The 57671-nt window shown below is 43.1% G+C and carries 44 protein-coding genes (1 of these 44 only partly in view); 32 read left to right on the top strand and 12 right to left on the bottom strand.

Annotated features, from left to right (window positions below; genetic code table 11):
- The 6 genes in view from HMPREF0999_RS18945 to HMPREF0999_RS18970 are tightly spaced (at most 56 nt apart) and all read right to left on the bottom strand, a layout consistent with a single transcriptional unit that may run on beyond the window.
- Positions 1-393, bottom strand: the 5' portion of a protein-coding gene (locus HMPREF0999_RS18945) for a glycosyltransferase (RefSeq protein ID WP_009276646.1). Its footprint begins 672 nt before the window's first position; 393 of the gene's 1065 nt are visible here — the first part of the coding sequence; it begins with the start codon at positions 391-393; the stop codon falls past the left edge of the window.
- A gap of 23 nt (positions 394-416) precedes the next feature.
- Entirely contained in the window at positions 417-1550 is a 1134-nt protein-coding gene (locus HMPREF0999_RS18950) for a glycosyltransferase family 4 protein (RefSeq protein ID WP_009276647.1), read from the bottom strand.
- 56 nt (positions 1551-1606) lie between these two features.
- On the bottom strand, positions 1607-2242 hold the full coding sequence (locus tag HMPREF0999_RS18955; protein ID WP_009018726.1) for a viroplasmin family protein: 636 nt from the start codon (positions 2240-2242) through the stop codon (positions 1607-1609).
- Positions 2229-3026 carry a polysaccharide deacetylase family protein gene (locus tag HMPREF0999_RS18960; RefSeq protein WP_009018725.1) on the bottom strand — a complete coding sequence of 266 codons (798 nt, stop codon included), beginning with the start codon at positions 3024-3026 and terminating at the stop codon, positions 2229-2231. Before HMPREF0999_RS18960 ends, HMPREF0999_RS18955 begins: the two co-directional genes overlap by 14 nt.
- 9 nt (positions 3027-3035) lie before the next feature.
- Positions 3036-3752 (bottom strand): glycosyltransferase family 2 protein, encoded by a 717-nt coding sequence (locus tag HMPREF0999_RS18965; protein ID WP_009276648.1) that lies wholly within the window; start codon positions 3750-3752, stop codon positions 3036-3038.
- A 5-nt stretch (positions 3753-3757) separates the two neighbouring features.
- The gene (locus tag HMPREF0999_RS18970) at positions 3758-4939 is read right to left on the bottom strand and encodes a glycosyltransferase family 87 protein (protein ID WP_009276649.1); all 1182 of its coding nucleotides are present in this window, start codon (positions 4937-4939) and stop codon (positions 3758-3760) included.
- Between the two features lie 105 nt (positions 4940-5044).
- Here HMPREF0999_RS18970 and HMPREF0999_RS18975 point away from each other — a divergent pair, with 105 nt between their 5' ends.
- The 8 genes from HMPREF0999_RS18975 (at position 5045) to HMPREF0999_RS19010 (ending at position 16795) form a co-directional block, all read left to right on the top strand.
- The gene (locus HMPREF0999_RS18975) at positions 5045-7105 is read left to right on the top strand and encodes a hypothetical protein (RefSeq protein ID WP_009276650.1); all 2061 of its coding nucleotides are present in this window, start codon (positions 5045-5047) and stop codon (positions 7103-7105) included.
- Between the two features lie 80 nt (positions 7106-7185).
- Positions 7186-7707: a shikimate kinase gene (locus HMPREF0999_RS18980; RefSeq protein WP_009276651.1), complete on the top strand. Its 522-nt coding sequence runs from the start codon at positions 7186-7188 to the stop codon at positions 7705-7707.
- Between the two features lie 3 nt (positions 7708-7710).
- Positions 7711-8922: an alanine dehydrogenase gene (locus HMPREF0999_RS18985; RefSeq protein WP_009276652.1), complete on the top strand. Its 1212-nt coding sequence runs from the start codon at positions 7711-7713 to the stop codon at positions 8920-8922.
- A gap of 88 nt (positions 8923-9010) precedes the next feature.
- The gene (locus HMPREF0999_RS18990) at positions 9011-10864 is read left to right on the top strand and encodes a 2-oxoacid:acceptor oxidoreductase subunit alpha (RefSeq protein ID WP_009276653.1); all 1854 of its coding nucleotides are present in this window, start codon (positions 9011-9013) and stop codon (positions 10862-10864) included.
- A 3-nt stretch (positions 10865-10867) separates the two neighbouring features.
- The gene (locus HMPREF0999_RS18995) at positions 10868-11884 is read left to right on the top strand and encodes a 2-oxoacid:ferredoxin oxidoreductase subunit beta (RefSeq protein WP_008781050.1); all 1017 of its coding nucleotides are present in this window, start codon (positions 10868-10870) and stop codon (positions 11882-11884) included.
- Positions 11885-12298: 414 nt separating this feature from the next.
- Positions 12299-13906, top strand: a complete 1608-nt coding sequence (pckA, locus tag HMPREF0999_RS19000; protein WP_005860732.1) for a phosphoenolpyruvate carboxykinase (ATP) — start codon at positions 12299-12301, stop codon at positions 13904-13906.
- Positions 13907-14095: 189 nt separating this feature from the next.
- Positions 14096-15196 (top strand): TlpA disulfide reductase family protein, encoded by a 1101-nt coding sequence (locus HMPREF0999_RS19005; protein ID WP_009276654.1) that lies wholly within the window; start codon positions 14096-14098, stop codon positions 15194-15196.
- 60 nt (positions 15197-15256) lie between these two features.
- Positions 15257-16795, top strand: coding sequence for a YifB family Mg chelatase-like AAA ATPase (locus HMPREF0999_RS19010; RefSeq protein WP_009276655.1), 1539 nt, complete (start codon positions 15257-15259; stop codon positions 16793-16795).
- Positions 16796-17088: 293 nt separating this feature from the next.
- Here the strand turns inward: HMPREF0999_RS19010 and HMPREF0999_RS19015 are convergent, their stop codons facing one another.
- On the bottom strand, positions 17089-17937 hold the full coding sequence (locus tag HMPREF0999_RS19015; protein ID WP_005860739.1) for a helix-turn-helix domain-containing protein: 849 nt from the start codon (positions 17935-17937) through the stop codon (positions 17089-17091).
- Positions 17938-18899: 962 nt separating this feature from the next.
- Here HMPREF0999_RS19015 and HMPREF0999_RS19020 point away from each other — a divergent pair.
- The 11 genes from HMPREF0999_RS19020 to HMPREF0999_RS19070 all read left to right on the top strand — a co-directional run bounded on the left by HMPREF0999_RS19020 (position 18900) and on the right by HMPREF0999_RS19070 (position 34951).
- Positions 18900-19682, top strand: a complete 783-nt coding sequence (locus HMPREF0999_RS19020) for a DUF4493 domain-containing protein (protein WP_005860743.1) — start codon at positions 18900-18902, stop codon at positions 19680-19682.
- A gap of 33 nt (positions 19683-19715) precedes the next feature.
- Positions 19716-21002, top strand: a complete 1287-nt coding sequence (locus HMPREF0999_RS19025) for a DUF4493 domain-containing protein (RefSeq protein ID WP_005860745.1) — start codon at positions 19716-19718, stop codon at positions 21000-21002.
- Position 21003: 1 nt separating this feature from the next.
- Entirely contained in the window at positions 21004-22803 is a 1800-nt protein-coding gene (locus tag HMPREF0999_RS19030; protein WP_005860747.1) for a DUF4493 domain-containing protein, read from the top strand.
- 159 nt (positions 22804-22962) lie between these two features.
- Positions 22963-23712 carry a hypothetical protein gene (locus HMPREF0999_RS19035; RefSeq protein WP_009276657.1) on the top strand — a complete coding sequence of 250 codons (750 nt, stop codon included), beginning with the start codon at positions 22963-22965 and terminating at the stop codon, positions 23710-23712.
- Between the two features lie 6 nt (positions 23713-23718).
- A complete protein-coding gene (locus HMPREF0999_RS19040) occupies positions 23719-25425 on the top strand; it encodes a PCMD domain-containing protein (protein WP_009276658.1) in 1707 nt (568 codons plus the stop codon).
- A 5-nt stretch (positions 25426-25430) separates the two neighbouring features.
- Positions 25431-27614, top strand: coding sequence for a DUF4493 domain-containing protein (locus tag HMPREF0999_RS19045; RefSeq protein WP_010185627.1), 2184 nt, complete (start codon positions 25431-25433; stop codon positions 27612-27614).
- A complete protein-coding gene (locus HMPREF0999_RS19050) occupies positions 27604-28347 on the top strand; it encodes a DUF4493 domain-containing protein (protein WP_226769937.1) in 744 nt (247 codons plus the stop codon). The genes HMPREF0999_RS19045 and HMPREF0999_RS19050 overlap by 11 nt, the downstream gene beginning before the upstream one ends.
- A gap of 455 nt (positions 28348-28802) precedes the next feature.
- A complete protein-coding gene (locus HMPREF0999_RS19055; RefSeq protein ID WP_009276661.1) occupies positions 28803-30527 on the top strand; it encodes an ATP-binding protein in 1725 nt (574 codons plus the stop codon).
- Between the two features lie 169 nt (positions 30528-30696).
- Entirely contained in the window at positions 30697-32736 is a 2040-nt protein-coding gene (gene metG, locus HMPREF0999_RS19060) for a methionine--tRNA ligase (protein WP_009276662.1), read from the top strand.
- Between the two features lie 71 nt (positions 32737-32807).
- On the top strand, positions 32808-33938 hold the full coding sequence (locus tag HMPREF0999_RS19065) for a DegT/DnrJ/EryC1/StrS family aminotransferase (RefSeq protein ID WP_009276663.1): 1131 nt from the start codon (positions 32808-32810) through the stop codon (positions 33936-33938).
- Positions 33935-34951 carry a Gfo/Idh/MocA family protein gene (locus HMPREF0999_RS19070; RefSeq protein WP_009276664.1) on the top strand — a complete coding sequence of 339 codons (1017 nt, stop codon included), beginning with the start codon at positions 33935-33937 and terminating at the stop codon, positions 34949-34951. Before HMPREF0999_RS19065 ends, HMPREF0999_RS19070 begins: the two co-directional genes overlap by 4 nt.
- Here the strand turns inward: HMPREF0999_RS19070 and HMPREF0999_RS19075 are convergent.
- The 3 genes from HMPREF0999_RS19075 to HMPREF0999_RS19085 all read right to left on the bottom strand — a co-directional run bounded on the left by HMPREF0999_RS19075 (position 34936) and on the right by HMPREF0999_RS19085 (position 39308).
- Complete coding sequence (locus HMPREF0999_RS19075; protein ID WP_009276665.1) at positions 34936-36165, bottom strand: DUF917 domain-containing protein; 1230 nt, start codon at positions 36163-36165, stop codon at positions 34936-34938. The genes HMPREF0999_RS19070 and HMPREF0999_RS19075 overlap by 16 nt on opposite strands.
- Positions 36166-36176: 11 nt before the next feature.
- Positions 36177-38717: an ATP-binding protein gene (locus tag HMPREF0999_RS19080; RefSeq protein ID WP_010185621.1), complete on the bottom strand. Its 2541-nt coding sequence runs from the start codon at positions 38715-38717 to the stop codon at positions 36177-36179.
- Between the two features lie 147 nt (positions 38718-38864).
- A complete protein-coding gene (locus HMPREF0999_RS19085) occupies positions 38865-39308 on the bottom strand; it encodes an HU family DNA-binding protein (protein WP_009276667.1) in 444 nt (147 codons plus the stop codon).
- A 455-nt stretch (positions 39309-39763) separates the two neighbouring features.
- Here HMPREF0999_RS19085 and HMPREF0999_RS19090 point away from each other — a divergent pair, with 455 nt between their 5' ends.
- From HMPREF0999_RS19090 to HMPREF0999_RS19150, 13 genes are all read left to right on the top strand, one after another.
- On the top strand, positions 39764-41200 hold the full coding sequence (locus HMPREF0999_RS19090; protein WP_009276668.1) for a lipopolysaccharide biosynthesis protein: 1437 nt from the start codon (positions 39764-39766) through the stop codon (positions 41198-41200).
- Between the two features lie 3 nt (positions 41201-41203).
- Entirely contained in the window at positions 41204-41968 is a 765-nt protein-coding gene (locus tag HMPREF0999_RS19095) for a hypothetical protein (protein ID WP_009276669.1), read from the top strand.
- A 22-nt stretch (positions 41969-41990) separates the two neighbouring features.
- On the top strand, positions 41991-42488 hold the full coding sequence (locus HMPREF0999_RS19100) for a hypothetical protein (protein WP_009276670.1): 498 nt from the start codon (positions 41991-41993) through the stop codon (positions 42486-42488).
- Positions 42489-42536: 48 nt separating this feature from the next.
- The gene (locus HMPREF0999_RS19105; RefSeq protein WP_009276671.1) at positions 42537-43142 is read left to right on the top strand and encodes a glycosyltransferase; all 606 of its coding nucleotides are present in this window, start codon (positions 42537-42539) and stop codon (positions 43140-43142) included.
- A gap of 5 nt (positions 43143-43147) precedes the next feature.
- Positions 43148-44071, top strand: coding sequence for a glycosyltransferase family 2 protein (locus HMPREF0999_RS19110; protein ID WP_010185618.1), 924 nt, complete (start codon positions 43148-43150; stop codon positions 44069-44071).
- Entirely contained in the window at positions 44068-45195 is a 1128-nt protein-coding gene (locus tag HMPREF0999_RS19115) for a glycosyltransferase (RefSeq protein WP_009276673.1), read from the top strand. The genes HMPREF0999_RS19110 and HMPREF0999_RS19115 overlap by 4 nt, the downstream gene beginning before the upstream one ends.
- 2 nt (positions 45196-45197) lie before the next feature.
- Positions 45198-46067: a glycosyltransferase gene (locus HMPREF0999_RS19120; RefSeq protein WP_009276674.1), complete on the top strand. Its 870-nt coding sequence runs from the start codon at positions 45198-45200 to the stop codon at positions 46065-46067.
- Between the two features lie 6 nt (positions 46068-46073).
- Positions 46074-47009 carry a hypothetical protein gene (locus tag HMPREF0999_RS19125; RefSeq protein WP_009276675.1) on the top strand — a complete coding sequence of 312 codons (936 nt, stop codon included), beginning with the start codon at positions 46074-46076 and terminating at the stop codon, positions 47007-47009.
- Positions 47010-47023: 14 nt separating this feature from the next.
- On the top strand, positions 47024-48367 hold the full coding sequence (locus tag HMPREF0999_RS19130) for an ATP-binding protein (protein ID WP_009276676.1): 1344 nt from the start codon (positions 47024-47026) through the stop codon (positions 48365-48367).
- The gene (locus tag HMPREF0999_RS19135) at positions 48364-49620 is read left to right on the top strand and encodes a glycosyltransferase family 4 protein (protein WP_009276677.1); all 1257 of its coding nucleotides are present in this window, start codon (positions 48364-48366) and stop codon (positions 49618-49620) included. Before HMPREF0999_RS19130 ends, HMPREF0999_RS19135 begins: the two co-directional genes overlap by 4 nt.
- Before the next feature lie 94 nt (positions 49621-49714).
- Positions 49715-51571: an RNA-binding domain-containing protein gene (locus HMPREF0999_RS19140; protein ID WP_008781070.1), complete on the top strand. Its 1857-nt coding sequence runs from the start codon at positions 49715-49717 to the stop codon at positions 51569-51571.
- Complete coding sequence (locus HMPREF0999_RS19145) at positions 51568-52329, top strand: glycosyltransferase family 2 protein (protein WP_009018694.1); 762 nt, start codon at positions 51568-51570, stop codon at positions 52327-52329. Before HMPREF0999_RS19140 ends, HMPREF0999_RS19145 begins: the two co-directional genes overlap by 4 nt.
- Before the next feature lie 23 nt (positions 52330-52352).
- Positions 52353-54857: a YfhO family protein gene (locus HMPREF0999_RS19150; protein ID WP_009276678.1), complete on the top strand. Its 2505-nt coding sequence runs from the start codon at positions 52353-52355 to the stop codon at positions 54855-54857.
- 43 nt (positions 54858-54900) lie between these two features.
- Here HMPREF0999_RS19150 and HMPREF0999_RS19155 read toward each other — a convergent pair whose 3' ends face one another.
- The gene (locus tag HMPREF0999_RS19155) at positions 54901-56028 is read right to left on the bottom strand and encodes a glycosyltransferase (RefSeq protein ID WP_005864127.1); all 1128 of its coding nucleotides are present in this window, start codon (positions 56026-56028) and stop codon (positions 54901-54903) included.
- Between the two features lie 102 nt (positions 56029-56130).
- The gene (gene ahcY / locus HMPREF0999_RS19160) at positions 56131-57549 is read right to left on the bottom strand and encodes an adenosylhomocysteinase (protein ID WP_005860790.1); all 1419 of its coding nucleotides are present in this window, start codon (positions 57547-57549) and stop codon (positions 56131-56133) included.
- Positions 57550-57671 lie beyond the last annotated feature (122 nt).

Here is a 57671-nt window from a genome sequence, read left to right on the forward strand (position 1 = left end):
GCATACGACATGCTCCACGGCGGGATTTAATATGCCTAGATAATAGGTCGGATCGAACCGCTTCAATTTAGCCTGCGTACCTCGGTATGCGATATTCTTCGCCCGTGTGCCTATGGAAGCGAATAGAGCGTTTGATAAACCGGAACTACTCGGTGAGTAGATAAGGTCGATCCGATAAGTCTTGATGATTTTGCGCAGGGCACGAATAACGTTCCAGTTGAACTTCGAGGTAATGACCGGCAGATCCAAAGGTGTACAATTCCCATAGATATTTTTGTCGGTATACGATTGGGGAGAAGCGATATAGATGTTGAAGTCCTCAAGCTTGGACAATCCTTCCAGCATTTTGTAGGTTGCTATATCGGCTTCTTTATAGACTAAAAGTATATTCATTGTGTATGGATAAAATGGATTTGCTAAGATCGTGAGATATTCTCGTATACTCGCATGAAATGAGCCGCTAATACGTCGGGCATGAATCGCCGTATATTCTCTCGTCCGCCGGAACGCATGGATTCGGCCAGCTTCGGCTCGTTCAATACGGACTCTATCAAGCCGCGCAGTTCTTGTTCGTTTCTTGGATCGGTATATAAAGCGGACGGTCCGCCCGCCTCTTCCAGACAAGAACCGGTAGCCGCTATCACCGGAATACCGGCAAGCTGGGCTTCTAAGATCGGGATACCGAATCCTTCGAAAAACGAGGGATAGACAAATAAGGTCGCCATCTGATAGAAAGCGGCTAATTCGTTAAAAGGTATATGAGTCAAGATATGGACGCGACCGGACAGGTTGTTTTCCCGGATATAAGTCTCTACCGTGTCCGTATAAGGCGTATGCTTACCGATAGCGATCACGGAGATATCTTCTTTCAGCTTTTTCAGGGCTTTTACCAGAAGCAATAAATTTTTCCGTTCCTCGATGCTCCCTACATATAATATATAAGGCCCGTTTATCTGATATTTCTCGCGTACGGACGATTTCACGTCTTCTTGAACCGCTTGGCCGAATATCGGGTCACAACCTTGGTAAACAACCTCGATCTTGCTTTCCGGAATGTGGAAGAAGTCCCGGATGTCTCGCATCGTCTGTCGGCTGATCGCTATGATCTTGTCCGACCGTAAACAAGCTTGCTTGAATTTGTAGGTATAGATGGAACGATCGATCGGTTTATAAAGCTGCGGGTAACGCAAGAAGATCAAGTCATGTATCGTTACGACCGCTGGGATTCCGTTCTGTTTTAGATTCATAGGAATCTCATTACTCAAGCCATGGAACAGATCTACGTGCTCTTTTCGAAGCGTAGCCGTTAGGCCCGAGGTACGCCATAAAGACGGAAATAGTTTATCGAACCTGCCTTCCGGATAATGGAATGAGACACTTGGACGCTCCTCGATCCGTTTCCGTAACACTTCTTTGCCTTTGCCCGGCGTATAGAGTTGATAGGTATGCTCCGGGAAAGAAGCGGACAAACTATTCACTATGAACCGGCTATAATTACCCAGTCCGGTAGCGTTATGCGTAATCCGTTTTGCGTCGAAAGCGATCTTCATAGGCTTGAATTCGATATATTGGGCAAATATACGATATAATTTTAATTACCTTTACCTCATTTCCTTCCGAAATCCGCCGGGATCTCCCCCCATACGGATGTTTCCCATTTGAGGATCTGGGTGGTATAGGTATGGGTGTTCAACCATTTCTCGGCCCGCTCGATGAGGTCGAAGATAGGTTCGTTGATCGGTTTACGTGCTAATAGGGTTTTGCATTTCTTTTTCTTGACCCAGCTGATGGCGTTGCGGCTATCCGAATAGATCGGCAGGTCGCTTCCCTTTTGCTGTAGCAAGGCGAGGCCGTGTACTAAGGCGAGGAATTCCCCGACATTGTTCGTGCCCTCCTTCAGCGGGCCGATATGGAAGATCTCTTGCCCGGTAGCGGTATAAACGCCTCTGTACTCCATATCCCCGGGATTACCGCTACAGGCGGCGTCTACGGCAAGACTCTCATTGATGGGGTTCCCGATCGGGGCTTCTGGCGCGAGACGGGCCACGGCTTTCGGGGAAGAGGCGGTCTTTAGGTAATGGGTATAGCCGGCCTCGAAGGCTTTGGCGGCTTCCTCCCGGTTCTCGAAGGATTTATATTTGGCTCCCTCTTGTCCGTCTACCTGTGCCTTGCATTCCGCCCAGTTATCATAGATTCCCGGGTTCAACCCTTTCCATACGACATAAAACTTATTCTTGGCCATGACTCTTACTCAAGATTTCTTGTGAGAATTGCGTATAGGTACCGAACGGCGCTCTTTTATCCTTGAAGAAACGGATCAAGGCGTCCAGCCTTCTTTCCATGCCGCAACCGGAATGGTTGGTCATGATAAACGGCAACTTTAGCTCTTTCCGGTCGCTCAAGGAGGTAAACTCCCACGGATGGAAATAGGTCAGGAAATAACCGTCCTCTTTCCAAGTCCAAAGCGCTAACTTACGGTACAAGGTGGCCGGAAGGTTATGGTAAGCCAGCCAAAACAAGGGGAAACGGACGATCGGGGTCACCGAGGCGGGCAGTTGCAATACGCCATCTTTCATGAAATAGGTGCGGGGTTGCCCCAGATGGTTATAACGGCCGGGAATACAAGTCGGGTTCAAGGACGAGTTGTATAAGTAACCGGCCTTATGGATCTCTTCTTCTTCGACGGGCATCATGCGGGCCATACGGAAACCGTTCACCGGTTGTCCGGTCAGTTCCTCCAATGCCTCTTTGGACTTGCGTAGATCGGCGGTCTCGAACGACGAGTGATAAAAACCATGCGAAGCGATCTCATGTCCACCCTTTTGGATGTCCAAGATCAAATCCTTCGCATGAAGGGCGAAGTTCGCCGTGCAAAAGAAAGTCGCTTTTACCCGGTGACGGGCCAGACATGCCAATATCTTCCGGGTTCCTTCCACGGAAGTACGCATTTGTTCCTCGAACGGCAATTCCACGCCGTGTTCCAATGGAGCGTCAAACTCCTCGATATCAAAACTAAGTAATATCATGAATGTTAATTAATCTCTATGAAATAAGATGGATAAGAAGTTCAACGCTTCCCGCCGCAGGACCTTGAATCCCATATCGGATACCGCTAGTCCTTCTTTGATGTTCGCATTGATCGTCCGTAAGTTTATCTCTTTCCGGCGACTTGCCTTATAGATAAATTCTGTATCGAACAGGAAGCTATTGATACGGGTGGTCAGGAATATCGCTTGTCCCGCTTGACTGAATCCTTTCATACCTCCTTGCGTATCCTTGATCTTGATCCTCAAAATCCATGTGTTACATATATGGGATAGCTTGGATAGCACTTTTCGGAAAGGAGGCAAATTCTCCTGATAACTTTTGCTACGGGTAGCCACGACCACGTCCGCTCCTCCTAGCAACGTCTCGACCATCCTGCCGAACGAGTCGTTTGTATAAGGGAAATCGTAGTCCGTATAAATAATGTAGGGAGAGGTACATCGCTTTACTGCCTCTCGCAAGGCATATCCTTTTCCCCTGTTGGGCTTATAGTCTACGACGCAGACATTCGGTATCAATTGCCGGAGGCGGTCAATCGTTTCCGGCTCGTATCCCCGTCTCGAACCATCACTGACAATAAAAAGGTGGAAACGTACCGGGCTGAATAATCGCTCCACTTCGCGGAAATGGGTGGCTACTCGTTCCTCCCAGCCCGAAGGCGGGTTGTAACAAGGTAATACCAAATCTATGTCTGCTCGTGCGTTCATTCCATTTATACCTTTACCGGATTATAACTCCTCGTACACATCTCAAATGTCAGCTTTAGCCAGATCAGCATACAAGGCAACGCTTTTAACGCATACGGGTATACATAATGCACTCGTATGTATTTCGGGAAAAGATCGGACGGAGACATGCTGGTCAATATAAAGGCGAAGACCATCAAGACAATATCCAATGTCGAACGTTTCCACGGTACAGCCGTATACCAAATAGCGACTCCGATAAACGCTATGATATAGGTACTGGACTCGCTACCCGTGCTGAACAGTACGACAAACATCAACACCGAGGCCAATAACGTTTTCCGGAAAGCCTCATATTTATATTGACTGATGCGTAGATAAGGCAGGCCGAATACTATTAATCCCCCTATTATCAGATAAATGTCCGAGTAACTGACCGATCCCGATATCTTACGAACCATTCCCAAGAAGGAAATGTTCTGCATGAGCGCAAATAAGTTCTCCGAATTTTTTCCGGATAAGTCCTCGAACCAACCGGTATATTGGGACATTATATAATCCGGCCCGGACAATATCATCGGGGCTACGACCATGATGACCGCCCATCCTACGCAAGATAGGCTAAACTTCATCTTATGGCGAGAGAAAAAGAAGAATGCCAATCCCGTGATCCCATACAATTTAGTAAAGGTACCCAACATGATCACGAAAGCGGCCCATACGTCTTTCTCTTTCTCTATCAATGCGTAGGCGAGGACAATGATAGCGGCGATACTGATATTAAATTGCGACATGAAAAGCGAGGTAAGCAACTCGTGGGCACAGAACCAATAGATAAAGATACGTTCCCGCTTGATCCCCGGCAGCATCTTGACCGCCCAGAATAAGAAAAGGCTTTGCGCCACCGACCAAGTGAGCAGTCCTAACCATAACGGTGTAATGGCGAACGGAGCCACTACCAAGCTAAATACCGGCCCGTAGTGAAAAATGTCGTTGTATTCTTCCGGATAGGCGGCATAGAGCGGCAATTCATTCAACGTATGCCAAAAGGATTGTCTGAAGATCGAGAAGTTGTTATATTTCCCGGGGAAATACTTGGTAATCCATGCGATAACCCCCAGCAATGTCCATAGCCCCATCAAGGTACTATATTTGCTGAAGAATGGTTTATGGATGATCGTATTGAATTTATCTATAAATTTCATCATCGAATCTCTATCTGTCTACGGGGCAAAATTACATAAAAACGGTGACTTTTATGCGAGTTAAATAAAAATACTATTTTTGCGTCCAAAACTGGTAAGAGATTATTTATGAATGAAATGTTGAGATACACGATCATTCGTGTCATTCTGTTTGTAATGGGAGGCTTTCTTGTTCTCGGATGTTCGGATGAAGATGATGTGGATAATAGTGGAGGAACGAGTAAATATGGTTTAATACGGATGGCGGAGGAGGATTATGATTCGTCGAATACTTCTTATATCCTTCGGGATGAGGAACCGGACGAGGTTCTTTTCGATTCGTCAAAGCGAAAATTCAAGGTGAATGAGCCTTTGCAGGTGTCAGTTACCGGGCAGAAGGAGTTGATGCTTCGTTTCTATTCTCCTAGAGCTATCCATAATGTGATTGTCTGGGCTACGGTTGAGGGTTGTGAGGATGAGGTACGGTTTGCGGAGTTTACTACGGTTTTACCTTTTCAGGAGTTTAAAATGAAGCTGCCTTTTCTAGAACGGGCGAAGGTTTATTATACACGTTCCGGCGAGGAGGTTACCATAGATGCCCATCCGGATATCGTGGCCGAGAATATAAGTTTGCGGGTTGAATGTGGAGATCCGGTCTATCAAGGAATGATAAACGTGAAACCTAAGTGGGATATTTGGTTTGGTAAATATTCTGGTTCGAACTGGGGCAACTTCAGGCCACATCTGGCTCGTGAGGCGGTTGCCCTTTCCTTGAATATGGCCGCGATGTTTTCTTCCTCGCTTTTTGATGAGGAACTGGAGAAGTGGCGCGGCAAGCTGATAAATAACGAGCAAATCGTGGATATAGATGTGTTGAAGAAACAGATCACGAATCATGGCGGGTTGTGTTATGGACGCGTGGTGAATGTTGTCGGTCTGGGTGGAGGAAATACCTTTGGGCTAGGTGAATATGTCTATCTGACCCATTATGCCGACGATGCCAATGGTTCTGACACGCCGTATCATGAGCTGGCGCACTGCTTGGGGTATGGGCATAGTGGGAATATGACGTACTATCCGGCGGAAGGCGGTTTCCCTACAATTTGTATGAAGGTTTACTCACAGCTTTCCGTGAGCAAGAAATTACCGGTTTATTCCCGCCGTTTCTTGCATACCCGGAGGAATAAGAATCTGGTAGAGAATAAAAACGTGTATACTTCCTCGAAATACATTATCGATGATCCGGAATTGGATGCCATAGATGGCGGGCTTGGGCTTGCTCCGATGGAGACGGATAGGGCTGGTGATGAGGGTTCTCCTCTCTCATTTACACTTTCTGTCTTGGATATTCCCGGTGCCACTGTGGAAACTTTTCATCCGAAAGCGGTCCATCTTTATGGGAATACGCTATATGTAGCAAATGACGCTCCGGGACATTATAGTTTGGAGGTCTTTGATGTATCTTCCGGTAATGTGCGTCATGTGAAAAGTATGGTTGAGTGGATGAACGGAGATAAGAAAGAGACCTTTGCGGGGGAGCCAAACGGCGTGACTCGCTCGTATGGGAAAATATATGTCACGAATACGGGAAGCCGTACGGATGTGTTTGATGCGGAAACGTATGAGTTCATTACTTGTATCGGTACGGGTACTTGGGGTGAGGGTGGTTATCAGACCGTTCATGCGTTTGATGTGACGGCTAGTCAAGGGGCTGTCTTTATCCGGGATAAACGGAAACTGGTAGTTGTCTTGGAGCAAGATGTACAGCCCGGTTCCGCTGCTCGGGTACCTATATATAGCCGTAGCGTAAATTTACAAGAGGCAATGGGTACTTATGCAGTAGCGGCACGAAATGATGGCTTTTTATATGTGACGGCCCAGAATAAAAATATAATCTATTTATTCGATCCTGCGGACATTCGGGCAGGGGACACGGGCTTTGCGCCGTATCTGGTGACATTGGGATTTGAAAAGTCTCCCCAGTCGATAGCGTTTGTAGGGGATCGTTTGTTTGTTACGCTTCGTGTCGATGATAAACGGTCGGAGCTATGGGAGATCAGCCCTAAGAACGGAAAATTATTGCAGGACTTTACTGATTCGATGGTCTATCCCGAGAAAATAGCCGGTGCTCGTCATACTTTATTGGTAGTGGATCGTGCGACCCAGACAGTAAAAGCCATTGGCCTATGATTTTTTTATTGATTCTTAGGAATAAAGAAGATGGAGTTCCCGGAAAAAGTTTACATTTGCGAAAACTATTATAATAACGTATGAAACGTGTTTTTTTGGTCGGATATATGGGAGCGGGCAAGACAACGGTGGGAAAAGAGCTTGCCAAGCTCGCCGGTCTTTCGTTCATAGATCTTGATTACTATATCGAAGGGCGTTATCATAAGGCCGTTTCGCAGATATTCGCCGAGAGAGGGGAGGAGGCTTTCCGAGAGATAGAACGGAATATGCTTCACGAGGTCGCTGAGTTTGAGGACGTGCTGATCTCCACGGGAGGAGGCGCTCCTTGCTTTTTCGATAACATGGAGTTTATGAACGCTTCTGGCACGACGGTTTACTTGAAGGTGTCAGTCGAGGAGCTGGCGAAGCGTCTGGAGTTGTGCAAACATACCCGTCCGGTGTTGAAAGGACGTTCCGGGGAGGAACTGAAGGCGTTTATCGCCGAGAGTCTGGAGAAAAGGAATCCGTTTTATACGAAGGCGTCCATAACGTTTGATGCCGAGAAGATGTTAACAGAATCTGATGTACATGACATATCGAACGCGTTAATGAAAATCCTATAGCATATGGAAGCGAACGACGGCCGGCAGGCACAGGGGGCCTATATCCCGCAGGAATTATTGAAAGAGATCAGCAAGGTGAATAACCGTTTGCTCATCGGTATTCCTCGTGAACAATGCGAGGCGGAAAAACGTTTGCCGTTAACTCCGGAGGCGGTGGATATGCTGACCGATTGCGGTCACCGGGTGCTGGTGGAAAGTGGCGCCGGATTAGGTATCAACTATTCCGATAATCATTTCTCGGAGGCGGGGGCGGAGATCGTCGATACGCCCGCAGAAGTTTTCCAAGCGGATCTGATCTTGAAGATATTGCCTCCGTTGCCGGTGGAAATCGCACTTATGAGACCTCGCACGACCGTTTTCTCATTGGTGCAGTTTAATTTATTCGCTCAAGAGGCTTTCGAGTTGATGATGGCGAAACGGATTACCGCTATCTCTTATGAGTTGATGGCGGATGAATATAATCGTTTCCCGGTGCTGAATGTCACTTCCGAGATCGAGGGGGCGGCTTCCATAACGATCGCTTCCGAGCTGTTGAGCAATACCCAAGGAGGTAAAGGGATCTTATTAGGCGGTATCCCGGGCGTATCCCCTACAGAAGTGGTGATTATCGGGGCCGGAAACGCCGGGACCGTGGCCGCGCGTGCCGCGTTGGCCTTGGGAGCATCCGTGAAAGTATTCGATGATGATATCAATAAATTGCGTATAATACAACAGGTCTTGGGGCAAGGGCTTTTTACTTCCACGTTCCATCCGAATGTGCTGCATAATGCGTTTCGTAGCGCTGACGTGGTGATCGGGGCGATGCGTTATATTAATACGAGACATCGCTATATTATCGCTACGGACTTGGTGCGTACGATGAAAAAGGGAGCTTTGGTGATCGATCTGAGGGTAAGCCAAGGCGGTTGCTTTGAGACGACTTGCTGCTTGTCGAGGGAAGATCCTGCGGTGTTCGAGCAATATGGGGTATTACATTATTGTAAACTGAATATCAGCAACCGGGTGGCTCGTACTACCTCGATGGCTTATAGTAATATATTCGTACCTTTATTATTGTCGTTGGGCGACGCCGGTTCCGTGCAAGGAATGATCAAATCGGATAAGGGCTTTAGGGCGGGAGTATATATGTATTATGGGAAGACAGTGAATAGTTATGTGTCTAACCATTTTAATCTATCATCTAATAATCTTGATCTATACCTCTCTGCTTTTTGATGCGGAAAAGTTTTGAACTCGCAAAGTTTATGCTTTACTTTGCGGACGATCTAAATACCAATAAGCGATAAAGCTAATAAAGTATATTATGGCAGAACAGACAAAAGTTAAGACGCTGGAGAAGGTTGTAATTCGTTTCTCGGGAGACTCGGGAGATGGTATGCAGTTAACCGGTACAATCTTTTCAAACCTGTCCGCGGTTTTCGGGAACGAGATTTCTACATTCCCAGACTATCCGGCAGAAGTACGTGCTCCACAAGGAACACTAAGTGGTGTATCTGGATTCCAAGTGCACTTGGGATCGCGCAAGATCTTCACACCCGGTGATAAGGCCGACGTATTGGTGGCCATGAATCCCGCCGCGCTGAAGGTGAACGTAAAACACCTAAAACCCAATGCGATTGTTTTAATCGACACGGACTCTTTCAAGAAAAGTGATTTGGATAAGGCCTTGTTTACGACCGATGATCCGTTTACTGAGCTGGGATTGACTGGCGTGCAGGTTGTTGCCGCTCCGATCTCTACGATGGTAAAAGACGGATTGGTTGAGTTTGGTTTGGACAATAAATCGGCTCTTCGCTGTAAGAATATGTTCGCCTTAGGACTTGTTTGCTGGTTGTTCGAGCGTCCACTGGAGGAGGCTATGCACATGTTGCAGAATAAGTTCGCTAAGAAACCGGTTATCGCCCAAGCTAATATCAAGGCTTTGACGGACGGTTATAATTATGGTAATAACATCCATGCCTCAGTTTCTACGTATCGTATCGAGAGTAAGAAAGCCGAGCCTGGATTCTATACGGACGTGAATGGTAATAAGGCTACTTCCTATGGTTTGATAGCCGCTGCCGAGAAGGCTGGTTTGCAGTTGTTCTTGGGTAGTTACCCGATCACTCCGGCTACTGATATTTTACATGAATTATCTAAACGTAAGGATTTAGGCGTTATCACGGTTCAGGCCGAGGATGAGATCGCCGGTATCTGTACTTCTATCGGAGCTAGTTTCGCCGGTTGCTTGGCGGCTACATCTACTTCCGGACCGGGGCTTGCCTTGAAGAGCGAGGCGATCGGTTTGGCTGTAATCGCCGAGTTGCCTTTGGTGATTATCGATGTTCAGCGTGGCGGTCCTTCTACGGGCTTGCCGACGAAGAGCGAGCAAACGGACTTGATGCAGGCTCTGTATGGCCGTAATGGTGAGAGCCCTGCCGTGGTAATAGCGGCCTCTACGCCGACTGATTGTTTTGATGCCGCATTTTGGGCGGGTAAGTTGGCCGTGGAGCATATGACTCCGGTTATCTTGTTGACCGATGCCTTTATCGCTAACGGTTCTTCCGCTTGGAGAATTCCGGAAATGGATAAATATCCGGAGATTAAGCCGAATTACGTAGCTAATTATCAAGACGAGAAAGTCTGGAAGGCGTATCGTCGTAACAAGGAAAGCTTGGTTCGTTACTGGGCGATTCCGGGAACGGAAGGTTTCGCTCATCGTCTGGGCGGTCTGGAGAAAGACTACGAGACGAGTGCGATCTCTACCGATCCGGCTAACCACCAGAAGATGGTGACGACCCGTCAGGCTAAGATCGATAAGATCGCCGACTATATCCCCGAACTGGAAGTGATCGGAGATGAGGACGCTGATTTATTGATTGTTGGTTGGGGTGGAACCTACGGACACCTTTACGAGACGATGGAGACGATGCAAGAGAATGGCAAGAAGGTGGCTTTCGCTCACTTCAAGTTTATCAACCCGCTGCCTAAGAATACGGCTGAGGTTCTTTCTAAGTATAAGAAAGTGGTGGTGGCTGAGCAAAATAACGGCCAGTTCGCTAACTATTTACGTGGAAAGGTACCCGGATTTAACCCGTATCGCTTCAATCGTGTAAAGGGACAACCTTTTGTCGTTGCGAGATTAGTTGAGGAATTCACTAAAATATTGGAGGTTTAAAAGATGACAACAGAAGAAACTAAATTTCAACCGAAAGATTATAAAAGCGACCAGTACGTACGTTGGTGCCCGGGTTGTGGCGACCATGCGGTACTGAATTGCCTGCATAAGGCTATGGCCGAGGTAGGAGTGGCTCCTCACAATATGGCAGTTATCTCAGGTATCGGCTGTTCTTCCCGCTTACCTTATTATATGAATACGTATGGCTTCCATACGATCCATGGTCGTGGAGCGGCTATCGCTACCGGCGTAAAGACGGCTCGCCCGGACTTGAGCGTATGGTTGATTACGGGTGATGGCGACTGCTTGGCTATCGGCGGTAATCATTTTATCCACGCTGTCCGTCGTAATATCGATTTGAATATCGTTCTTTTCAACAATAAGATCTATGGTTTGACGAAGGGACAGTACTCCCCGACATCCGACCGTGGTTTCGTATCCAAGAGTTCTCCTTATGGGACGGTGGAAGATCCGTTTATCCCGGCCGAGTTGGCGTTGGGTGCCCGTGGTAATTTCTTCGCCCGTACGATTGACGTGGATTTGAAGAATACGACCGAGGTATTGACGGCTTCCGCCCGTCATAAAGGCGCTTCCGTTACGGAGGTATTAGTGAATTGTGTGATCTTTAATGACGGTATCCATAAAGGTATCGTAGACAAGGAATACCGTGCGGATCGTACGATTTTCCTTCGCCATGGCGAGAAAATGGTTTATGGCGCTAACATGGATAAAGGTCTTGTGCTAGATGGCCTAAAACTGAAATCCGTAACGATCGGACAAGATGGTTATACGATGGATGACGTATTGGTACACGACGCCCATGAGAAGGATAACACCTTGCATATGATGCTTGCCATGATGAGCGGTGATATGCCAATTGCGTTAGGCGTAATACGAGATGTGGAGGGACCGACCTATGATGAGGCTGTCCACCAGCAAATCGAGGAGGTACAAGCGAAGAATCCTACACGTAAATTACACGACCTTTTGATGAAAGGTGAGATTTGGGAGGTAAAGTAATATATTTCTGATTGGATATAAGAGAAGGCGCAAGATATTTATCCTGCGCCTTTCTTATATTTATACGCTGGATTTGTTTGTGCGGAAAAAAGTATATATCTTTGTTTCAGTCACAATAAAAGCGAATACCTATGATGACAACTTCGGAAATAGTTGAGATGCTAGCTAAAAGTATATGATTTGTAAACTCCATATTACAAATAGACTAAGGGTTTTGTTAATTGCATGGAAAAGAGTAATTATTACTGAAAAATTTCCTTAATAAGCTGTGTACGATAAAAAAAAATATTACTTTTGTACCGCGGTTAACAAGGTGGAGTCGCAGCAAGCTCCAAAAGGTCGGAAAGCCTCACCGTATCGAACTAGAGTAGAGAGAAAAGTTATATAAAGTCAATCATTTAAATTAAATTCAAGATGGCTAATTTAGATTTAAGCAAGTACGGAATTGTTGATGTGAAAGAAATCGTTCACAATCCGTCTTATGATGTTCTGTTCGCAGAAGAAACTAAACCGAGTTTGGAAGGCTTCGAGAAAGGCCAAGTAACTGAGCTAGGTGCTGTAAACGTGATGACTGGTATTTATACAGGTCGTTCTCCTAAAGATAAATTTTTCGTAAAGAATGAAGCCAGCGAAGATTCTGTATGGTGGACTTCTGATGAATATAAGAATGATAACAAGCCTTGTTCTGAGGCCGCTTGGGCAGACTTGAAGGCTAAAGCCGTAAAAGAATTGTCTGGCAAACGTTTGTTCGTTGTCGATACATTCTGTGGCGCTAACGAGGCTACTCGTTTGAAAGTACGTTTCATCATGGAGGTTGCTTGGCAAGCTCACTTCGTAACTAATATGTTCATCCGTCCGACAGCTGAGGAATTGGCTAACTACGGCGAACCTGATTTCGTTTCTTTCAACGCTGCTAAGGCTAAAGTTGACAACTACAAAGAATTAGGCTTGAACTCTGAGACTGCTACTGTTTTCAACTTGAAGACTAAAGAGCAAGTTATCTTGAATACTTGGTACGGTGGTGAGATGAAGAAGGGTATCTTCTCTATCATGAACTACTTGAACCCGTTGCGTGGTATCGCTTCTATGCACTGCTCCGCTAACACGGATAAAGAGGGCAAGAGCTCAGCTATCTTCTTCGGTTTGTCTGGTACTGGTAAGACTACTTTGTCTACGGACCCGAAACGTTTGTTGATCGGTGACGATGAGCACGGATGGGATAACGAAGGTGTATTCAACTACGAGGGTGGTTGCTACGCTAAGGTTATCAACTTGGATAAAGAGAGCGAGCCGGATATCTACAACGCTATCAAACGTGACGCTCTTCTTGAGAACGTAACAGTTGCCGCTGATGGTAAGATCGATTTCGCTGATAAGTCAGTTACAGAGAACACTCGTGTTTCTTATCCGATCTATCACATCGAGAACATCGTTAAGCCGGTTTCTAAAGGCCCGCACGCAAAACAAGTTATCTTCTTGTCTGCTGACGCATTTGGTGTATTGCCTCCAGTATCTATCTTGACTCCGGAGCAAACTCAATACTACTTCTTGTCTGGATTTACCGCTAAATTAGCAGGTACAGAGCGTGGTATCACGGAACCGACTCCTACATTCTCCGCTTGTTTCGGTGCTGCTTTCTTGTCATTGCACCCGACAAAATACGGCGAAGAGTTGGTTAAGAAGATGGAAATGACTGGCGCTAAGGCTTACTTGGTGAACACAGGTTGGAACGGTAGCGGCAAACGTATCTCTATCAAAGATACAAGAGGTATCATCGACGCTATCCTTGATGGTTCTATCAATGAGGCTCCGACAAAGAAGATCCCGTATTTCGACTTCGAGGTTCCGACTGCATTACCGGGCGTAGATCCGAAGATCTTAGATCCTCGCGATACCTATGCTGATCCTGCTCAATGGGATGAGAAAGCGAAGGATTTGGCTGCTCGCTTCCAGAAGAACTTTGCTAAGTTCACGGGCAACGAAGCTGGTAAGGCATTGGTTGCTGCTGGTCCTCAGTTATAATTGCTTAAAAAACCTTGATCAAAAAAGGTCAAGGTTTAAAAATATCTTTATAAAAAAGCGTGGAATTACTAATTCTGCGCTTTTTTTATGATAACTACGTTAATTTTATTATAAATGTAAAGTAGTTAAAAAAAATATTCCTACCTTTAGACCGGATTATCTGTTATAAGAAGAGCTTAAAAAGGAGTAATGATAAAAAAACTGGCACTTATTATTGGCTTTATAATTTGTTTGTCATCTTGTGGCAAGGATTATGTCTATCGGATTGAAGGGGAACTTTCTAATCTGGAAGGTCAAACCGTATATGCTGTATTTGAGAAGGATAATTATAAAGTGGTTGATACCGTGGCTTGTACGAAACCCGGGCAGTTCCAGATCGATCAAAATGAAGCGGGTTTCCATTGTGTGACTATTTTCTTTGCAGATAAAGAGCATTGGGTTACGGCTTATCTGGAACCGGGAGAAACCGTAAAAATCACGGGCGACGCTAACTCTCCATTGCTATTGCAGGTAAAGGGGGGACGGACAAATGATAAGTTGACCGCTTTTAAGAAAAAAATCGCTCCTTTATTGACGGAATTGACAAATTTATCAAATTCTTTAAATAGCAAGGATTTGAACGATACGATCGAGGAGACGGATATCGCCGCTCGTTTGGCGAATGTTAATATGCAATTGAGCGAGGAAGCGATCCGGTACGTGAAAGAGAACCCGGATGAAGAGGCATCCGTTGTCTTGATTCAATCTTTTTTCTCAGATCCCGATGATACTCGTAAAATTGATGAGTTGTTGGCGTTATTGAATCCAAGGTTGAAAGACTTTTATCTGGTGAAGGAGCTGGAGCAATATAGCGCCCGTGCGAAACGTACGGCTTTGGGTGCGGAAGCCCCAGATTTCTCCGTAAGGAATATTTATGGGAATACGGTAAGTTTGGATTCTTTCCCGCAGAAATATTTATTGCTGACGTTTACCGCTCCTTGGTGTGATATGTGCCAGACAGAGGATCTATATCTGGATAAGGTAGCGATGAAATATCCGAAAGATCAGTTGGACATTCTTTTGGTTAGCTTGGACGATAATCCGGATAATGTCCGGGATGTACTGAAGAAGGATAGTATAGCGTGGAACTTGGTAACAGATTCGGCCGGACAAGCGGCTATGTTGATAGATCTGTATAACGTAAGCGTATTGCCACGCTGTTTCTTGATAGATGAGGATCATAAGATCTTGATGAAAACAGAGAATGGAATCGAGATCAAGCAAACACTGGAAAACTTGTTCGAAGACTGAGCGATTGAAAACAGGAGGTTCCGGTTTTAATTTGTAATTAGTAACTCAAAATTCTTAACTATGTTAGTAAAATCTTATGCCGCTGCCGTGCAGGGGATTTCCGCTACGGTCGTTACCGTAGAAGTGAACTGTTCCAAAGGTATCCAATTCTTTTTAGTCGGTCTTCCGGACGTGGCCGTTCGTGAGAGCCATGAACGCATTATCTCGGCTCTTCAAGTATGTGGTTATAAATTCCCCCGCAATCGTATCGTTATTAATATGGCCCCCGCAGATATCCGTAAGGAAGGGTCTTCTTATGATCTGCCTTTGGCGATCGGTATTCTGGCGGCGGCAGAGCAGATAGATTCATCCAACTTATCCAAATTCGTATTGATGGGCGAGCTTTCTATGGATGGGAGCCTCCAACCGATAAAAGGGGCATTGCCTATCGCTATTAAGGCTAGGGAAGAAGGCTTTAAGGGCTTTATCTTACCCAAGCAAAACGCTTGTGAGGCTGCGGTGGTGAACGATCTGGAAGTGTATGGAGCTTCGAATATCAAAGAGGTGCTGGAGTTTATGGAGGGGAAACCTACATTGCGGCCTACGGTCATTGATACCCGTAAGGAGTTTTACGACCGCCAGCAATTGTTTGATTGCGATTTCTCCGATGTCCGGGGACAAGAGAACGTGAAGCGTGCGATGGAGGTGGCCGCAGCCGGCGGACATAATCTGATCATGGTAGGTCCTCCCGGAAGTGGCAAGTCCATGTTGGCGAAACGTCTCCCTACGATCTTGCCTCCCTTTACCTTGCATGAGTCCTTGGAAACAACTAAAATCCATTCCGTAGCCGGTAAGATAGGAGGTGGCACCTCCTTGATGGTACAACGTCCTTTTCGCTCTCCCCATCATACGATCTCTAATGTCGCTATGGTAGGAGGTGGCACTTTCCCGCAGCCGGGAGAGATCAGCTTGGCTCACAATGGTGTCCTTTTTTTGGATGAGTTGCCGGAATTTAACAGGAGTGTCTTGGAAGTCATGCGGCAGCCATTGGAAGATCGAGTGATCAATATCTCCCGTGCCCGTTTCACGGTGGAATATCCAGCTGGCTTTATGCTTGTGGCCTCCATGAATCCTTGTCCCTGCGGCTACTACAACCATCCGGACCGTCCTTGTCTCTGTTCTCCCGGAGCCGTCCAGAAATATATGAACCGCATTTCCGGCCCATTACTCGATCGTATCGATATCCAGATAGAGATTGTCCCTGTCCCTTTCGAGAAGATTTCCGAGCAACAGCCCTCAGAGCCTAGTATCGCTATCCGTGAGCGGGTCATAAAAGCCCGTGCGATCCAGGAAAGGCGTTTTGCCGCTTATGAGGGTATTTATTGTAATGCCCAGATGAACTCCAAGCTACTCCATCAGTACGCCGTTCCCGACGCTTCCGGCCTCTCCATCCTCAAAACCGCCATGCAACGTCTCTGCCTCTCCGCCCGTGCCTATGACCGTATCCTGAAAGTCTCCCGCACGATAGCCGACTTGGATAATTCGGAACATATCGAAGTCCGGCATTTGGCGGAGGCGATACAGTATAGGAGTTTGGATAGGGAGAATTGGGGGATGTGAGATTGCACTTAGAATACATCTATTAACCATAATAGTGCAGTTACTAAGCTGAAAAAACTATCTTTATATTAGTTGGAAATTGCGCTATTTATGGCTGTTGAAGTGAATAACTGACGGCTTGTCGAGTGAACAACTGATGGCTATACCTGGTGGTCAGCTTACGGCTTGGGAAGTGAATAACTAATCACTTGGGAAGCCTTTTGTGAATGATTTAACGTGCTGTATGCCAGTCAAGAAAAGATATCCGAGCAGAAGGTCTTTAAAAGTAAGCTAGCTTACTTTTTTAGGGTTGTTTAGGAATTGCGGTATTCTTGCGGACTCATACCTACATGGCGTTTAAAATACTTTCCGAAGAAGGACATATTAGTGAAATTCAGTGTATAGGCGATATCGTGGATGGTAAGGTTCGTCGATTTTAGTTGTGCCTTTGCGTCCATGATAACCATCGAGGTGATAATCTCTATACAAGTTTTTCCCGTACTTTGTTTGACGATCGTACTTAGGTGTGCTTGCGTGATGCCAAGCCGCTTGGCATACCATGCAACGGATCGTTGCATGGTATAGTTTTGCATTACTAGTTGAGTGAAATTCTTACTGATTAGCTCTGCTTTGGAGAGCATTGACAGGTCTTCCGTCTGGTCTTTATACATGCTGCTGATCCCCATCAGCATACCGGTAAACAAATGGTTGGTAATCCCGCGATTTATTTTCGTGGCGTAAAACTCGTATGTTTTGAGTAATAACTCAAAATAATCTTTCATAAGAGGCTGGGCTTTCTCTTTTAGCTTATACACCGGATTGTCTTTCACGATATAATGCATGTCTATGACAGCTTTGCTGGAGTTCGCTTGGCTGAGGAAATCAGATGAGAATCCCATGAAATAGATCTGTAGGTCCCCGTCTGCCCTATGGATCTGCAGGATTGATCCGGGCATGATGGTGATGAAGCTTCCGGGTTCTACCTTGAGTTGCGTTAAGTTGATGGATGCCTCGATCTCTCCTCCTAGGCATAGCACGAAAATCCCCGCTTTCAATCGGCATGGGTAATTCGCATACAGATTCAGCAGGCCTATATCTTCGATCGAAAGCTTCCCGATCACCCAATCTTGAGGCAGGTCTATTTTGGGAATGTCATTTTCCATGTTTGTTTAATTATTCACTTATCGGGAACGTTTGACAAAAGTAGGCATTTTTAAAGATTTGCCGTGTCTTGTGGAAGGAAAATTATACGAGCGTCTGAAACTTGCGGTATTCCGGAGGCTTTTCGGAGTCGCTTGGGTGTTTGGGCTGGACTGGTATGGTTTCTTGTCGAAGGAAGTAGTTGCCATTAGAATTATCTTTTCTGTTTCGTTTTGATTGAATTTGGATGTATATTGTGACAGGGGTATTTCCTTGACCTATCAAAATAGCGAAAGAATCAGGAAGATAAGTGGCCTTTTATGTTAAAAAGTAACGTTTTCGGTACACGTTAGACGGCGAATATGTATGCAATAGGCAGCATTGGGCAATGCCTATACTGCCGTTGGGCATCGTGAGTAGTCGTGAATAGGGGTGTAAGTAGTCGTGAATAGGCATTCTTATACTGTTATAACCCTATTGTAAGACTGTTTTTTCCCTCTCTCACTCCCCATAATATGAATTACGATGAATTATTTTTGCTAGAACAAAATGTCGTTTTTTGATATATGGCTATCATTCAAATAATTGCTGATTTTCTCTTATGAATTTGGAAGTAAGTAGTACTTTGCCCCGAAATAATCGATACTCAAGAGGTTGAGATTACAAATTGCCATTTTGTCAAATCCTTTTTTCTTCCATCGAAGCGACTATCTTGTAATCTTGCTTTCTCTAGGGGCGGCTCTTGTCTGAGCGCATTTTGTTTAGGCACGGTTTCTAATAAAAGGAACAATGGGTTGTAAAAATAGAACATGGCCACTCTTTATAAATGGCTCTGTATGTGTAGGGGTGAGGTATGGAATCTAAAAAAAGGAATAGGTAATAAGACAAATAGACCTTGTAGGATCTTTGTGAAATATATTCTTTTGCATCCAAATTGGGATCGAATGGATCTATACGAATTGAAGTAATTGAAAAAAGCATTTATATGAGGAAAAAGAATTTTACATCTATGGGAATGGCCTGCTTACTGGGCTGTTGTTTGATGTTGGGTAGCTGTAGCTCTGAAGTGGATAATTTGGATATTCCGAAGGGCAAAGGTTTCGTGAAAATAGATCTGGCACCGGAGGTCGGTTTTCAAACAAAAGCCGTGGATGAGAGTGAGTATAAGGATGTGAACAATTATACTGTGCAAGTGTTTAAATCCGGGCAAGAGGAGAATCTTATTATTAATGATTTGTATAAGAATTTGGAAGAGAAATATTCTTTGAATGTTGGTAACTATGTGTTGAAAGCCTTTACGGGTGAAGATAAACCGGTTTCTTCCGATGTGTTGTATTTTTCTGGCGAAGCTGCTTTTGAAGTGAAGGAGGGAAAGGAGGTGACAGCTCCTGTAATATGTAAGCCCAGCTCAGCTCGAATTAATGTTGTGTTCGATCCGAAGATGGATGAGTATTTCTCCGACTATTCCTTGAAGATTGAGACAGAGGCGCAGAAACCCTCTTCTTTTGTTTGGGCAAAGGCGACAGTCGGTCCGATGTATTTTAAGGTAGGTAATCAGGAAAAGGTCCAGGTTACGGTAAGCTTGACTAAGAAAGAGAATGTAAAAGCAGAAGGGACGGTTAAGACCTATACGTTAAGTCCAGCGGATGCTTTGAAACTTACTTTGAAACCAGTAGTCAACAATGGCAATTTAGGAATTTCGATTACAATTGAGGAGACTACGGTTGATCATCCGGTAGATATCGTTATTCCGGGGGATTGGGTATAAATATATATAACAGTAATAATAAGAGATTAGAATATGAAAGCGATCAATATATGGATGTTGAGCACGGTTTTGTTTTCCGGCTTGATGTCGTGTGAGATGAAAGAGGAGATTTTCGGGAAAGAGATCCCAAAGGAAACTGGCTATTTGACACTTGACGTGAGCGCAGGTTCCTCTGCTTCTTTAGCAACGAAAGGAGCAACTGATCAGAAAGAAGATTTTCCGCTCGTGATCAAGGCGATGGATTTTGATCTTACTAAAAACTATGAGTCGTTTGCTAAGTTTAAAGAAGAAAATGCGAATGGTGTGATTGAGTTGCCGAAAGGAAATTATGAGATAGAGGCGCATTCGCCGGGAGAGTTTGCCGAAAAGATGTACGATCCTTATTATGGAGGTGTAGAAAAAGCAGAGATAATGCCTAGTGTGGAAAAAACCGCTACGGTGAAATGTAAGATCCAGAATGTCAAAATTGCGATGGATTTTACCTCCGAGTTTATAAACTATTATAGCAAATGGTCTATTACGGTGGATGACAAGTGCGGTCATTCAGATATTTATACGCAAGAAAATCCAAACCCAACTCCGATTTATTGGAAAATGGCTGCTGAGACAGATAAGATTTATGTGTCGGGAACAGCTATAGTGAAGGAAACGAGTGAAGAAGTTATTATAAATCAGACATTAACGAAGAAGGAAAGTGCTGATTTTGTAGAAAGCGACAGCCCCTATTTTGTAGGAGGAGATGGTTTGGCGATCTCGTTGGCTCCCGGAAAAGAAGTGGATCTCAATAAAACCGGTATCACCATCACGGTTAACGGTTTTAACCAAGAGACAAATGAGAATATTGATATAGAAGTGGAAGGTGATAGTGGCGAAGAGAATCCTGAACCTCCGACACCACCGGTGACGGGTGATGATCCGACAATCACGATACCGCAAGCTCTTTATACGTTGCCCGCTGATGAACAAAAAAATGCAAATGTTATTATATCAACTCCTGCCGGCTTGAAAAATATCACTGTCGCGATAAAGGGAGGAAATGAGCTTTTTGCGTCAATAGTTAAAGATCTATTTGGTGAAGAGTTTAAATTGATAGGAAATGAAGCTTTAGGAGAGACGTTGACGTCAATGGGTGTAACTTTACCTGTTGGTGGAGAAAAGAGCTATGAATTTCCGGTACATGCCTTTTTTAGTTTGTTGCTAGATCCAAGTACTGGTGGAGGTGTTACAACAGATCCAGAAGGACACGTATTTAATATTACGGTGGAAGATAATGATGGTAAAGTCGTAAAAGATAAATTAAGTGTAAAAGTGGCTGAATAATATGAAGACAATATATACACTTTTATTTTTTGTGTTGGTATTAGGTTTGGTCGCTTGCCAGGCCGAGGATGATACATCCATGAAAAATACCGGTTATTTAAGTATGGATATAACGACCAATAATTCCACAGCCACCAAAGCGGGAAGTGAGGAGGTTGTTTATAATCCCAAACAGTTGGCGGTACAAATCTTGAATGATCAAGGAGGTGTTGTTAAGGAAACGGATGACTATACGGCGTGGGATGGAGAGCGATTTTCCTTGCCTACGGGTAAATACGTGGTGAAAGCCTCTTCAAATGGCTTCGATGGTAAAGCTGCCGAGTTTGATAAGCCCTATTATGTGGGATCAGCTGAGGTAGAGGTTATGGCAGGAAAGGATGTGACGGCCGAAGTTATCTGTACATTGGCGAATGTCTTGGTGACTGTTGAATTTGACGAGCTGTTCAAGAAAAGCTTTAAGTCTGCGACCATTGTTGTGGCTGATTCGGCAGACCAAACTGGAACCCGCCTTACCTTTGAGTTAGGTAAGAACGAGACAGCAAAGGCCTATTTCCCAGTTCCCGAGAAGTCGTTGATTATCTCAACGAGCGTAACGAATCAAAAGGGTACACTACATTCTAAGAAAGATACCGTTCGTGCGGTAAAAGCTCGAGATAATGTTCGCTTGATGTATAAAGTGGCTGACTCGCCAAATGGTTCTACCAGTATTGATATTACTTTGGACGGAACAATCAAGACCTATAATTTCACCATAGGTGTGCCTCTGACCGCTAAGACAACTCTATCGGCAAGTGCGGCGAACGCTTGGAGTTCATTTGCTTACTTGGAGGGGAAGGTGCTTTCAAAGGCAGGTGTCTTGGATCAAAGCAAGTTGGCGATGGAATATAAACTGGCAACAGACGAGGCTTGGACTCCGGTTGCGTATCTGACCGTAGGTGAAAACGATACCTATTCGGTAAGGATTACGGGCTTGACTCCTGCAACAAAATATCAATACCGTTTTATCTATAAGGATACGGAAGAGGTGGCAAGCGAAATCGTAGAGTTTACTACGGAGGCGGCTATCGCATTATATAATGCTAATTTTGATTTATGGTATCAGAATGGAAAGACATGGTATGCTGGGGAATCCGGTAAATCATTCTGGGATACGAGTAACCCGGGTACGACAACGGGGTTGGGAGCCATAGTGAATATCAATCCTACCCAAGGTAGTTCAGCGGTTGTGCATACATCGGGCGGAAAATCTGCGGAGTTGAAATCCCAGTTTAAGGTGAAATTCGCAGCGGCGAGCCTGTATACCGGATCTTTTGGTGGGCTGGTTGGTATGAATGGTGCTAAGATCAATTTTGGTCAGCCGTTCGCTTCTCGTCCAACAGCATTAAAGGGCTGGTTCCAATACGCTCCGGTAAATGTAACTCATGTAGGGGATAATCTTCCGGCTGACGCAGTTGTTGAAAAAGGAGATCCTGATGTTTGTTCTATTTATATAGCGATGTCTAAAAAGCAATATACTATAGATAATACCAAAATGGCAGAAACTGCGATCGATTTTGAGAATGATGCGAACATTATCGCCTATGGTGAGGTGCCTGTGTCGGAATGCGTAAGTACCAACGGACAATGGAAGGAGTTCAATATCCTCTTGAAATATAAGAATCTGACGGAGAAACCGACCCATATCATTGTGGTCTGCTCGTCCAGCAAGTATGGCGACTATTTCACCGGAGGCGATGGCAGCATAATGTATCTCGATGATTTTTCACTCATTTACGATGACGAGCCTACAATGTGGAAATAAACCATAGGCTGAAAGTCTATGTAGGGAACAATAAGTTTTTACTATAAATCTATTTGGCAAGTAAGGATATCTTCCTTGCTAAGTAGATTTTAAATATCTTTGTGGCAATATAAAGGATAGAACTAGAAAATGGCAATAACAATAGAGCGAATTATTTGAATGAGTAGAAAACTATTTACCTTATTGCTGTTATTAGCAATAGTGACCGGTACCGTAAATGCACAACGCGGTAAACGCACCATCAAGCGCATCGACCGAGAGGTACAGGAGGCTGTGTTCATCCCGAAAGGAACATGGATGGCCGGAGGTGCCGTATCGTATTCCGAGCATGACGAGAGTAACTTGAACTTTCTTGTTATAAAGGATTTGGAAGGGAATGGCTATAATTTTGCGATAAGTCCGTACGTGGGCTATTTCTTCCGGGATAATATCTCGGCCGGTGTTCGCTTCGCTTACCGTAGGAACTATTTGGATCTAGGGAATGTGGATGCCAATTTGGGCGACATTACCATCTCGTTCAAGGACCTCTATTATCTGGAGCATAAATATGAGACATCCGGTTTCCTGCGCACCTATATCCCGATAGGGAAGAGCAAGATATTCGGTCTCTTCAACGAGGCTCGTGTGACCTATGGCTACGGTACGGGCAAGAATTCCACAGGCTCGGGGGTTAATTATGATGGTACTTACCAGAAGGTACAGAACCTACAGATTGGTTTCGCCCCCGGACTGGCTGCCTTTATCACCGATTGGAGCGCCGTGGAGGTGTCGGTCGGTGTGATGGGTTTCGATTTCAAGTGGATCGATCAGACAACCAACCAAGTGGAGCAGGGTTCGAGCCGTACATCGTCCGGTAATTTCAAGATCAATCTTTTTTCCATTAACATAGGTATGACTTTCTATTTGTAATTGGATATGCGAATAATCAATGATATATATAAAGTGACCTGTCGCTTTTGCCTTTTTGTTTTCTTCGTGCTGGTTTCCTGTGCGATAGAGAATGATATACCCTATCCGATCGTCAATGCGGGTATCACGGACATTCGTGTGGAGGGACAGCGTCCGGCTGAAGGCTCTTCGGATGATGCGGCATTAATTGATGCTTCGGCAAAGACCATATTACTGTATGTAAACGATTCTGCTGATATTTCTAGATTGAAACTTACTCGTTTGGTGGTGAATCCAAGGAATGCGCAGGTTTTGGTTGATTCGACTCTCTGTGCTAATCCTAATAAATTCCCGTTTGCCGGATTCGCCTCATTGGATAGTATTCCTATGTCATCCAATACGAGGGTCGATTTTACCAAACCGGTCAATTTTACTATAAAAACCTATCAAGATTATGTATGGCAAGTAAAGGTGAAGCAAATCATAGACCGGAAGGTCGAGGCCAAGGGTATGATAGACTATTCTATTGACGAACTGGATAATCGAGTGATTATTTATGTAGGGAAAGGAGAGAATCTGAAGAATATCTCTATAACCTCTTTGGCTTTGGGTGGAGCCTATGGCGAGGTGACGCCAAATCCTACTACCGTGAAAGATTTCACCTCTCCACAGAAGTTTTTGGTTCAGTATCCCTGGAGCGAGCCCAATAAGGGGACAATATGGACGGTATATGTCCGCCTGACCGATGAGGAGGGAGGCTCGCAGCCTTCAGCCGGAGATCTTTCCGTGAATACATGGAGCAAGTATGCGTTTGTGGAGGGGAAAGCAACGGAGGCTAATTGTTCGTTTGAGTATGTGAAACAGGGAGAGACTTCTTGGAACATGGTTTCCGCGAAGGCAAACGGTTCGAAGGTTTCTGCGAAGATCGAGGGATTGCAGCCCGCCACGGCTTATCAATGCCGACTGGTGGATGCCTCGGGAAGCGTGTTGGGCGAGTCTACCTTCACGACAGAGACTGCCACACCATTATATAATGGTAATTTCGATCTGTGGCATCAAGATGGGAAAACATGGTATGCCGGTGAGGCGGGTCATTCATTTTGGGATACGAGCAATCCGGGTACGACAACTGGATTGGGGGCTGTGGTCAATATCAACCCGACTCAAGGAAATTCAACGGTTGTGCATACGCCGGGTGGAAAATCTGCCGAGTTGAAATCGCAGTTTAAGGTGAAATTTGCCGCTGCGAGCCTGTATACCGGATCTTTTGGCAGTTTGGTTGGAATGAATGGTGCGAAGATCAAATTCGGAAGGTCGTTCGCTTCGCGCCCGTTCGCATTGCATGGCTTTTTCCAATACGCTCCGGTTGCGGTAACTCATATAGGAGATAATCAGCCTGCGGGGACGCTTTCAAAAGGAGATATGGATGTTTGCTCTATCTATATCGCCTTGGCTAAAAAGCAATATACGGTAGATAATACCGATACTGATACCTTTATTGATTTCAAGGGGGATAATAATATCATTGCTTATGGAGAGGTTCCTGTAAAGGAATGTGTATCTACGAATGGGGCATGGAAGGAGTTTACCATTAATCTAGAGTATAAGACGCAGGAAAAGCCCGGCGATATGCACCTTATCATCGTGGCAAGTGCCAGCAAGTATGGCGATTATTTTACCGGGGGAGACGGTAGTGTGTTATATGTAGATGATTTCGAACTTATATACGACTAAATAATATGATGAAGCAGATTGATAAATTTTGTTGTTGTATATTCTCATTATTTCTCATGATGGCCTGTCAGGAGGAAGAAATAATGGATAAAACCGCCGGCTTTCAGGTATCCTTGCAGGATATGGGTGTTGCCATTGAGACGAAAAGTACGCCAGCGGAATTGGGAAAGCCACTAGCGGATCAGTTTAAGCTTAAGGTCGTGAAGAACGGGGATTCCTCTCCGTTGTTTGATGGTAATTATACCAGCCAGACGATACCTGCTTCGGCCGGTACTTATACGATATCTGCTTCCTATGGAGATAATCCGGTTTTAGCGTTGGATGCGCCCTATTATTTAGGCGACACTACTAATGTGGTGATTAAGGAGGGCGAGCAGAAGAAAATTACCTTGAGTTGCAAGGTGGCCAATGCGTTGGCTTCTGCCTCTTTCCCCACTGATACGGAGTTGAAGAAAATCTTCTCTTCTTATTGGGTGAAAGTAGTTGTTGGGAAGTCCTCTTGTAAATTGACTTCTGATAGTAAGAAAAGTGCCTATTTTCAAGCAGAGAAACAGGTTGCCTTTTATTTTGAGGGAACAAAGGTGAGCGGTAAGGATTTTTCCGAGGAGTTAAAACATAAGGATTTGCCTTCGGTATTGAAAGCCGGACATCATGTTAAACTGACATTGAAGTTATCGGATGATTTATTGTTGGATGTCGCTAAAGTTGAAATTAAAAAGGAGACAATAACGAGCGATATCCCGATGGATTGGTTGCCTAAGCCGAAAGTTGAGGCGGAAGGATTTGAGAATAATATACTTTCCTTTGCTGAGACAGAGACTAAAACGGCAATATTGAATTTAAATACGGCTTCAGCACTGCAAGACTTGAAGCTGAAATTTACTTTTGGTGATCCGCAATTTTCAAGCTTGAATGATAAGGACTATCTTTTATCTGTTCCGGCAGATAAAGCGGAAATGGAAAATGTGTTAGGCATTGTATTGCCTGAGATTGGTGTAGATAAAGCCTCTTTAGATTTGACTTCCATTGTCGCTAAGTTGCGAACAGATGCGGGTACGACAGTAGAAAATAAGATTGAAGTAGATGTGAGAGCGAATAATCGCTGGAGTAGTGAGGAGATTAAAGGGCAAGAAAACCCAAGCCGGGTTTATACGTTGAGGTGTAATAAGCCGGAAATGGCAGTATCTGTTCAACCCGGAAATATCTGGACGAAAGAGTTTACGATTGATGAACTGACCGTTACTACAGGAGATCCGGAGGTTATCAAGTCTAAGTTGAAATATCAGTATAAAGAAAAGTCCGGAGGTGATGATACTTGGAAAGACATTCAAGATATGAAAGTGTTATTCAATGAACATCCCCAAAATAGATCATATCAAGTGAGAGCGGTTTATCGTGATGTGGTTATGACGGATGCTATTGATGTGGAGCTAGAGAATCCGGTGCAGTTGCCGAATTCTGGGATGGAGGAGTGGCAAGTAAAGCTGCTTGGTTCATTTGTTGGTATTCCTGACTTCTGGAATAAATATTATTATTACGATTATTTGCCTTATAAGGAAGGAGAAACTGATATTTTTTGGACTACGAATAATGAGCGTTCTAGAGCCTATTCAGTATCTCGTGTTCATGTAACATCTAGCCCTTGTGTTAGTTCTTCGGAAAATATTAGGCATACAGGTTCTTATTCCGCATTAATCTATACATCGGGTCATGGAGGAGAGTATGCTTCCACAAATGGTACAATTTATCCAGCAGGGGCTTTCGCAGGTAGTCTATTTATTGGAAAATATAGTTGGAATGATAAGACAGAATCTATTACTCCAGGACATGCTTTTTCCTCACGTCCATCAGCGTTAAAATTTTATTATAACTATGTGCCAAAGAATACCGACACATTCAAGGCTTATGTGGAGTTGAAAAATGGAGAAGAATTTGTCGGTTCCGGAACATTTATTTCTTCTACTTCGAATGAAGGCTGGGCAGAAGCAACTGTTACTATAGAGTACGTTGATCAGCCGAAGGAGGCAACTTCAATTTATGTACAATTTTTATCAACGACAAAGACCTCTTTTTCAGAAGGTGATTTTGATAAAAATAAGGGAATAACATTTCCTGTAATGGGTAGTTGGAATGCCCATATTGGTAGTATGCTTTATATTGATGATCTCTCTTTAATCTATGATAAATAATGAGGAGGGTTGTGTTTATTTACTGTATAGAATAAATGGAAAAATGAGACACTTTGTTTATATCTTATCGATTCTCTTCTTTTTGCCAAGTTGCCAGAAAGAAGACTTTGTCAGTTCTTCTCAAGGAAAGGGAACTTTGATATTGGAAGATCTTTCTGTTCAAGTAGGAAATATCAATACGGTTTTTACCCGGGCCGTGGAGAATGATCTATATGTGGAGATTTGGCAAAACGGTCAATTAATGAGCGGGCAACAATATGAACCGGGAAAAGTGCCTGCTAAGCTGGATTTGCCTGCCGGAAGCTATCTGCTGAAAACCTATAACCTAGCGTATAAAGACATGCCCAATTGGGTAGATACAGAAACTGGTGGAGCAGCCTTTTATGCTGAAAAGAATTTTAAGATAGACGCTGGTAAAATAAACTATCTGAATGTAGAAGTCCCGATGGTGAATATCGGTGTTTCCTTAAAACTCCCGGAAGGTTTTAGTGATCGCTTTAAGGATTATCATTTTACCGTACAATTCGGAAACCGATCCGTAGAAATATCCAATGGAGAAACCGCTTATTTCCCCTCGAGTGAAGTAACTTACATTTTAAGTGTCACAAATAACGATGGTGAAAATAAAACGAATTCAAAGACGATCAAATCACCAGTGGCAGGAACTATATATGAAATCTCTTATGGCTATGCGACTAAAGGGTTGATTGTTAATGCTAAATATGGCTTATGAAATGAATAACTAACGGCTTCCCAAGCCGTTAGCTTACCACTGGGGGTAGCCGCTAGTTATTCACTTCACAAGCTATAAACAAGGGGGGTGTCGTTCTTTACATATAATATAAAACGTACGTGCGTACATTAAAATATACAGTCTCTCTCTTTAAAGGCAAATCCAAAAACATATCCAGTTACTTTTCTCCCCTTTTGGATTAAAAAGTATCTTAACTGTATCGTTCAACGAAACTAAGTGTGTTGGCCAAGTATCTTAGTTTCGTTGGCCAATGCACCTAGGTGCAAATATGTATTAAAGCATATGGACAATTTCCATCCCTCGTGTCCCAACCGTTATTCGCAAATTATTCCTTACCTTTTCTTGATAAAAGAAGATTTCTTAGCGAACAGGTATAAGAATTGGAGATTTTTATCTAAGTTTGTCAGTATACATCAAAAAGAAAGGAAGATCTTATGATACCTCTGATAACCATTCCCTATGCCGTGGCTGATTTCGCTGAAATACGCGAACGTGGCTTTTATTATGTGGATAAAACTCGGTTTATCCCTTATTTGGAGCGGTATAAGGCTCCGGTGTTTCTGCGTCCGCGGCGTTTTGGTAAGAGCTTGTTGGTCTCTATGCTCGCCCATTACTACGATCGCAGTAAGTCTCATCGCTTTGAGGAACTTTTTGGGGGGACTTGGATCGGGACCAATCCTACGCCGGAGCATAACCAATACATGATTATCCGCTACGACTTCTCGAAGATGGTGATGGATAGCACGATGGACGGGTTAGAGCAGAATTTTAATGATCTGAATTGTTCCCCCGTGGAGATCATGGTAGAGCATAACCGTGATCTTTTCGGTGATTTTAAGTTCTCTGTGAGAGGTAATGCCACCAAGATGCTGGAGGAGGCGTTGGCTTATGTCCGTATGCGCGGCTTGCCCAAGGTTTATATCCTTATTGATGAGTACGATAATTTCACCAACCAATTGCTCACGGCCTATAAGGACCCGCTTTACGAGTCTGTCACCACTGGCGAGAGCTTCTTGCGTACCTTCTTCAAGGCTATCAAGGCGGGTATCGGCGAGGGAAGTATCCGTACTTGCTTTTGTACGGGTGTGCTGCCTGTTACGATGGATGACTTGACGAGCGGCTATAATATCGCCGAAATTCTTACCTTGAAGCCTGACTTCACGGAGATGTTGGGTTTCAATCATGAGGAGGCTGCCGAATACCTGCGCTATGTTATTCGTAAATATGGCAATAATGAGGATCGTTTCGACGAGCTGTGGACGCTTATCGTAAACAACTATGATGGCTATCGCTTTCTGCCCAACGCGCATCCGTTATTTAATTCCACTATATTGACTTATTTTTTCAAGAACTTCGCCGAGCTGTCCGGTGGTGTCCCCGATGAGATGGTGGACGAGAACCTTCGAACGGACGTGAATTGGATCCGCCGCCTTACCATCACCTTGGAGAATGCGAAAGAGATGCTGGATGCCTTGGTGATCGATGGCGAGTTGATCTACTCTCAACCGGATCTTAGGAGTAAGTTCAATAAGCAGAAGTTCTTCGATCCGGATTTTTACCCCGTCAGTCTATATTACTTGGGCATGACAACGTTGAAAGATAATTATGTGATGGTGCTTCCCAACTTGACCGCTCAGAGCATCTACATGAATTATTACAACGAGTTGAATCAGATTAGCGATGACGCTCGCTGTTTTGTTCCCGCTTATCGCCTGTTTATGGATCATCGGAAGCTGGAGCCGCTTGTGGAAAATTATTTCAAGGAATATCTCGGCCAGTTCCCGGCGCAAGTATTCGACAAGATCAACGAGAACTTTATTCGTTGCTCTTTCTACGAGGTACTGAGTCGTTACTTGAGCAACTGCTATACCTTCGCCGTGGAGCAGAACTTGCCAAGCGGCCGTGCGGATCTGGTATTGACGGGCATATCGGGCACCGCCTTCCACAACGATTGCCGGGTGGTGGAGTTCAAGTATTTCAAGGCGAAAGACGCTACCATGGTAGAGGCCTTGAAGGTCGTTCGTCCCGAAGATGCCGATCAGGTGAGAAGATATGCCGCTGATATCAATCGGCAATTCCCCGCTTACCGCATGCGAGCGTATGTGGTGTATATAGCGGCAGGAAAAGTTTGTAAGACATGGGAAGTTATTAATCTCTAATGTAAAGGACAAGACATGAGACATTTGTTGATTATTCTATTATGTCTTGATCGGCAATATATACTATGCGATCGAAAGAGGAATATATCCATCCTTGAATGATATTCCAATCTTTTTTATCTAACCAAATTATTCCGTACCTTTGCCCCTCAAAAAGAGAACACAAGGTATGGAAAAACATTTTAAGAGAACGCTGATTACTACGGCGTTGCCGTATGCGAACGGACCGGTGCATATCGGCCATTTGGCCGGGGTATATGTGCCTGCTGATATTTATGCCCGTTACCTTCGTTTGAAGGGAGAGGAAGTGTTGATGATTGGAGGTTCGGACGAGCATGGGGTACCCATCACATTGAGAGCGAAGAAAGAGGGGATTACACCGCAGGATGTGGTGGATCGTTACCACGGTATTATCAAGAAATCGTTCGAGGAGTTCGGTATCACGTTTGATATCTATTCTCGTACTACTTCCGCTATGCATCATCAGATGGCCTCGGATTTTTTCCGTACATTGTATGATAAAGGTGAATTCATCGAGAAAACAAGCGAGCAATACTACGATGAGGAGGCGAAGCAATTCTTGGCCGACCGTTATATCACGGGTACTTGTCCGCATTGTGGAAACGAGAAGGCGTATGGTGACCAGTGCGAGGCTTGCGGTACGTCTCTTAGCCCGACGGATTTGATCGATCCGAAATCCGCTATCAGTGGCAGCAAGCCGGTGATGCGTGAGACGAAGCATTGGTATCTGCCTTTAGACAAGTGGGAGCCGTTCTTGCGTGAATGGATATTAGAGGGACATAAGGAATGGAAGCCGAACGTATACGGACAGTGTAAGAGCTGGCTGGATATGGGACTGCAACCCCGTGCGGTGAGTCGTGATTTGGATTGGGGTATCCCTGTTCCCGTGGAAGGGGCGGAAGGAAAGGTGCTGTATGTCTGGTTCGACGCTCCGATTGGTTATATCTCTAATACGAAGGAGTTGTTGCCGGATAGCTGGGAGACTTGGTGGAAGGATCCGGAGACTAAAATGGTCCATTTCATCGGTAAAGATAATATCGTGTTCCATTGTATCGTGTTCCCTTCCATGCTGAAAGCGGAAGGTTCTTATAACTTGCCGGAGAATGTCCCCGCTAATGAGTTCTTGAACTTGGAGGGGGACAAGATCTCTACTTCCCGCAACTGGGCGGTTTGGTTGAACGAGTATCTGGTGGATATGCCGGGCAAGCAAGACGTGTTGCGCTATGTCTTGACGGCCAATGCGCCGGAGACAAAGGATAATGATTTCACATGGAAAGATTTTCAGGCTCGTAATAATAATGAGTTGGTCGCTATCTTAGGGAACTTCGTGAACCGTGCGTTAGTCCTTACGGATAAGTATTTCGAGGGTAAGGTGCCGGCGGCTGGCGAGTTGACAGATTATGATCGCCAGACCTTGAAGGATTTCGCGGATGTGAAAGAGAACGTGGAACGCCTGTTGGATACCTACCACTTCCGTGACGCTCAGAAAGAGGCGATGAACCTGGCCCGTATCGGAAATAAGTATCTCGCTGATATGGAGCCTTGGAAGTTGGCGAAGACGGATATGCCTCGTGTCGCTACGATCATGAACATCGCTTTGCAGATTACGGCTAATCTGGCGATCGCTTTTGAGCCGTTCTTGCCGTTTAGCATGGAGAAACTGAACAAGATGCTGAATGTAGAGCCGTTGGGATGGAATCGCCTAGGTGCTACGGATCTATTGGAGGCCGGTCATCAATTGGGCAAGGCCGAGTTGTTGTTCGAGAAGATAGAGGATAGCGTGATCGAGGCCCAAGTGCAGAAATTATTGGATACGAAGAAAGCGAATGAGGAAGCGAATTATAAGGCGAAACCGATCCGTGAGAATATTGAGTTCGATGATTTTATGAAACTGGATATCCGTGTGGGTACGGTTCTAGAATGCACGAAGGTTCCGAAAGCGGATAAGCTGCTTCAGTTCCGTATCGACGATGGCCTGGAGAAACGCACGATCGTATCGGGCATCGCTCAGCATTATAAACCCGAGGAATTGGTAGGCAAGCAAGTTTGCTTCATCGCTAACTTAGCTCCTCGTAAGCTGAAAGGTATTGTTTCCGAGGGTATGATTCTCTCCGCCGAGAATTTCGATGGAAAGCTGGCCGTTATCACTCCGGAGAAAGAGGTGAAACCGGGTAGCGAGGTGAAATAATAAGGTAGACGCAATAATGAGGGGGCTATTCCGTTTTAACGATGGGATAGCCCTATTTTTGAGTGGATAAGATGCTTGAGAAACAGATACAGATGGTAGATCTGCGGAAGCAGTATGAACGTTTGCGTAGTGAGATCGATCCCGCCATGCAAACGGTGATAAATGCTTGCGCCTTTATCAATGGCCCTCAGGTGAAGGGATTTTGTAACCATTTATCAGATTATTTAGGTATTCCTTATGCGATCCCGTGCGGCAACGGTACGGATGCCTTGCAAATCTCCTTGATGGCATTAGACTTACATCCGGGCGATGAGGTGATCGTTCCTGCTTTTACGTATATCGCCGCGGCTGAGGTCGCTTTGGCTCTTGGCCTAGTGCCGGTATTAGTGGATGTAGATCCCGGTACATTCAATATAGACCCGGAAAAGATAGAAGATGCCTTGTCTGAAAAGACGAGAGCTATTATCGCAGTTCATCTTTTTGGCCAGTGTTGTGATATGGAACCGATCTTGCGTATTGCCAGCCGTCATAATCTATATGTGATCGAGGATAATGCCCAGTCCATCGGTGCTAATTATACTTTCTCGGATGGAACGGTGAAGAAAGCCTGTACGATCGCCTCTATAGGAACGACCTCCTTCTTCCCTTCGAAACCGTTGGCTTGTTATGGTGATGGTGGGGCGATGTTTACTTCCGACGCACGATTGGCCGAACGACTGCGAATGATCGCCAATCATGGGCAAAAGGTAAAATATCATCATGCTTTGGTGGGCTGCAACTCCCGTTTGGATACCTTGCAGGCCGCTGTCTTAGATGTTAAGCTTCGGTATTTGGATGAATTTGCCGCCGCTCGTTGTAAAGTGGCTGCTAGATACGATGCTGCCTTTTCCGGATTGGATGCTGTACGCAAACCACTAAAATCAGCCTTTTCATCGCATGTTTATCATCAATATACGGTACAGCTAGCTGTAGAAAAGAGGGATCAAGTACAAGCTGCGTTAAAAGAACGAGGCATTCCTTCTATGATTTATTATCCATTGCCTTTGCAGGAGCAAGAGGTGATGAGGGGGCGATGCCGGATTTCCGGGGATTTGAATGTCGCTTCTCGCTTGAGCCGATCCGTATTATCCTTGCCGATTCATACGGAGATGACAGAAGAGGAGCAGGCTTATATTATAGAATCTATAAAGAGTGTTTTATGAATAAGAAGATACGTTTCGCCGTGATCGGCTGTGGTCATATAGGTAAGCGTCATGCCGAGATGATTACCCGGGATGAAGGAGCGGAGTTGGTCGCTTTATGTGATATCCGTCCGAAAGAGGAGCTGGGGATCGAGGCTTATGCGGTCCCTTTCGCCCGGGATATAGATGAACTATTCCGTTTGGGATTGGATATAGATGTGGTGAATATTTGTACACCTAACGGCTTACATGCCGAGATGGCGATCCAAGCGATAGAGAGTGGACATCATGTGGTCATAGAAAAGCCTATGGCCTTGACCTTGGCGGATGCCGAGAAAGTGGTTTATACCTCGTTGAGATTCCGTAAGCAGGTATTTTGCGTAATGCAAAACCGATATTCCCCGCCTTCGGTCTGGATCAAGGAGATGGTTGAGTCCGGAAAATTAGGCCAGATTTATATGGTGCAGCTGAATTGCTACTGGAACCGTGACGAACGCTACTATAAACCCGGAGGATGGCATGGCGACGCTGCCTTGGATGGAGGTACCTTATTCACTCAATTCTCCCATTTCATCGATATTATGTATTGGTTATTCGGGGATATTTGCAATATCCAGTCCCGTTTCGCTGATTTCAACCATGAGAAGCTAACGGCGTTCGAGGATTCCGGTTTCGTCAATTTCAATTTCGTGAACGGAGGAATGGGAAGCTTGAGTTATTCAACGGCGGTGTGGAATAAGAATATGGAGAGCAGTATGTTGATCGTGGCGGAAAATGGAAGCGTGAAGATCGGTGGACAATACATGAATGAGGTGGAATATTGCCATATCAAGGATTATGAGATGCCGGAATTGGCTCCTACCAACCCCGGCAATGATTATGGCCCTTACAAAGGCTCCGCCCAGAACCACAACTTCGTGATCCGTAACGTAGTCAACGTCCTTTCCGGCGCTCCGGGCGAGATCATAACGACCAACGTGTTGGAAGGCATGAAGGTGGTGGATATCATTCAGAGGATTTATGCTTCTTCTTGAAAGGATATGCAAGCCCCGTAATATCCGACATTCTGCAAGACTTCGTGAAAACTTTTTAATACAGAGCTGCTTATTAAATTGGACTCTTGATCAAGCAATGTTTGTGGTGCTTTCATCGTGAGAACGATGATCTCTGCATTTTTTAACTCCTCTTTTAGCTGTTGTGTACTTGGATCAATGATATCGCTATTAGAGTATACTAATTGCCGTTTATGAGTCGCCTCTGGTATAATCAGATAACTGATCAGGTCTGGGGCTGTGACTAAAGGACTTCCTTGCCCGGAATCCCAAACGATCAAGCTTTCGTTTTGAAAAATAATCTTGATAAGATTTTCTGGGGTTTGATCTTGTTGGATGGTCATCAACCCGCTATCAAAACCTCCGATAGCGGTGTTTTTTGCGTCTAGGATTTTTCCCTGACATACGATTTGAGAGTGGTAATTAATAGTGTTAAGTACATTTTGGATAGAGGAGATATTCGGCTTTATTAAATATTGTTCGTTTCCTATGATTTTTCCCAATTGTATACATTTTGTTATTGTCCCTTTGATCAGAATGGCTTTGCTCATTAAGGCCCGGTCCATCGTCCACATCGTTATGCCACCAACTTGGTCGAATTCACGCATGCTTAGGGCTGATCGTGCCAGAGCCTCGATCGTGGTAGAGGCAGAAGCTTCACGACTATCGCTTACTTCATATACGATTTTATAGTCAGAGCTGTTGGTAAGTACGCAAGGATTTACATCGGCTCCATGCGTCGCGAAAGTTGTCATCTGCAATAAGGGAACGGCTCTGCCTGCGCCATCAGCGTTAATGACGGTAAGATTCAATTTAGCCCCGACAAGGCAAGAAACAAGAGTCGAGATTCCTCCTACCTCAATTGGCACGATATAACCGAGTTCTTTCCCTCTTTTCTTGAGTTCTTCTTGGATTGTATTGACCGACTGGATAGCCGCATCTGGTGTAACGGCATCTTTTAGTTTCGTAGGGGTACCTAAATAAGCTAAAACAATAGCGCATTTAGAGTCGTTTTCCGGAATATCATCTACATCGATGATGGAAACCTCAGTACGTTCGTAATGCTTCTTTGTGAAATTTTGGACAAATAGCATCGCGCTATCATACGTTCCACCACCGCCACTAGCTAGGAATGTAGCTCCCTTGACTAGATTCTCGAGGTCGATTTGCTTAAGAGGTTCATTTTTCTTTTTCATGGTTTGTCGTATTATATTGATTTCAATAAGTGCTTAACATGCTCGGCTCCTGTTTCATCCGCTATATCCAATGCTTTTTTTATAGCGACTTCCATATTTTCCGTATCGCCAAGAGCTTTATGGCACTTTGCCTTTAGGAAGTAAAGCTCCCCGAGGTAACATTTTTCCTTATTAGCTTCTATGATAGGAAATGACATGTTTATTATATCTAAACAAGATCTATAATCATTATAATTCAAGTGGACCATTCCTAATAAATAAGTATAGAAAGGATGAGTGATATCAGTTGTCGAGGTCTTATCAGGTATGAGGCTTTTATATCCTTCTTCGAGAATACTTAACCCGGTTTCTTTCTCTTTTAAGGCATAAGTGAACCCGTAAAACAATTTGCTGACCGCAGTGTAGTAAGAAAAAGAATGATCTTCAGAGGTTTTGTGGACTTTGAGGGCAAATTCCTCACAGCGTTCGTAATTCCCTTGCAAAAGCTCGTTCCATGCCACGACATGATAAAAGATAGCTAGGACAAAATAATCCTTTACCGAGGTGTACCGATCTTCCATATCCTGGCTTAATTTCTTGAACACCTCATATTCTCCCGCTTCAAAAGCCGTAATAGAGGCGAACATAAAGTAGAATAGATTATTGATAGAAGTAGCTTGCCTCACGTTTTCTCCCATTTGGTCAATCAACACCTCATACTCATGAAGAAATAATTTTAGCCTCTTGAAATCTCCGATCCAGAAGAGGGTATTGATAAGCATAATATAACCGGTCTGCAGACCGATCAAATTCTCGGATTCCTTTGTCTGGGCGATATTTTTCTCACATAGATCTACGCACTTGTCCAGATCTATTTGCATGAAGTAGTAAATCCAAATGCAATACGTGATGGTATCCATGTAATCGAAACACTGGATTTTCTTACTTAGCTGGTTTGCTTCCGTGAATAGATCCATCGGGATCTTACTCCCCCAGCCAATCGTATTGCGATAGCATAATCCCAGTTTTACGGTGGCTTCCAGACGGATCCGGTCGTGCTCCATATCATCGGCAAGATCATCCAGATACTTCAACATATTCTTCAACAGAGGAATAGCGTTCTCAAACGCCGATATTTTCATCATGGCGTTCACGGAGATCATGATAAACCTCAATGCGCTGTCGTATTCACCGGACATCTCATAGTGATACGCTATATCTCCAGCCATTTCTTCTATCTTGTCTTTGAAGAGTTCTTGTAATATAGTTGCTATATCCGAATGCAAGACCATGCGTTGGGTTAAGCTAAGTTCTTGATAAATGTATTGTTGGAATATATAATTAGAGAAATAGAATTTAGATACAAACTGTTTTCCGGACCGTACGCAATCTCCTTCCATAACGAGATGATGCTGTTTCTGTAATTTTTTGGAAAGGCTCATCAGCAAATTCCGTTCCGATTCATTTAGGGTTCTAGATAATACTTGAAGTATGAAATTCGGACCTTGAACGCTTGCGTGTGAAAGGATTTCCATCAGCGAGTCCTCTAAGTTGCTGATCCGTTCTTCAATGATACCCTCAATCCGGATCGGATAATCATGCCACTCCATGTTCTTTTGGTTTTTCCAGATCTCATCTTCTTGATAAACAACCCCCTCGTCTTTGAACAAGTTCATCATTTCCGTGATAAACAATGGATTACCATTCGTCCGCTCAAATAGTTTTTTTCGGAAAGATGCTGTATACTGGTTCTTATCCCTGTCAAGAATTTGATTCATGAAATCTTTTCTGTCGGCCTCTGACAGATTATCTAATTGGATGAAAACATTTCCGAAAGCTATCTTTATTTCATTGATAAGCTTTTGCATAGGATGCCGCCCTTCGCCAGTATAGCCATCGATATCTTCACTGCGGTAACAGCCGACAATCATGAGGGAAGAACGTCGTAAGGATACGATTAGCTGATAAAGTAATTCGACGGACGGTTTATCGATCCACTGTAGGTCATCAATAAATAGGACAATGGTATATTTCTCACTAATGGCACGCATATAATTAACGAATTGCTCGATGATTTTCGATTCGTCTATAGATACGTCTTCCCCTGTCTTTTGCGCTTTTAGCCGTTCAAGAATATTTGTCTTCTCAATGATTGATTGGCTAATTCCACTTAGGATACTACCTCCCGGAATTAAACTACCTATCAAGTCCGGCGCATGGGTCAATAACATGGAGGTAGAGAAACTAAGTAATTCCTTTAGGTTTTCCTTACTCCATCTCTTATTGGCCGAGTCTTCTTGAATATCCTCTATCAGTTGCTTAAGTATTTCTTTAAAAGGTTGATACGGAATATTGTATTCGGAAGGTATGCTGCAGAACGAAGAGGCAATCACTATTCTTTCTGTCTCTTTTATGTCGTTTAAGAAAGTTTGTATGAGAACTGATTTACCAGTCCCTGCTTCTCCTGTTATAAACTGGACTTGTAATTCTTTTTGGCTAGAAACCTTTTTTAATGAATTTTCCAGCAAAGCGATCTCTTTGTTTCTTCTTATAAAAGATAATTGTTCTTCCATAATACTATACTCAACGATTAGTAATGAAACAAAGATGTGAAAAATATTCAATAAAAGAAAGTGGTTTACTGAAAAGATGTTTTATTTTCATTTTTGTACCGTGAGGATTTATGCAGGGAGGGCATAAATCCTCTGGATACTTAGGTTTTAGATCTCGTCGGGGCTCTCGCTATCTCCTCCACTTGGGTTCTCCGCTTCGGGAAGTTTCGCTTTTTCGAAAACGGCGAGTTTTTTGGATACCCGCAAAGCCTTTCCCGGGCTGAAGACCACTTTCGGTTCTTTAATCAGGTTATTGGAGAACTCCTCGGTGGTAGCGGCTCCCGTAGAGCCTACCCCAAAACGGAAATTACCCAATTCGCCTACATTCACCCTGCGCCCTTGCGAGAGATTTCGTTTCAACACGATATTGATACGGTCGAGTACCGCCTTGACTTGGGCGGAGCCTACTCCACTTCCATCTGCCACTTCCTCGAGGAAAGTCTCGAACTCTACAAGATCTCCATAGACCACTTGCGCATACTGTTTCTTGGGTGTTTCTGTCTTGTCGTTACCCAAGTTCTTTCTCTCGATCAATCTGTACTTTACTGCCATAATTCCTGAATTTTAAAAGATGATTAAATGAATTACCTTGTTTTCGAAAACATGACAAAGGTATCGCAAGCCGTATGAGGCAAATCGGTCTGTGTCGGTTTATGTCTGTCAATGTCCGTGTATGTGCCTATTAGTCTACGAGTGCCTGTTTCGCTTCCTTTAGTTCACAAGACTAGTAAAATGTAAAAATGTACAATAAGCTATATTAGAATGGGTGTGTTTTGTATATTTCTGATTATTAGTTTATTATATCTGATAGGTGCGAGACTTTTTAATTAGTATCAATAGAAATCCGGATTTCTATTGATACTAATTGGTGTTTTCTATTGATACTAATTCATATTTCCATACGTACTATTTGTTATTTTATACATAAAGTATGAAAAGCTTCCGGGTTTTGCCCGTTACCCAAGAGTAAATGTTTATCTTTGTGGCACTTTTACCGTAAATATCAAATGGCAGAACAATCACTAAAAGATAAGACAGCGAAAGGGCTCTTCTGGGGAGGGGTGAGCAATGGGGTGCAGCAGTTGTTGGGGATGTTGTTTGGTATTTATCTGGCTCGGATTCTTAATGCGGAGGATTATGGGTTGGTAGGGATGTTGGCGATATTTAGTGGAATTGCTGGTACGATTATCAATAGTGGATTTACGGTAGCGCTAACAAATAATCAAAATGCGACTCATAAGGATTATAATGCGGTGTTTTGGTTTACCTTTTTTATCGGTTTGATTTTATATTTAGTGCTGTTTCTGGCTGCGCCGTTGATTTCTGAGTTCTATCACCGACCGGAACTAACAGCTTTATCCCGTGTTTTGTTCATTAGCTTTTTCGTCTCTGGGATTGCTTCCGTTCCTTATACGGTCATGTTTAAAAGGCTGATGGTTAAGGAACAGGCCAAAATTGATATTCTGTCTTTGTTCTTCTCGGGGATTATAGGGGTTAGTCTCGCCTTAAATGGCTTCGCTTATTGGGCGATCGCTTTGCAGAGTATGTCATACGTGACGATTAATTCTTTGCTGAAGTGCTATGTCTCGCCGTGGCGTCCTACATTTGAATTTGATTTTTCCCCATTGAGGCATATGTTCTCTTTTAGCGTGAAGCTCTTCTTGACCAATGTGTTTACCCAAATTAATACGAATATATTTTCTGTATTATTAGGGCGGTTCTATGATGCTCGGCAAGTAGGATTTTATTCTCAAGGTAATAAATGGCAGGGTATGGGCAATACGTTTATTTCAGGGATGATCAATAGTGTCGCTCAACCGGTTCTTGTCTCGGTGGGGGATGACTTGTGCCGGCAAAGGAATGTGTTTAGGAAAATGGTCCGTTTTGGCTCCTTTGTATCCTTTCCTGTGATGCTTGGTCTTGCTTTTGTCGGGAAAGAATTTATCTGTGTGCTTATCGGGGATAAATGGCTACCCAGCGTACCCTTCCTACAACTTTTTTGCATATGGGGAGCGGTGAGTTTCTTATGGAATCTATATTCAAACCTGTTGATCTCTCATGGGAAGTCTGATTTGTATATGTGGGGTATTGTTTTTGTTGGGATGATACAACTTCTCTGTGTGTTTGCTTTTCTGCGTTATGGTATATATTATATGTTAGGGGCTTACATCAGCGTTTACTTCTTGGGAATCCTATTTTGGCATTATTTTGCCTCACGGCTTATCTGTTTGGGCCTAATATATGTGATAAAGGATATGTTACCTTATTTGTTCGCTACATTCTTGTCATTTTTTATCGTATGGGTGTTGACCTATCAGATAGAAGATATGTTGCTATTGCTAATCTTGAAGATCGTTTTGTCAGTACTCTCTTATGTGGTAATTATGTGGCTAGGTAATTCAGTGATATTTAAAGAGGCATTGACCTATTTAAGAAAAAAGTGAAACATGAAGCAATATATAAATCATTTGTACTTTAAGATTAAGGTCGCATTCTTTTATTGGGGTGTGTGGTTGATTAATCAGCTAATACGGCCTAATTGCCTTGATGTGAAAAATATTCCGATCATTATTAATAATAGGAATCGATTAACTTATATGAAAATGTTGATATCCTCTTTAGAGAAAAGAGGATACAATAATATATATATTATTGATAATGATTCTACCTATCCTCCACTATTGGATTATTATAGTAAAGAATGCATTTATCCTGTTTTTTATTTGAATAAAAATGTGGGTTATAATGCTTTATGGGATTCCGGTTTGATCCGTAAGTTCAGGAAAAACTATTTCGTTTATACAGATTCAGATGTTGTCTTATCGGATGAATGCCCAGCTGATATCTTGGAAAAGGCTTATTCTATATTAGGACGATATTCGAAAGTACATAAAGTAGGGCCAGCCTTAGAGGTGAAAGATATTCCGGAAGAAAATTGGAAAGCAGTGTGGAATACTCAATCGGATAGTTGGCAAAAAGTGATACATGGTGATGATTTTTTACTTTATGAGGCCATGATTGATACGACATTTGCCTTATATAGACCTTTTGTAACGAAGCACCTAGGTGTTTTCCGTAATCAAATTCGGATGGGGTATCCTTATGTCGCTAAACATATGCCTTGGTATGAGAGAGAAAATCATATGCCGGAAGATTCATTATACTATCAACAAACAGCAAATATTGAATCTACTTGGTATAAGAGGAGCTAAATAATGATCAATTCATGTAGTTATGAAAAAGATAGTATTGATATTTAATCATTTTGAGAGAGAGCATTTTGGAAAAGATGTCTTTCTATTTCCTTATACTTTGTCTAAATGTGTGGGAGGGAAAGCCATGATTGTATATCCTGAGACATCTTCAAATAAAAATTTTCCAAGTGAATATAGAAATGTAACCCTAAAATCGCTTCCTTTTAAGGGGAAAGAATCTAGCTGGTTCTTATATCGGGAATGGAATTTTTTAATTTTCTTAATTAGAAAATCCAAAGAGATTGATATCCTTTTACGGATACATTTTACGTTTATGACAGCTTTATTTGTGCTGTTATATAAAATGATAAATCCAAAAGGTATTACTGCCGTCAAGTTAGATGGCTATCTAGATCCATTATTCTTTAGTTCTGATTCTCTTTCGTTATTTAAGAGATTGAAACATAAAGTATTTTTTAGAACTTTAAGGCAAGTGGATTTATTAACGGTAGAGACTCAATGCTTATATGATAGGTAATATAAGGAATTTATAGATGTTTATGATATAAAACTGAAATTGGTGTTAATGCCAAATGGCTTTGATGAAGAAACATTGAAAACTCTGTCCATTGTAGAGAAGGATTTTGGACATAAAGAGAATATAATGATTACGGTAGGTAGATTGGGAACATATCAGAAAAATACGGAAATGCTTTTAAACGCATTGGACTTAATGGAACTTAGGGATTGGAAAGTGTATTTGATAGGTAGCATTTCAGAGGATTTGGACTTTTTTTTGAAGGATTTTTTTATGAGAAACCCGTCAAAAAAGGAATCAGTCTTTTTTGTGGGTCCAATTTATGATAAAAAGAGTTTATGGGAGTTCTATAATAGGGCGAAGGTTTTTATATTAACATCGAGATTTGAAGGCTATCCTTTAGTTCTAACAGAGGCTAAGAGATTTAGAAATTATATTGTTTCAACAGAATTGGATGCTTCGGAAGATTTATTAGAGAATGGGAAATATGGTTGTTTGATAGCCCAAGAGAATTATAAGGAACTCGCTTTATTTTGTCAAAAAATCATCAATGGAGAAATTTGTATTGATGTGTATGAAAATTATGATAAAGAAGATATCTCTTGGGATATGATTATGAGAAAACAAGAAAAAGTGATGAACAAATTTTTGTAATAAGGATGGTGGATGTTTCTGTTATATATGTCAATTATAGAACTATACAATTGATATTGGATAGTGTCAAATCCATTAAAGAAAGAACCTTAGGCATAAGTTATGAGATTATTGTTGTCGATAATGCTTGTGATGAGGAATCATTTCGTTTGATAAAAGACCGTTATCCGGAAATAATATGTATTCAGTCAGTTGATAATCTGGGATTTGGTAAAGGAAATAACTTGGGGATTGAGCAGGCTCAAGGTGATTTTGTGTTATTTCTGAATCCAGATACAGTTTTACGGAATAATGCGATAGATATACTTTGTCGTTTCATGAAGGATAATCCGTCTGTAGGGGGCTGTGGAGGTAACCTATATGATGAAGAGGGAAACGCTACTACTTCTTTTAGCCGTAAATACCCGTCTTTTTTATGGGAACTATTAGGGATCTTATATATACCTTCACTTTGTATTTCGTCGAGGCGTTCTTTATTCTTTAATTATGAAGGAAAGCCGATAAAGGTTGCTTCTGTGATAGGTGCGGATTTGATGGTAAGGAGAACGGTGCTATCCTCTGTAGGAGGTTTTGATGCGGATTTCTTCATGAATTATGAGGAGACAGAATTATGTCTTCGGATTCATCGGTCGGGTTGGGATATATATTCAGTGCCTTCGGCTCAAATCACACATTTGGAGGGGCGTGCCTCTTATATAAAACAATCTCGTCTTTATTTCTTGTATGAGGGACAATATATTTATTTCCGGAAGGTTTATGGTAAATTTGGGTGTCGATTGATTTTTGCCATTACGCAACTGAAGAGTTATGTTCGGATTTTTCAGTTTCTTTTGTTGGGAAATCGGAAAAGAGGGGCTTACTGGAAAATGAAACTAGAGACGAACAGGGAGGTCTGGAACTCCGAAAGAATAAAACGTATTTTGAAATGAAAAAGAAGCTAGTGGTTTTTCATCCGGCGATAGCTCCTTATCGAGTAGATTTTTTTAATTCCTTGAATAAGGAGTTTGATGCTATATTCTATTTTGAGTTTGGAGATGTATTGGAGCAATCTTTCGCTCAAGATAAGTTGAGAGGACGATTGAAGTTCGTACCCCATTTTTTGGCTCCGGGATTATTTGGAATTAAGAATCTAAGGACGCAGGTTTTCTCGATATTGAGGAAGGAACAGCCGAATGTGGTATTTTGTAGTGAGTATAATATATTGGGTTTATTATTGTTGGTTTATAAATTTCTATTCAACTGGAAATTGTCTATTTTTACGATCTGTGATGATAGCAAAGAGATTGCTGAAAGCGCAACTCTTGTGAAAAGATGTATGCGTTTTATTGTGGTTAAGTTTTACAGTGGTATTATCTTGACAAACGACGATGTGTTGTCTTGGTATGTTAAACACTTTCAGGCGAAGCAGAAATTTTTGTTTTTCCCGATTATCCAAAAAGATCAAGATTTTAGGTTGCTATTGGAGAATGCGTTGCCTGTTTCTAAGATGTTGGAGGATACGTATCATTTGAGAGGAAGGCAAGTTCTGCTGTTTGTTGGGCGTTTAATAGATATCAAGAATTTATTCTTTTTACTGGATGCCTTGGCCTTGGTCGTAGATAGGTATCCTAAAGCTGTTCTTTTATTTGTGGGTGATGGTGATCAGCGAGTCGCTTTAGAGCGACATGCGGAGAGAAATGGATTGGCTGACCATGTGATTTTCGCAGGGAAAAAGCAAGGTAAGGATCTATATGCTTATTATAATGTCGGTCAGATATTTGTGCTGCCAAGTTATTATGAGCGTTTTGGAGCGGTGGTGAATGAGGCATTATTGGCTGGTTGTTATACCTTATGCTCTGTTGTTGCGGGTGCGGCTTGTTTGATTGAGCCGCAAAAAAATGGTGATCTCTTTGATCCGGCATCTAAAAAGGATCTTGCGGAGAAATTGGCGCAAGGTCTAGAGTGTTGTAAGGATCTGAGACATATATCGTTAAAAGCAAATAATATGTGTTATAGTTACGATCTGTATATAACCTCTTTTTTTAATCAGTTAAATTCTATAATAGATAAGTAAGAATGGATATTCGTTTATATTGGGAGAAAGTTTATTGGGCGTTGGCGAAACGTGTTTTTAAAAGAAAGCAGAAAACTTATGAGGATTGGTTGGCGAAAGGATATACCAATCAACCACTTGTTAGCTTTATTATAGAATCTCATAATAAAAGTGTGGGAGTCAAACGTATTGTCAGCGAATTACGTGAGTATCCGAACGCTGAGATCGTAGTAATAGATGATGGTTCTGAGTACAAACATACTAAGTCTCTTATGAGGTATCTTACTCGTGGTAATGAATTTTTAGTACGAGCTAATGATTTATATGAGAATGTGATGTATGATAAAACCATTCGTTTTGCGAATGGCGAATATATTGTTTTAATGCAGGATGATGATGAGATAACCGATCTGGATTGGGTTGATAAGGGTGTCTCTTATTTTAAGAAATATCCGGATATGGTTATTCTCGGTGGTTTGAATGGATTGGAATTTGTTACCGATGATAAGGAAAAGTGGGGATATGTGGATTTGTATAAGGATGATAGACTACGAGATAAAGATTTTTATTTTGTGCATGCAGTAAACCGGGCCCCTATGTTGTTAAACAAGAGATTGTTCCTAGATCATTTGGGACATATTGATTTCTCTTTTGCTCCCTTTCAATGCGATGATTGCGAGCTGTGTCTACGTGCGTGGTTGTGTGGCTTGAAAGTAGGGTGGTATAACGCCGGCTTTAAGTCCATGATCGCTGGTGGAATGCGTATTTGGAATAAGGGGTTGATGGGATTTCAAGAAATCAAGAATCGAGGGAAATTGTATGAGATGTATAAATTTTCTTCAAGTAAAGTCTCTGAGTTAGTAGAGGTCGCAAATAAACAACTAAAGTCATAAAAAGATATGTCCATTGATGAATATAGGAGAATAAATAAATCTTTTAAGAGAGTTCTGATATTTAAGATAGGGCTCAACTCTGGTTTTTTTTCTGAATATAATAATATGATTCTGGCAATGTTGTATTGCTTAGAAAACCGGATTCAATTCAAACTATCATCAAATGGTGCGAATTTTAACACCCAGTTTGGTTGGAATGGCTATTTTGATAGTTTTTGTGATTCTGTAGTAGATAATAGATTACACTATAGAACGTTAGATTGGAGATATTCTTTGAAATTAGTTGTTAAACGTTTTGATCGATTAGCTGTACATTCTCTTTTTTCATATATGAGTTTTTGGAAAAAAGAGTTATTAACGCAAGATGTTTTTGGCAAATGCCGGGATAAATTGAGGTATCGAAAAAGACACGTTATTCCGGAGCTGGGATTTCGAGGAAGTACGCAGGAGATATGCTCTATGCTTGTCTGTTTAACTTGGAAATATAATGATTCTACGAATAAAAGAATAAAAGAAATTCTAAAGACTCTTTCCCTCCCTGATAAATATGTATCTATCCATGTGAGGAGAGGTGATAAAATTGTAGAAAGTCCTTATTATTCCTTAGAACGATATTTTGAGAAGTTAGGTACGAAAAATAAGAATTTATTTGTAGCCACAGATGATTATACTGTTATTGAAGATATAAAAAAGAAATATCCTGATTGGAATGTTTGGACATTATGTTCTCCTTTGGAAAGAGGATATGTTCAGTCTGTTGCGGATAAAGAGAGTTTTCAGGAGAAAGATCGGAATATGATTTTGTTGTTTGCCACAATGGAGATCTTGAACCGATCAGAGCGATTTGTAGGAACCTATAATTCTAATATAGGAATGTTTCAAGGTATGAGAAATCCGTCGATTTGTAGTGGTGTGGATTTTGATCATTGGGTAGTTTGGTAAATGGAGACTGGAGTATGAGAGAAAACCAACATACCGAATTTAAGGAGTCATGGCATGACGAATATACCCGTTATATATCAGCTTTCTGTAATACGGAGGGTGGTGTATTATATATCGGTATCGATGATAAAGGAGAAGTTGTAGGGATAGAGCAGCCAAAGAAGTTGATTGAGAAACTTCCGAACTTTATCGCTCAGAAAACGGGTATTATGCCTCTTATCCATTTGAGGGAGAAGGCTGGTAAAGAATATTTGGAAATAGAAGTCCAACCTTCTGCCATGCCGATTTCCGTGCATGGACGGTATTATACCCGGAGTGGAAGCGTTACTTCCGAGTTACAGGGGAATCAGTTAAATATGTTCTTGGCTGCGAAAATGGGGTTGACATGGGAAAGTGTGATCGAGGAGGATTTCTCATTGGAGGACATAGATACCGAGACTGTAGAACGTTTTAAGCTATTGGCTAAAGATCGGGTTCCTTCCATTGAGCAGGAAACGGATCTGCTGGCTTTAATGGAGAGGTTGAATTTGGTCGTAGGAGGCCGTTTCAAGAGAGCCGCTGTGGTCCTGTTTGGAAAGAACGTGCAGAGATATGTGTTACAAGCTCGTATTAAAATAGGAAAGTTCCTTACCGATACGGAGGTACTGACAACCGATATTATCGAGGGGAACCTGATTCAGCAGGTGGATCGGGCTTTGGATATATTGCGAACGAAATATTTATTAAGTTATATATCGTATGAGGGGATTCATAGGCGTGAGAAACTGGTTTATCCCTACGAGGCTCTGCGGGAAGCCTTATTGAATTCGATTATCCATCGAGAATATTTTGTTTCTTCCGAAATTCAAATTCGTGTTTACGAAAATAAACTGGTGATAGGAAATGAAGCTCGTTTACAAGATATCACGGTAGAGGATTTATCTCGATCTCACCCCTCTAGGCCTCATAATAAATTGATAGCGGATGTCTTTTACAAGGCAGGTTTTATTGAAAGTTGGGGGCGGGGAACACAACGTATTATTGATAACTGCGTAGCTGAGGGATTATCCGCTCCTATGTATGAGTATAAGATGGGATTTTTGTACTTAACTTTTTCTCATGAGCGGGTAAATGAGCGGGTAAATGAGCGGGTAAATGAGCGGGTAAATGAGCGGGTAAATGAGCTTACTGATACAGAGAGAGCTGTCTATAGGCTCGTTGCAAATAAGCCATCTGTTACTCAATTAGAATTAGCTGCGGAGTTGCGGCTAACGGTACAATATATTCGCAAAATAATGAAGGCGTTGAAAGATAAGAATTACATAGAACGTGTAGGTGCAGATAAAAATGGTTATTGGAAAATAATAGAGAAGTCATGAAGATATTGATATTAAATACCTCTGAATTAACTGGTGGAGCGGCAGTCGCCGCGAACCGACTAGCGAAAGCATTGGGTAAATCTGGTGTAGAGGTTTCTATGTTAGTACGTGATCGGAAAACAGACCATGTAAAAGTTTTCTCTGTAAATAATTCATGGACTTCACATAGGCTTAATTCTTTTCGTTTCATTTGGGAACGACTGATAATCTTTATCTGTAACTTCTTTAGCAAGAAGAACCTCTTTCAAGTTTCCATAGCCAATACAGGCACGGACTTATCGAAGCACCCATTAGTGCAACAGGCGGATGTGATTCATCTGCATTGGGTTAATCAAGGATTTCTATCTCTTTCTGATATTAAGAAATTAGTAAATACCGGAAAACCCATTGTGTGGACTATGCATGATTTGTGGCCTGCTACGGCTATTTGTCATTATCCGGGAGGATGTGAGAAGTATATATCGAATTGTTATCAGTGCCCGATGCTGAAACGAAATCCGTTTTTTGATTTAGCGGCTTCTGTTTTTAAGGAGAAAGGGAAAATAGGGTTATCTAAGATTACATTTGTCGGTTGTAGCCGATGGATAATGGAAGAGGCCAAAAAAGGCAATTGGTTGAGAACAGCCTGTTTTACCTCGATTCCTAACCCGATTGACGTGACAGCCTTTAAGCGTATGGAAAAGCGGGTGGCCCGTAAACGATTCGGCCTGCCGGAAGATAAGTTCCTTCTTCTTTTTGCCGCCGCTAAGCTTTCAGATACCCGGAAGGGAGCGATTTTTTTGATCGAGGCTTGCGAAAAACTAAAAGAGAAATACCAAGATCGCATAGAAATCGTGTTGATGGGAAATAGCTCGGAAGAATTGATTAGCCAGTTTCCTTTTAAGGTGAATACGCTGGGATATATATCGGATCAAGACTCTATGATTTCCGTTTATGCCTGTGCCGATATGTTCGTTATTCCTTCGTTGGAGGATAACTTACCCAATACGATTATGGAGTCGATGGCATGCGGTACGCCTTGTGTGGGATTTGAGACAGGAGGGATTCCAGAGATGATAGATCATTTGAAGAATGGGTATGTAGCTAAATATAAGGATACTGAAGATTTAGCGGAGGGAATTAAGTGGATAATAGATAGCCGGGAATCTTTACAATTAAGTGAGGCTTGCATTCGAAAGGTCCATGATTGTTATCAAGAATCGGTTGTAGCGGGGAGGTATATTGATTTGTATCGGAGTTTAACTTCGCCTTAGAATGAATTCTTTGGATATTTCATCTATATCAAGAATATAGTTACTTTTGTGAAAAATGGAAGTTACTATATAGTATAGGAAGGAATGCTATGAGATGAAAGAGTATTTATCAAATGTTTTAGAGATATTGGAAGAAAAAGGCGTTTTGAACGAATCGTATGATCTGGAGTTCAAAAGTGCGAAGGGGGGGCTTCCTCGGTCTCTTTGGGAGTCTTATTCTGCGTTTGCTAATTCCGAGGGAGGTACAATTATTCTTGGCGTTTCCGAAAAAGATAATTATTGTTATTTGGATGGTTTAGGAGAGGATGTTGTGCGTAAGTGGCTTGATGATTTTTGGAATCAGATAAACAATAAAGAAAAAGTGAGCGTTAACCTTTTGACGGCTAAGGATGTTCGTATAGAAAAGGTGAAAGATGATATTAATGTATTAATCATAAGGGTGCCTCCCGCAAGTTTTCGTTATCGTCCGGTTTATATAGGAACGGATATGTTAAAAGGAACTTATAGGCGAGATCATACTGGAGACTATAGGTGCATGCCAGAGGAAGTAAAGCGAATGTTGGCAGATTCCTTGCCTGATAAACCCGATTCTCTTGTGTTGGAACATTCGACGATAGAGGACTTGGATTTGCCAACATTAGATCAATATCGAAATATTCTTCGAAGTGTTAAACCCATGCATCCCTTTTTGACACTTGATAATCTTCCTTTTTTGCAGAGGTTGGGAGCTTGGAAAGTAAATCGAGCGACAGGAACTTATGGTTTAACTGCCGCAGGATTATTGATGTTCGGAAAAACACAATCAATACAAGAATTTTTCCCGGACTATCATGTCGATTACCAAGAGATATCCAATCAAGGGAGTCGCTGGATAGACCGTATATATCCAGATGGTACATGGGAGGCTAATCTTTTTCAATTTTTTCATAGGGTATGGCCTAAATTAAGTTTTTCTTTGCCCAAACCATTTTTATTGGAGAATGGGAGGAGACGTGATGAAGGTGCTATCCATGAAGCTTTGCGTGAGGCTTTTGCAAACAGTATTATTCATGCGGATTATAGGGGGCAGGGAGGAATTGTTATAAAGAAATATCCGGATCGATTCCTGTTCGTGAATCCGGGTTATATGTTAGTTCCTTTGGAACAGTATTATAAAGGAGGATGTAGTGTCCCGAGGAATACTACGATACAAACCATGTTCTCTTTATTAGGTTATGGTGAAAAAGCAGGGTCGGGTAGTCTTCGGATAATGTCGGCTTGGGCTAGTGCGCATTGGAGAAAACCGTTTATATCTATGACCAATAGACCGGATCGTGTTTGTCTAGATTTAAAAATGGAAGTATTGTTGCCTAAGGATAGTTTGGAGCACTTAGAATATATATTTGGGAAGGATGTTCGTAATATGTATGGGGATGCTTTGGTTATATTGTCTACCGCTGAGATAGAAGGGGTTGTCTCAAATCTTCGATTACAGGGTTTACTTAATAAACATTCCTCGGAGATATCTATTATGTTAAAAGATTTATGTTCGCAAGGATATTTAAATCCAGAGAATAAGGGACGTTGGACTTCTTATCATTTGAATAAGGGAATAGGACTTAAACAAGGAAGTTTATTTGAGAACTTGGATGGACACCTTAATGAAAAGATGGACACCTCGGACAAGAAAGATGGACACCTTAATGAAAAGATGGACACCTCGGACAAGAAAGATGGACACCTTGGCAGAAATATGCAAGAAATTAAAAGCTCAGAATTAAAGTCTTATATTGTAGAAATTTGCTCAAGTAGGTATTTAACAATCGAGGAGATTGCGGTAAAAACCCGACGTACTTCAAAATATCTGAAGAATAAGATAGTATCTCAATTATTGAAAGATGGGCTTTTAGAACGTTTATATCCTACTACTCCAAATCATCCTAATCAAGCATATAAAAAGAAACAACAATGAATCAGCAACCTACATTTTCGATCATAACGATCACCTATAATGCGGAGCGATGGTTGGAGCGTACGATATTGAGCGTACTTAGCCAGTCGTATCCGAATATCGAGTATATATTGATTGACGGAGCGTCGAAGGATAAGACCGTAGAGATCATCAAGCAATATGAGTCCGGTATCGCTTCTTGGATAAGCGAGCCTGATAAAGGCTTGTATGATGCTATGAATAAGGGATTGAAGCGGGCTACGGGGGATTATGTGTGGTTCCTGAATGCGGGGGATACACTTTATACCGCAGATACCGTGCAAAGAATTGTGGCGTCTTTGAAAAAGAAAGTATCTTTGCCAGACGTGATTTACGGAGAAACCCGGATCGTTGACGCGGAGGGTAGATCATTAGGGATGCGCAGATTGAAAGCACCGGAGAAACTGACTTGGAAGAGTTTCCGGATGGGAATGTTGGTTTGTCACCAGTCGTTTATATCAAAACGGGAGATCGCTCCGTTATATAATACGGAATACCGTTTGACGGCGGATTATGATTGGTGTATCCAATGTCTGAGACGATCGAAAAGAATACATAATACACGTTTGATCCTGTCTAATTTTTTGGAGGAAGGGTTAAGTAGTGTGAACCGGAAAGCTTCCTTAAAGGAGCGATATGAGGTCATGTGTAAGTATTATGGCAAGGTGTCGACGATTCTGTTGCATGGTTGGTTCGCCGTGAGATTCTATTTTGCCAAATGGTTTAAAGGTAGAGTATAAACAATAAATTATAGATAAGTTTTATGCGGAGTATAATGAGTAAATGGGGAAAACATATCGCAGCGATAGCCGTATTCTTGGTATTGACGGTGATTTATTTTTCTCCGGCCGTATTTGAGGGTAAAGTCGTCCGGCAAGGGGATACGGAAAAGGCTATCGGTATGGGGAATAGCCAGATGGATGAATATGAGAAGACGGCCCAACCGGGAGAATTCAGCGCATGGTCTGATGCTATGTTTGGCGGAATGCCTTATGTGTCGGGATATGGAAATCCGGCTCCACGATTTCCCGGATATCTTTTAGTGGAGAAGCCTTTAAAAGCGCTGGGGTATATGGATGCGGGGATGGTGTTTACCGGATTCGTTTGTTTCTATATCTTGATGTGTGTCATGGGCGTAAATTGGTGGTTGGCGATCGCTGGTGCTATCGCTTTCGCTTTAGCGTCTTATAATCTGATCATTATAGAGGCCGGCCATGTCACGAAAGCGTATGTAATCGCTTATATGCCATTAACGTTGGCGGGTATGGCCCTGTTGTTCAAGCGTAAGTATTTATGGGGGGCGGTCGTGTTCTTGTTGGGTGTCGCTTTCTCTATCGCGAATACGCACCTGCAAATCACTTATTATTTATTATTACTTTGCTTCTTCGTTTATTTGGGATATTTGTTCAATAAACTGAAGGAAAAAGCTTATAAAGAACTGGGTACGGTAACCGCTATTATGGCTGGATGCGTGATATTGGCGGTGTTGCCGAATGCCCAGAATATGTATGCTCAATGGGATTTGGGACAGAACTCTATCCGTGGGGCTACGGAATTAACGACAACGACCCCTTCGGGCGAGAAGATCTCTTCCGGCTTGGACAAGGATTATGCGTTCGCTTGGAGCTATGGAAAAGGGGAGTTGTTGACCTTGTTGGTTCCGAATGCCTATGGTGGAAGTTCGGGTGGAATGCTAGGCCCGGATTCTGAGTTATATAAGGAATTAAGGGCGAAAGGCGCTCAAGTCGGAAAAGAGGTACAGGCTCCTACCTATTGGGGAGAGAAGACATTTACTTCCGGGCCGGTTTATTTCGGGGCATTGGTCTGCTTCTTGTTTGTTCTGGGAATGTTCGTGATCCGGAATCCGATGAAATGGTGGTTATTCGGAGGTTCTGTCTTTTTGATATTGCTGGCATTGGGACGTAATTTTGATAACTTCAATGACTTTATGTTCCATTACTTGCCGATGTATAATAAGTTCCGTACCGTAGAGATGGCATTGGTTATTCCGGGTATGGTATTTCCTATTATCGCTATATGGGGATTGAAAGAGGTGTTATCCGAGACCGTGAGCGATGCCTTGTTGAAGAGAGGATTGATCGCTGCTTTGGCTATCACGGGGGGGCTTTCTTTAATCCTTTGGTTGATGCCGAGTATGCTGTTGGATTTCCGTTCTTCTTTCGACGCTCAATATCAGTTGCCGGATTGGTATTACAACGCCTTGTTAATGGATCGTGCTTCCTTGGCTTCGGCGGATGCGTTGCGCTCTTTGGTCTTTATCTTATTAGGGGCGGCTTTGTTGTTCTGGTTCTATACCTCGAAAGATCGGAAAAAGGTGGCGACATTCGTAGGGATCGGTGTTGCGGTCTTGATGTTGGTTGACTTATGGACGGTGGATAAACGGTATTTGAACGATAGTAACTTTATCCGCCAGAAACCTACAGAGGTATATAAAGAGACGGTAGCCGATCAAGAAATCATGAAGGATAAGGACCTTTCTTATCGTGTCTTGAATTTGAATAATCCTTTCTTGGAGACAACGACCTCGTACTATCACCATTCCGTCGGTGGTTATTACGCTGCGAAGCTGAGACGGTACCAAGAACTGATCGACCACCGTCTGCAAGGAGAGCTTAACTCGGTTATCGGGGCTTTCCAGAAAGCGCAGACCGCAGAGGATTTGATGGGGGCGTTCGCTGCTTGCCCGTCCTTGAATATGCTCAATACACGTTATATTATCTATAATCCGGAGCAACCGCCTTTGAGGAATCCGTTTGCTTTCGGCAACGCTTGGTTTGTGGATAAAGTGGAGGTCGTGGAGAATGCGGATGCGGAAATAGCGGCGTTGAATACGATCAATCCGTTAACGACGGCGGTTGTCGATAAACGTTTCGCTGATGAGGTGAAAGGTTTCACGCCTCAATTGGACTCTACTGCTACGATAACATTGGATAGTTATCGCCCTAATAAATTAGTTTATACGACGAAGACGAATTCTGAGCAATTAGCGGTATTCTCAGAGATCTATTATCAACCGGGATGGGAGGTAACTATTGATGGTAAGCCCGCTTCGCATTTCCGGGCGGATTGGATATTACGAGCTATGTTAGTTCCTGCGGGAGAGCATCAGATCGTATTTGAGTTTAGACCGCAAGGTTATATTACGGCGGCTTATATTACCTCTTTCAGTTCGTTGATTATCTTGTTGTTATTGATTGGTGCGGTAGGATATTCGGTTTGGAAAGCTAGAAAGCAAAAAGAGATATAAATTCCGGTTGGTTGTAGAGACGGGGCACACCCCGTCTCTACAACTAGATGAAACCGCTATTGATAAAATCGAGCAGTTTTCTCGTTAGGGTTTCCCACGAGAGAGCTGCTTTTTCTTTGGATATGTTCGCAGGGATGGTGGCTTGCTGTGAGGGGGTGAAAAGTTCCTCGATACCTTGGGCGAGGGCCGTTGCGGATATCTCAGGCACTACGATGCCTGTACCCGGCTTTTCGATGCTGTTCTTGAAATCGCCTACGGGAGTACTTAACATAGGTAAATCGTAATTGTAGGCTACGGATACGACACCACTTTGAGTGGCGGAGCGATAGGGGAGTACTAAGGCATCCGCCGCTGAGAAATAAATGGGGATTTCCTCGTCGCTGATATATTCACAGTGGACGAATATACGTTCTTTTGCCGGAGATGCATCGATCAGAGCCTGATACTTCTCGAAACTACCGTAACATTCGCCGGCTATAATGAGATGGTAATCCTCGTTAAGCTGTCCCATCGCTTCTATCAGCAGGTCTAATCCTTTATAATCCCGTATCAGTCCAAAGAATAGAAGATTCTTTTTGGACGGATGGATTCCTAATTTCCGGCATGCCTCGTTCTTGTTGATCTTACTCCCGAAATGATTATAAAGCGGGTGTGGGTTCTGGATATATTTAGCGCCCGGGTAAAGTTTCCGCAAATCATACCGCACGTTATCGCTCATCACGATAAAGCCATGGCATTGCTTGAAAAGTAACGAAGCTAAAGGCTTGTCGAAGAAACGCGGCTCATGGGGAATCGCGTTGTGGATAAGGGTGATTACCTTACAATGCTTTTTCATCCGATTTGCTACGTGGGCGTATCCGGGAACGAAAAAGGACATCCAGTAAGAGATAATCAGTACGTCCGGCGCATAGGAACGAATGGCGTTTACGGTACTGAAATAACTAACCGGGTTGACGCTATCTAATACTCGCACGCTCTCGATTTCGATCGCACGGTCTCCCGCTTCTACGTATTGAGTCTTGCCGGGAAATAAGATATCCGGATAAAGACGTTTGAAGTTGAAAGCCTTTACTTCATGACCTTCTTTTACTAATTCCGTATAGAGCATCCCGCTGAATTGGGCGATACCGCCACGATAGGGATAAATGGGGGAGAGAATAGCGAAACGCATGGTAATTGAAAATTAAGAATTGAAAATTGAAAATTAAGAATCGAGAACTACAGGAGCTGCCCTCCCTTCATTATCAATTCTCAACTTTCAATCTTCAATTAATTAGTATCTGTAATGATCAGCCTTGTACGGTCCTTCTACCGGTACGCCGATATAATCAGCTTGCTTTTGTGATAATGTAGATAATTTCACGCCGATACGTTCCAAGTGTAGGCGGGCAACTTCCTCATCCAAACGTTTCGGCAAACGATATACGCCTACCTCATAGGCCATTTGCCATAAATCCATCTGGGCAAGAACTTGGTTCGTAAATGAGTTGCTCATTACGAATGATGGGTGTCCCGTAGCGCAACCTAAGTTTACCAAGCGTCCCTCTGCCAATAAGAAGATGGAGTTTCCGTTCGGGAACGTATATTTGTCCACTTGAGGCTTGATATTCGTGTGCTTGATATTCGGATAGTTGACAAGCTTATCCACCTGTATCTCGTTGTCGAAGTGACCGATGTTACATACGATCGATTGGTCTTTCATCTGTGTCATATGCTCGATCGTGATGATATCGCAGTTTCCGGTGGTCGTAACGAAGATGTTACCCTCTTTCACGGCCTCTTCCATGGTCGTAACCTCGAAACCTTCCATAGCGGCTTGCAGGGCGCAGATCGGATCGATCTCGGTCACGAGTACACGGGCCCCGTAAGAGCGCATGGAGTGAGAGCAGCCTTTACCTACGTCACCATATCCGGCAACGACTACCACCTTGCCGGCGATCATTACGTCCGTAGCCCGCTTGATGCCGTCCGCCAAAGACTCACGGCAACCGTATAGGTTATCGAACTTGGATTTCGTCACGGAGTCATTAACATTGATAGCCGGAACCAGCAACTCACCTTTCTCCATCATCTGATACAGACGGTGAACGCCGGTGGTCGTCTCTTCCGATACCCCTTTCATCTCGGCTACCGTACGGTGCCAACGGCTGTTATCTTCTTGAAGGATACGATTTAATGTATCCAGGATTACCTGTTTCTCATGATTTCCGCCTTTGCGGTTGATAGTCTCCGCATCGTTCTCCGCACGATAGCCCATGTGAATCAGCAAGGAAGCGTCGCCGCCATCGTCAACAATCATGTGAGGGCCTTTACCTTCCGGGAAACGAAGCGCCATGTCCGTACACCACCAATACTCCTCCAGCGTCTCGCCTTTCCAAGCGAATACCGGTACGCCGTCCGCTGCGATAGCGGCAGCGGCATGATCTTGTGTGGAGAAGATGTTACAGCTAGCCCAGCGAACGTCCGCTCCCAACGCAACTAATGTTTCGATTAACACCGCCGTCTGAATAGTCATATGCAGTGAGCCGGTGATACGTGCGCCTTTCAAGGGTTTCTGATCGGCGTATTTCTGGCGTAGCGCCATTAATCCCGGCATTTCGTGTTCGGCGATCTCGATCTCTTTGCGACCGAATTCAGCCAAACTCATATCTGCCACTTTATAAGGCAGATTAGTTGGAAATAATTGTGACATAAATTAATACTATAAATGGTTGAGACGCAAAGGTACGAAAAAGCGTTGATAGTAGGTGTTCTTTATCTATGAATTTCCATCTAGGGCAGAGGCTTGCCGAGGGGTAGGTGGGTTTGTTACTG

The sequence above is a fragment of the Parabacteroides sp. D25 genome, assembly GCF_000307475.1.
In the GTDB taxonomy this organism is placed as follows: Bacteria; Bacteroidota; Bacteroidia; order Bacteroidales; family Tannerellaceae; genus Parabacteroides; species Parabacteroides distasonis.

Excerpts from the sequence above, each read along its gene's own strand:
- HMPREF0999_RS19040 (WP_009276658.1), top strand. The coding sequence starts at position 23,719 with ATGCGAATAATCAATGATATATATAAAGTGACCTGTCGCTTTTGCCTT.
- HMPREF0999_RS19100 (WP_009276670.1), top strand. The coding sequence starts at position 41,991 with ATGAAAAAGATAGTATTGATATTTAATCATTTTGAGAGAGAGCATTTT.
- HMPREF0999_RS19010 (WP_009276655.1), top strand. The coding sequence starts at position 15,257 with ATGTTAGTAAAATCTTATGCCGCTGCCGTGCAGGGGATTTCCGCTACG.
- HMPREF0999_RS18975 (WP_009276650.1), top strand. The coding sequence starts at position 5,045 with ATGAATGAAATGTTGAGATACACGATCATTCGTGTCATTCTGTTTGTA.
- HMPREF0999_RS19085 (WP_009276667.1), bottom strand. The coding sequence starts at position 39,308 with ATGGCAGTAAAGTACAGATTGATCGAGAGAAAGAACTTGGGTAACGAC.
- HMPREF0999_RS19090 (WP_009276668.1), top strand. The coding sequence starts at position 39,764 with ATGGCAGAACAATCACTAAAAGATAAGACAGCGAAAGGGCTCTTCTGG.
- HMPREF0999_RS19150 (WP_009276678.1), top strand. The coding sequence starts at position 52,353 with ATGCGGAGTATAATGAGTAAATGGGGAAAACATATCGCAGCGATAGCC.
- ahcY (WP_005860790.1), bottom strand. The coding sequence starts at position 57,549 with ATGTCACAATTATTTCCAACTAATCTGCCTTATAAAGTGGCAGATATG.
- HMPREF0999_RS18970 (WP_009276649.1), bottom strand. The coding sequence starts at position 4,939 with ATGATGAAATTTATAGATAAATTCAATACGATCATCCATAAACCATTC.
- HMPREF0999_RS18965 (WP_009276648.1), bottom strand. The coding sequence starts at position 3,752 with ATGAACGCACGAGCAGACATAGATTTGGTATTACCTTGTTACAACCCG.
- HMPREF0999_RS19130 (WP_009276676.1), top strand. The coding sequence starts at position 47,024 with ATGAGAGAAAACCAACATACCGAATTTAAGGAGTCATGGCATGACGAA.
- HMPREF0999_RS19025 (WP_005860745.1), top strand. The coding sequence starts at position 19,716 with ATGAAAGCGATCAATATATGGATGTTGAGCACGGTTTTGTTTTCCGGC.
- HMPREF0999_RS19075 (WP_009276665.1), bottom strand. The coding sequence starts at position 36,165 with ATGAAAAAGAAAAATGAACCTCTTAAGCAAATCGACCTCGAGAATCTA.
- HMPREF0999_RS19015 (WP_005860739.1), bottom strand. The coding sequence starts at position 17,937 with ATGGAAAATGACATTCCCAAAATAGACCTGCCTCAAGATTGGGTGATC.
- HMPREF0999_RS19125 (WP_009276675.1), top strand. The coding sequence starts at position 46,074 with ATGTCCATTGATGAATATAGGAGAATAAATAAATCTTTTAAGAGAGTT.
- HMPREF0999_RS19145 (WP_009018694.1), top strand. The coding sequence starts at position 51,568 with ATGAATCAGCAACCTACATTTTCGATCATAACGATCACCTATAATGCG.
- HMPREF0999_RS19155 (WP_005864127.1), bottom strand. The coding sequence starts at position 56,028 with ATGCGTTTCGCTATTCTCTCCCCCATTTATCCCTATCGTGGCGGTATC.
- HMPREF0999_RS19110 (WP_010185618.1), top strand. The coding sequence starts at position 43,148 with ATGGTGGATGTTTCTGTTATATATGTCAATTATAGAACTATACAATTG.
- HMPREF0999_RS19120 (WP_009276674.1), top strand. The coding sequence starts at position 45,198 with ATGGATATTCGTTTATATTGGGAGAAAGTTTATTGGGCGTTGGCGAAA.
- HMPREF0999_RS18950 (WP_009276647.1), bottom strand. The coding sequence starts at position 1,550 with ATGAAGATCGCTTTCGACGCAAAACGGATTACGCATAACGCTACCGGA.
- HMPREF0999_RS19065 (WP_009276663.1), top strand. The coding sequence starts at position 32,808 with ATGCTTGAGAAACAGATACAGATGGTAGATCTGCGGAAGCAGTATGAA.
- HMPREF0999_RS18985 (WP_009276652.1), top strand. The coding sequence starts at position 7,711 with ATGGAAGCGAACGACGGCCGGCAGGCACAGGGGGCCTATATCCCGCAG.
- HMPREF0999_RS19135 (WP_009276677.1), top strand. The coding sequence starts at position 48,364 with ATGAAGATATTGATATTAAATACCTCTGAATTAACTGGTGGAGCGGCA.
- HMPREF0999_RS19105 (WP_009276671.1), top strand. The coding sequence starts at position 42,537 with ATGCCAAATGGCTTTGATGAAGAAACATTGAAAACTCTGTCCATTGTA.
- HMPREF0999_RS19020 (WP_005860743.1), top strand. The coding sequence starts at position 18,900 with ATGAGGAAAAAGAATTTTACATCTATGGGAATGGCCTGCTTACTGGGC.
- HMPREF0999_RS19095 (WP_009276669.1), top strand. The coding sequence starts at position 41,204 with ATGAAGCAATATATAAATCATTTGTACTTTAAGATTAAGGTCGCATTC.
- HMPREF0999_RS19070 (WP_009276664.1), top strand. The coding sequence starts at position 33,935 with ATGAATAAGAAGATACGTTTCGCCGTGATCGGCTGTGGTCATATAGGT.
- HMPREF0999_RS18955 (WP_009018726.1), bottom strand. The coding sequence starts at position 2,242 with ATGGCCAAGAATAAGTTTTATGTCGTATGGAAAGGGTTGAACCCGGGA.
- HMPREF0999_RS18980 (WP_009276651.1), top strand. The coding sequence starts at position 7,186 with ATGAAACGTGTTTTTTTGGTCGGATATATGGGAGCGGGCAAGACAACG.
- metG (WP_009276662.1), top strand. The coding sequence starts at position 30,697 with ATGGAAAAACATTTTAAGAGAACGCTGATTACTACGGCGTTGCCGTAT.
- HMPREF0999_RS18960 (WP_009018725.1), bottom strand. The coding sequence starts at position 3,026 with ATGATATTACTTAGTTTTGATATCGAGGAGTTTGACGCTCCATTGGAA.
- HMPREF0999_RS19140 (WP_008781070.1), top strand. The coding sequence starts at position 49,715 with ATGAAAGAGTATTTATCAAATGTTTTAGAGATATTGGAAGAAAAAGGC.
- HMPREF0999_RS18990 (WP_009276653.1), top strand. The coding sequence starts at position 9,011 with ATGGCAGAACAGACAAAAGTTAAGACGCTGGAGAAGGTTGTAATTCGT.
- HMPREF0999_RS18995 (WP_008781050.1), top strand. The coding sequence starts at position 10,868 with ATGACAACAGAAGAAACTAAATTTCAACCGAAAGATTATAAAAGCGAC.
- pckA (WP_005860732.1), top strand. The coding sequence starts at position 12,299 with ATGGCTAATTTAGATTTAAGCAAGTACGGAATTGTTGATGTGAAAGAA.
- HMPREF0999_RS19050 (WP_226769937.1), top strand. The coding sequence starts at position 27,604 with ATGATAAATAATGAGGAGGGTTGTGTTTATTTACTGTATAGAATAAAT.
- HMPREF0999_RS19005 (WP_009276654.1), top strand. The coding sequence starts at position 14,096 with ATGATAAAAAAACTGGCACTTATTATTGGCTTTATAATTTGTTTGTCA.
- HMPREF0999_RS19080 (WP_010185621.1), bottom strand. The coding sequence starts at position 38,717 with ATGGAAGAACAATTATCTTTTATAAGAAGAAACAAAGAGATCGCTTTG.
- HMPREF0999_RS19055 (WP_009276661.1), top strand. The coding sequence starts at position 28,803 with ATGATACCTCTGATAACCATTCCCTATGCCGTGGCTGATTTCGCTGAA.
- HMPREF0999_RS19030 (WP_005860747.1), top strand. The coding sequence starts at position 21,004 with ATGAAGACAATATATACACTTTTATTTTTTGTGTTGGTATTAGGTTTG.
- HMPREF0999_RS19115 (WP_009276673.1), top strand. The coding sequence starts at position 44,068 with ATGAAAAAGAAGCTAGTGGTTTTTCATCCGGCGATAGCTCCTTATCGA.
- HMPREF0999_RS19045 (WP_010185627.1), top strand. The coding sequence starts at position 25,431 with ATGATGAAGCAGATTGATAAATTTTGTTGTTGTATATTCTCATTATTT.
- HMPREF0999_RS19035 (WP_009276657.1), top strand. The coding sequence starts at position 22,963 with ATGAGTAGAAAACTATTTACCTTATTGCTGTTATTAGCAATAGTGACC.